Annotated in this window: 49 protein-coding genes and 3 tRNA genes; 7 read left to right on the forward strand and 45 right to left on the reverse strand. The window is 37.8% G+C overall.

Annotated elements, in window-relative coordinates:
- Positions 1-71 (reverse strand) — tRNA-Asn (locus ACRPLQ_RS25540).
- A gap of 134 nt (positions 72-205) precedes the next feature.
- Positions 206-655 (reverse strand): SprT family protein, encoded by a 450-nt coding sequence (locus ACRPLQ_RS25545; RefSeq protein ID WP_028411875.1) that lies wholly within the window; start codon positions 653-655, stop codon positions 206-208.
- Positions 656-764: 109 nt separating this feature from the next.
- Between ACRPLQ_RS25545 and cmpA the strand changes: the two genes are divergently transcribed.
- Positions 765-881 carry a cortex morphogenetic protein CmpA gene (gene cmpA / locus ACRPLQ_RS25550; RefSeq protein ID WP_013055014.1) on the forward strand — a complete coding sequence of 39 codons (117 nt, stop codon included), beginning with the start codon at positions 765-767 and terminating at the stop codon, positions 879-881.
- Positions 882-938: 57 nt separating this feature from the next.
- On the opposite strand, the gene ACRPLQ_RS25555 is transcribed toward cmpA, so the two are convergent.
- The 14 genes from ACRPLQ_RS25555 to acpS all read right to left on the reverse strand — a co-directional run bounded on the left by ACRPLQ_RS25555 (position 939) and on the right by acpS (position 11,842).
- Entirely contained in the window at positions 939-3,113 is a 2,175-nt protein-coding gene (locus ACRPLQ_RS25555; RefSeq protein ID WP_033580805.1) for a Tex family protein, read from the reverse strand.
- Between the two features lie 84 nt (positions 3,114-3,197).
- The gene (locus ACRPLQ_RS25560) at positions 3,198-3,803 is read right to left on the reverse strand and encodes a PP2C family serine/threonine-protein phosphatase (RefSeq protein ID WP_033580804.1); all 606 of its coding nucleotides are present in this window, start codon (positions 3,801-3,803) and stop codon (positions 3,198-3,200) included.
- Positions 3,803-4,597, reverse strand: a complete 795-nt coding sequence (gene sigB / locus ACRPLQ_RS25565) for an RNA polymerase sigma factor SigB (RefSeq protein WP_013055011.1) — start codon at positions 4,595-4,597, stop codon at positions 3,803-3,805. Before sigB ends, ACRPLQ_RS25560 begins: the two co-directional genes overlap by 1 nt.
- Positions 4,563-5,048 carry an anti-sigma B factor RsbW gene (gene rsbW, locus ACRPLQ_RS25570; protein ID WP_025753516.1) on the reverse strand — a complete coding sequence of 162 codons (486 nt, stop codon included), beginning with the start codon at positions 5,046-5,048 and terminating at the stop codon, positions 4,563-4,565. Before rsbW ends, sigB begins: the two co-directional genes overlap by 35 nt.
- Positions 5,045-5,377, reverse strand: coding sequence for an anti-sigma factor antagonist (locus ACRPLQ_RS25575; RefSeq protein ID WP_013055009.1), 333 nt, complete (start codon positions 5,375-5,377; stop codon positions 5,045-5,047). The genes rsbW and ACRPLQ_RS25575 overlap by 4 nt, the downstream gene beginning before the upstream one ends.
- A 59-nt stretch (positions 5,378-5,436) precedes the next feature.
- A complete protein-coding gene (locus tag ACRPLQ_RS25580) occupies positions 5,437-6,447 on the reverse strand; it encodes a PP2C family protein-serine/threonine phosphatase (RefSeq protein WP_013055008.1) in 1,011 nt (336 codons plus the stop codon).
- Positions 6,448-6,460: 13 nt separating this feature from the next.
- Positions 6,461-6,862: an anti-sigma regulatory factor gene (locus tag ACRPLQ_RS25585; RefSeq protein WP_013055007.1), complete on the reverse strand. Its 402-nt coding sequence runs from the start codon at positions 6,860-6,862 to the stop codon at positions 6,461-6,463.
- Between the two features lie 3 nt (positions 6,863-6,865).
- The gene (locus tag ACRPLQ_RS25590; RefSeq protein ID WP_013055006.1) at positions 6,866-7,222 is read right to left on the reverse strand and encodes an STAS domain-containing protein; all 357 of its coding nucleotides are present in this window, start codon (positions 7,220-7,222) and stop codon (positions 6,866-6,868) included.
- A gap of 2 nt (positions 7,223-7,224) precedes the next feature.
- The gene (locus ACRPLQ_RS25595) at positions 7,225-8,061 is read right to left on the reverse strand and encodes an RsbT co-antagonist protein RsbRA (protein WP_013055005.1); all 837 of its coding nucleotides are present in this window, start codon (positions 8,059-8,061) and stop codon (positions 7,225-7,227) included.
- A 157-nt stretch (positions 8,062-8,218) separates the two neighbouring features.
- A complete protein-coding gene (gene ndoA / locus ACRPLQ_RS25600; RefSeq protein ID WP_013055004.1) occupies positions 8,219-8,569 on the reverse strand; it encodes a type II toxin-antitoxin system endoribonuclease NdoA in 351 nt (116 codons plus the stop codon).
- Between the two features lie 4 nt (positions 8,570-8,573).
- Positions 8,574-8,855, reverse strand: a complete 282-nt coding sequence (locus ACRPLQ_RS25605) for a CopG family ribbon-helix-helix protein (RefSeq protein ID WP_013055003.1) — start codon at positions 8,853-8,855, stop codon at positions 8,574-8,576.
- 200 nt (positions 8,856-9,055) lie between these two features.
- Entirely contained in the window at positions 9,056-10,246 is a 1,191-nt protein-coding gene (gene alr / locus ACRPLQ_RS25610; protein WP_033580803.1) for an alanine racemase, read from the reverse strand.
- A 113-nt stretch (positions 10,247-10,359) separates the two neighbouring features.
- The gene (locus ACRPLQ_RS25615) at positions 10,360-11,418 is read right to left on the reverse strand and encodes a LolA family protein (protein WP_432236329.1); all 1,059 of its coding nucleotides are present in this window, start codon (positions 11,416-11,418) and stop codon (positions 10,360-10,362) included.
- Between the two features lie 58 nt (positions 11,419-11,476).
- Positions 11,477-11,842 (reverse strand): holo-ACP synthase, encoded by a 366-nt coding sequence (gene acpS / locus ACRPLQ_RS25620; RefSeq protein WP_028411881.1) that lies wholly within the window; start codon positions 11,840-11,842, stop codon positions 11,477-11,479.
- 64 nt (positions 11,843-11,906) lie between these two features.
- Between acpS and ACRPLQ_RS25625 the strand changes: the two genes are divergently transcribed.
- Entirely contained in the window at positions 11,907-12,509 is a 603-nt protein-coding gene (locus ACRPLQ_RS25625) for a rhomboid family intramembrane serine protease (RefSeq protein ID WP_028411882.1), read from the forward strand.
- Positions 12,510-12,517: 8 nt separating this feature from the next.
- On the opposite strand, the gene uvsE is transcribed toward ACRPLQ_RS25625, so the two are convergent.
- From uvsE to ACRPLQ_RS25645, 4 genes are all read right to left on the reverse strand, one after another.
- Positions 12,518-13,489, reverse strand: coding sequence for a UV DNA damage repair endonuclease UvsE (gene uvsE / locus ACRPLQ_RS25630; RefSeq protein WP_033580801.1), 972 nt, complete (start codon positions 13,487-13,489; stop codon positions 12,518-12,520).
- Between the two features lie 94 nt (positions 13,490-13,583).
- The gene (locus ACRPLQ_RS25635; protein ID WP_028411884.1) at positions 13,584-15,095 is read right to left on the reverse strand and encodes a DEAD/DEAH box helicase; all 1,512 of its coding nucleotides are present in this window, start codon (positions 15,093-15,095) and stop codon (positions 13,584-13,586) included.
- Positions 15,096-15,291: 196 nt separating this feature from the next.
- Positions 15,292-16,674 carry a UDP-N-acetylmuramoyl-tripeptide--D-alanyl-D-alanine ligase gene (locus ACRPLQ_RS25640; RefSeq protein WP_033580800.1) on the reverse strand — a complete coding sequence of 461 codons (1,383 nt, stop codon included), beginning with the start codon at positions 16,672-16,674 and terminating at the stop codon, positions 15,292-15,294.
- A gap of 97 nt (positions 16,675-16,771) precedes the next feature.
- Positions 16,772-17,854, reverse strand: coding sequence for a D-alanine--D-alanine ligase (locus ACRPLQ_RS25645; RefSeq protein WP_367078840.1), 1,083 nt, complete (start codon positions 17,852-17,854; stop codon positions 16,772-16,774).
- A 293-nt stretch (positions 17,855-18,147) separates the two neighbouring features.
- Between ACRPLQ_RS25645 and ACRPLQ_RS25650 the strand changes: the two genes are divergently transcribed.
- The 3 genes from ACRPLQ_RS25650 to ACRPLQ_RS25660 are packed head-to-tail and all read left to right on the forward strand — an operon-like array spanning position 18,148 to position 20,475.
- Entirely contained in the window at positions 18,148-18,660 is a 513-nt protein-coding gene (locus ACRPLQ_RS25650) for an FMN-binding protein (protein WP_033580799.1), read from the forward strand.
- 14 nt (positions 18,661-18,674) lie between these two features.
- Entirely contained in the window at positions 18,675-19,604 is a 930-nt protein-coding gene (locus ACRPLQ_RS25655) for an FAD:protein FMN transferase (RefSeq protein WP_432236330.1), read from the forward strand.
- Positions 19,585-20,475, forward strand: a complete 891-nt coding sequence (locus tag ACRPLQ_RS25660; protein ID WP_228123023.1) for an RnfABCDGE type electron transport complex subunit D — start codon at positions 19,585-19,587, stop codon at positions 20,473-20,475. The genes ACRPLQ_RS25655 and ACRPLQ_RS25660 overlap by 20 nt, the downstream gene beginning before the upstream one ends.
- A 16-nt stretch (positions 20,476-20,491) precedes the next feature.
- On the opposite strand, the gene ACRPLQ_RS25665 is transcribed toward ACRPLQ_RS25660, so the two are convergent.
- The 10 genes from ACRPLQ_RS25665 to mscL form a co-directional block, all read right to left on the reverse strand.
- Positions 20,492-21,727, reverse strand: coding sequence for a sensor histidine kinase (locus ACRPLQ_RS25665; protein ID WP_033580797.1), 1,236 nt, complete (start codon positions 21,725-21,727; stop codon positions 20,492-20,494).
- A complete protein-coding gene (locus tag ACRPLQ_RS25670; protein ID WP_367078841.1) occupies positions 21,720-22,397 on the reverse strand; it encodes a response regulator transcription factor in 678 nt (225 codons plus the stop codon). The genes ACRPLQ_RS25665 and ACRPLQ_RS25670 overlap by 8 nt, the downstream gene beginning before the upstream one ends.
- Before the next feature lie 145 nt (positions 22,398-22,542).
- Complete coding sequence (locus ACRPLQ_RS25675) at positions 22,543-23,655, reverse strand: acyltransferase (protein WP_028411891.1); 1,113 nt, start codon at positions 23,653-23,655, stop codon at positions 22,543-22,545.
- A gap of 218 nt (positions 23,656-23,873) precedes the next feature.
- Complete coding sequence (locus ACRPLQ_RS25680) at positions 23,874-24,947, reverse strand: ABC transporter substrate-binding protein (protein WP_028411892.1); 1,074 nt, start codon at positions 24,945-24,947, stop codon at positions 23,874-23,876.
- The gene (locus ACRPLQ_RS25685) at positions 24,944-25,750 is read right to left on the reverse strand and encodes an ABC transporter permease (RefSeq protein ID WP_028411893.1); all 807 of its coding nucleotides are present in this window, start codon (positions 25,748-25,750) and stop codon (positions 24,944-24,946) included. Before ACRPLQ_RS25685 ends, ACRPLQ_RS25680 begins: the two co-directional genes overlap by 4 nt.
- Before the next feature lies 1 nt (position 25,751).
- The gene (locus ACRPLQ_RS25690) at positions 25,752-26,552 is read right to left on the reverse strand and encodes an ABC transporter permease (RefSeq protein WP_028411894.1); all 801 of its coding nucleotides are present in this window, start codon (positions 26,550-26,552) and stop codon (positions 25,752-25,754) included.
- Entirely contained in the window at positions 26,542-27,651 is a 1,110-nt protein-coding gene (locus ACRPLQ_RS25695) for an ABC transporter ATP-binding protein (RefSeq protein ID WP_028411895.1), read from the reverse strand. Before ACRPLQ_RS25695 ends, ACRPLQ_RS25690 begins: the two co-directional genes overlap by 11 nt.
- 20 nt (positions 27,652-27,671) lie before the next feature.
- Positions 27,672-28,214: a helix-turn-helix domain-containing protein gene (locus ACRPLQ_RS25700; protein WP_028411896.1), complete on the reverse strand. Its 543-nt coding sequence runs from the start codon at positions 28,212-28,214 to the stop codon at positions 27,672-27,674.
- Positions 28,215-28,409: 195 nt separating this feature from the next.
- Positions 28,410-30,479, reverse strand: coding sequence for an LTA synthase family protein (locus ACRPLQ_RS25705; RefSeq protein ID WP_367077746.1), 2,070 nt, complete (start codon positions 30,477-30,479; stop codon positions 28,410-28,412).
- Between the two features lie 195 nt (positions 30,480-30,674).
- Positions 30,675-31,070: a large conductance mechanosensitive channel protein MscL gene (gene mscL, locus ACRPLQ_RS25710; protein ID WP_028411898.1), complete on the reverse strand. Its 396-nt coding sequence runs from the start codon at positions 31,068-31,070 to the stop codon at positions 30,675-30,677.
- Positions 31,071-31,351: 281 nt separating this feature from the next.
- Here mscL and ACRPLQ_RS25715 point away from each other — a divergent pair, with 281 nt between their 5' ends.
- Positions 31,352-31,888, forward strand: coding sequence for a L,D-transpeptidase (locus tag ACRPLQ_RS25715; RefSeq protein WP_098113861.1), 537 nt, complete (start codon positions 31,352-31,354; stop codon positions 31,886-31,888).
- Positions 31,889-31,924: 36 nt separating this feature from the next.
- Here the strand turns inward: ACRPLQ_RS25715 and ACRPLQ_RS25720 are convergent, their stop codons facing one another.
- The 12 genes from ACRPLQ_RS25720 to sigW form a co-directional block, all read right to left on the reverse strand.
- Positions 31,925-32,410 carry a VOC family protein gene (locus tag ACRPLQ_RS25720; RefSeq protein WP_028411900.1) on the reverse strand — a complete coding sequence of 162 codons (486 nt, stop codon included), beginning with the start codon at positions 32,408-32,410 and terminating at the stop codon, positions 31,925-31,927.
- A gap of 89 nt (positions 32,411-32,499) precedes the next feature.
- Positions 32,500-33,642 (reverse strand): mannitol-1-phosphate 5-dehydrogenase, encoded by a 1,143-nt coding sequence (locus ACRPLQ_RS25725; protein WP_028411901.1) that lies wholly within the window; start codon positions 33,640-33,642, stop codon positions 32,500-32,502.
- A 5-nt stretch (positions 33,643-33,647) separates the two neighbouring features.
- A complete protein-coding gene (locus ACRPLQ_RS25730) occupies positions 33,648-35,738 on the reverse strand; it encodes a BglG family transcription antiterminator (protein WP_367077745.1) in 2,091 nt (696 codons plus the stop codon).
- A 60-nt stretch (positions 35,739-35,798) separates the two neighbouring features.
- Positions 35,799-37,691: a PTS mannitol transporter subunit IICBA gene (locus ACRPLQ_RS25735; RefSeq protein ID WP_028411903.1), complete on the reverse strand. Its 1,893-nt coding sequence runs from the start codon at positions 37,689-37,691 to the stop codon at positions 35,799-35,801.
- Positions 37,692-37,851: 160 nt separating this feature from the next.
- On the reverse strand, positions 37,852-39,393 hold the full coding sequence (locus ACRPLQ_RS25740) for an SH3 domain-containing protein (protein ID WP_162200725.1): 1,542 nt from the start codon (positions 39,391-39,393) through the stop codon (positions 37,852-37,854).
- 158 nt (positions 39,394-39,551) lie between these two features.
- Entirely contained in the window at positions 39,552-40,268 is a 717-nt protein-coding gene (locus ACRPLQ_RS25745) for a YebC/PmpR family DNA-binding transcriptional regulator (RefSeq protein ID WP_098113864.1), read from the reverse strand.
- Between the two features lie 861 nt (positions 40,269-41,129).
- Positions 41,130-42,932 carry a glutamine--fructose-6-phosphate transaminase (isomerizing) gene (glmS, locus tag ACRPLQ_RS25750; RefSeq protein ID WP_014461996.1) on the reverse strand — a complete coding sequence of 601 codons (1,803 nt, stop codon included), beginning with the start codon at positions 42,930-42,932 and terminating at the stop codon, positions 41,130-41,132.
- Between the two features lie 430 nt (positions 42,933-43,362).
- Complete coding sequence (gene glmM, locus ACRPLQ_RS25755) at positions 43,363-44,709, reverse strand: phosphoglucosamine mutase (RefSeq protein ID WP_028411905.1); 1,347 nt, start codon at positions 44,707-44,709, stop codon at positions 43,363-43,365.
- Positions 44,710-44,737: 28 nt separating this feature from the next.
- A complete protein-coding gene (locus tag ACRPLQ_RS25760; RefSeq protein ID WP_028411906.1) occupies positions 44,738-46,294 on the reverse strand; it encodes a CdaR family protein in 1,557 nt (518 codons plus the stop codon).
- The gene (gene cdaA, locus ACRPLQ_RS25765) at positions 46,287-47,108 is read right to left on the reverse strand and encodes a diadenylate cyclase CdaA (protein WP_013054971.1); all 822 of its coding nucleotides are present in this window, start codon (positions 47,106-47,108) and stop codon (positions 46,287-46,289) included. Before cdaA ends, ACRPLQ_RS25760 begins: the two co-directional genes overlap by 8 nt.
- A gap of 191 nt (positions 47,109-47,299) precedes the next feature.
- Positions 47,300-47,905: an anti-sigma factor family protein gene (locus ACRPLQ_RS25770; protein WP_013081391.1), complete on the reverse strand. Its 606-nt coding sequence runs from the start codon at positions 47,903-47,905 to the stop codon at positions 47,300-47,302.
- 14 nt (positions 47,906-47,919) lie between these two features.
- On the reverse strand, positions 47,920-48,483 hold the full coding sequence (sigW, locus tag ACRPLQ_RS25775) for an RNA polymerase sigma factor SigW (protein ID WP_013054969.1): 564 nt from the start codon (positions 48,481-48,483) through the stop codon (positions 47,920-47,922).
- Positions 48,484-48,638: 155 nt separating this feature from the next.
- On the opposite strand from sigW, the gene ACRPLQ_RS25780 reads away from it, so the two are divergent.
- The gene (locus ACRPLQ_RS25780; protein ID WP_223260213.1) at positions 48,639-48,809 is read left to right on the forward strand and encodes an aspartyl-phosphate phosphatase Spo0E family protein; all 171 of its coding nucleotides are present in this window, start codon (positions 48,639-48,641) and stop codon (positions 48,807-48,809) included.
- An 82-nt stretch (positions 48,810-48,891) separates the two neighbouring features.
- Here ACRPLQ_RS25780 and rocF read toward each other — a convergent pair whose 3' ends face one another.
- The 3 genes from rocF to ACRPLQ_RS25795 form a co-directional block, all read right to left on the reverse strand.
- Complete coding sequence (rocF, locus tag ACRPLQ_RS25785; RefSeq protein ID WP_028411907.1) at positions 48,892-49,791, reverse strand: arginase; 900 nt, start codon at positions 49,789-49,791, stop codon at positions 48,892-48,894.
- Positions 49,792-49,954: 163 nt separating this feature from the next.
- Positions 49,955-50,030: transfer RNA gene (locus ACRPLQ_RS25790), tRNA-Ala, on the reverse strand.
- Positions 50,031-50,052: 22 nt separating this feature from the next.
- Positions 50,053-50,127, reverse strand: a tRNA-Gly gene (locus tag ACRPLQ_RS25795).
- Position 50,128: the final 1 nt, after the last annotated feature.

Here is a 50,128-nt window from a genome sequence, read left to right on the forward strand (position 1 = left end):
TCCACAGGTAGGACTCGAACCTACGACCGATCGGTTAACAGCCGATAGCTCTACCACTGAGCTACTGTGGAATAATATTTATCAGACTTCTTACATTGTAATCGACATTATATGTAATGTCAATAAGTTTTTGTAATTTCTTTGCCGTTTATTTGAGACGGCTTTATTAATTTACCATAATGAATCTATTTTAGTCAAGCATCTTCTACATTTTTTTTAATTTACCTTTACACTTCCCACAAACATATTTAACTGTGTTCACTTTTCTTTTTCGAACATATTTTTGATCACACTGCATACATACATATATGTGCTCTTTTTTCTTTCCATCACTTTCTTTTTTCAATGCCTGACAAAATCGAGGTGCGTCTACTTCTTTCATTAACCTTTTAAAGTCTTGATCTCCATGCTTATACCCTTTCCCCTCAATATGCAAATGATAGTGACAGAGCTCATGTTTAATAATTTCTACTATTTCTTGTGTGCCATATTGTTCAAAGTATTTGTAGTTTACTTCTATATTAGATGTACGTAACAAATACCTTCCGCCTGTCGTACGTAACCGAGAATTAAAAGTGGCTTCATGACGAAATGGTTTGTGAAACAGCTTCAATGAAATTTCTTCTACAAGTATTTGTAAATCCTTATCATTCATCTTATATACTCCTCTACTGTATGAAATCACCTGACTAGCTCTTTGGGCATACACTTCATTACATACTCACTATTCACCTTATCATAAATGAAAAGGAGTGATTGTCCTTATGCCAATGTGGCTACAAAAACAAATGAGGCGCGCTTATTCTGAAAAAGACCGTGCACAAATAAAATTGCTCAACCAATGTTGGTTTTTTTATCAAAAAAATAATTCCGCTTCTTAAATCACTTCTTTTTACAAATAAAATTGCCTTTTCAGAAAATCTGAAAAGGCAATTTTATTATTGATGGGGCGGAATCATCGTCAGTGCAACTCTTCCTTTTTTCATATCTACGTCTTCTACCCACACATTCACCAAATCTCCTACTGAAACGACATCGAGGGGATGCTTAACGTACCGATTCGTTAATTTAGAAATATGGACTAGACCGTCTTGCTTAACTCCTATATCGATGAACGCTCCGAAGTCTACGACGTTTCGCACCGTTCCTTCAAGCTGAATACCTTTTGCTAGATCCTCTAGCTTCAAAATATCCTGACGGAGCAAAGGTTTTGGCAGTTCATCACGAGGATCTCTTTCCGGTCTTACGAGCGCTTCTATAATGTCTTTTAAAGTAAGCTCCCCTATACTTAGTTCTTCTGATATTTCGGGTAAAGAAATATGTTTTAATGCTTCTTTTACTTTCTCCGTTCCAAGTTCAGTCTCTTTCACTTCCGCTTTCTTTAAAAGCTTTTTAACGTCTCCATATGTTTCAGGATGGATACCCGTTCTGTCTAAAGGTTCTTCACCTTCTATAATACGTAAAAACCCAATACACTGCTCATATGTTTTAGCCCCTAGACGCGGAATTTTCTTCAACTGTTTTCGGTTAGAGAATTTTCCGTTTTCATCCCGATATTTTACAATGTTTTGAGCAACTGTCTTATTTAGACCAGCAACGTATTGTAGAAGCGAAGCAGAAGCCGTGTTTGCATTCACTCCTACTTGGTTTACTACTGTCTCTACAATAAAAGTCAGTGAATCATTTAATTGCTTTTGAGACACATCATGCTGATATTGCCCTACTCCTACCGACTTAGGATCGATTTTCACAAGCTCAGCCAGCGGATCTTGCAGCCTTCTGGCAATCGATACAGCGCTTCGCTCTTCTACTTGAAAATCAGGGAATTCTTCTCTAGCAACATCAGAAGCCGAATATACGCTTGCTCCCGCTTCATTCACAATCAAATAATAAACTGGGTTTTCAATTTCTTTAAGAACATCCGCTACAAATTGCTCCGTTTCGCGAGATGCCGTTCCATTTCCAATTGCCACTACTTCAATAGGGTATTCAGCGAACATTTTCTTTAATTTATTTTGTGCTTCAGCTGCTTTTCTCACAGGAGGATGTGGATAAATAACATCAATTTTTAATACCTTGCCTGTTTCATCTACTACAGCTAATTTGCAGCCTGTTCGAAAAGCTGGATCTACTCCTAATACCACTTTCCCTTTCAATGGAGGTTGGAGAAGAAGTTTTCGTAAGTTTTCAGAAAAGATGTGAATGGCTCTTTCTTCCGCTTTTTCTGATAGGTCTTTACGAATTTCGCGTTCAATAGATGGTTCTATTAAGCGTTTATAAGCATCTTCTATAGCTGAGATGATATAACCTTCAACTGAAGAATCCCTTTTCTTGATTACTTCTTTATGTAAATATGAAAGAATACGATCTGTAGGCGCATCAATACTCACTTTTAAAATACCGTCTTTTTCTCCTCTATTCATAGCTAAAATACGATGAGGAACGATTCGCTTTACCGCTTCTGTATATTCATAGTACATTTCATAGATATTTTTTTCATCTTTTTCCGGATCTTTGACTGAAGTAACAATTATGCCATCTTTTACAGTGGTCGTACGAATCCATTGACGGTAAGATGCTTCGTCAGAAATTTGTTCCGCTACAATGTCTAGGGCTCCCTGAATAGCTTCGTCAGAAGATTGAACTCCTGCTTCTTCATTTATGTATGTTTGCGCTTCAATGTTTACGTCAGAATTCGGGAAACTTAGTAGCCACTGTGCTAATGGTTCAAGACCTTTTTCTTTTGCTACAGTTGCTTTTGTACGTCGTTTTTGCTTAAAAGGGCGGTATAAATCTTCTACTTGCTGCAATTTCTTCGCTTGATGAATTTGAGCAGACAGTTCCTCAGTTAATTTCCCTTGCTCTTCAATTAATCGGTGAACTTCCTCTTTACGCTCCTCTAAATTCATTAAGTAGTTCCAGGAATCTAAAATATTCCGGATTTGGACTTCATCCAAAGCACCAGTTTGTTCTTTTCTATATCGAGCAATAAAGGGAACTGTATTACCATCTTCTACTAAAGCAATTACGTTTTGTACTTGCTTGTGTGAAATCTCTACCTCTTTACTTACACGTTGAACAATTTGATTATCTAATTTCGTTGCAACAGACACAGCTTATCCTCCTACCTAAATGAAACTTTGTCTCTATTGTAACAAAACTCACATGCAATAACACATGTGAGCTAAAAAGAAAGGCTATGCAGTTGGAAGATGACCAGCGATATACGTAATATCGTCATTATGAGATCGAATTGCTGCCTGTAGGCGTGTCGACAATTGATCGACATTCATCGAGTTAGCAAAAACAGATTTAATCTCTTTTAATTCTAAGCCATCTGTATGAATCAAAAATTTAGAACCGGAGTCATATGGGAAGGTTTGTGTGCGGAACTTTTGAATTTTCCCTGATAAAAAACCTTGAATTGGCAGAGGGTACGTTAATTTCCCCTCCGGAGAATACAGATAAAAGCGGATATTACCTACATTTGTGTAATGAAATTCGTTATGTTTTTTATCAATTTTCAAAATAGCTACTGCTGCGCCTCTTGTATGTCGAGTAGCCTTGTTGCACTTAGAAATGATCTCATCTACATCTAGATGATGATGAGCTTTCGCTACATCCGTAACAGCTACAGAAGCGGCTCTGGCTTGTTCACCGCTTCCTAATCCATCTGCCACTGCACATAGAAAATAATCATCCGTTTCTTTGACATAGTAACTATCTCCACAACACACGTTCCCTTGCTTTGGCTCTTGATATATATGAGTTTGAATCGACTTTGTATTCGGGTCTACTGTCATCACGACATATACTCCGAATCGTTAGAATCTGAGCGAGCTGCAGTCCTTAGCTTATCAAGAGCTCTTCTTTGCAGTCGAGATACATGCATTTGAGAAATCCCTAATTTCTCACCGGCATCTTTTTGACTCAGATTTTCAATAAATGTATAGCGAATTACTTCTTTTTCTCTATCGCTTAATACATGAAGAATCTTTTCTAACACTAAGCGCTGATCAGTTTTCTCATAACCCGACTCTTGTTCACCTACTAAATCAAGGATTGTAACAGTACTTCCATCAGAGTCTGCTTCAATAGAATGATCAACAGACAACGCTTGATAACTTTGCCCCATCTCCATCGTTTCTAAAATTTCTTCCTCTGTCACTCCGATATGATCAGCAATTTCTTTTACTTGAGGAGATCGCTGTAAACGGGTTGTTAGCTCTTCGACAGCTGCTTTAATTTTAGGACCTAATTCTTTGATGCGGCGCGGTACGTGAACACTCCACGTTTTATCGCGTAAAAATCGCTTAATCTCTCCAATGATTGTAGGAACAGCAAACGATTCAAAACTTCTTCCAAATGAAGCATCATACCTTCTAATAGCTCCTAACAGTCCTAGCATCCCTACCTGCACAATATCTTCATGTAAGCTTCTGCCTTTTGAATAACGACGTGCAATAGATTCAACAAGGTTCTTGTAATGTACTACTAGATCACTTTGTGCTTCTTCATCCTGCGTTTTTTGAAAGCGCTCAATTCGTTCCTGAACCTGTTCTTTAGTTAATTTCATAGGTTGAGACTGTGTTTTCATCACTCTCCACCTGCTCTCTTTGCACATACTTAGTCATCATTAGCGTTACACCTTTTGAATTGACCATTTTCACTTCGTCCATTAGTGTTTCAATTAAATATAAACCAAGTCCACCTTCAGGAAGAAATTCAACTTCTTTTGATGTTTCATAAGGTCCTATATGTTCCTTAAGCTCTTCAAAATTAAAGCTTTCGCCTTTATCGACCACCATGATTTCTAAACGGTCATCAAATAAACCAAAACCTACTCTCACTTCACCATTTTCTTCACTCTTGTAAGCATGCTGTACGGCATTTGTACATGCCTCACTCACAGCAATTTTCATATCTTCAATTTCATCATAAGAAAAACCCATCCGGTTCGCTACACCAGACAGCGTCAGTCGAATAATCGCTACATAGTCTGGCTTAGCAGGAATCTTCATCTCAACAAAGTCATAAGGCTGTTTCATTTTACGCCACCTTCTACTTGTGAATTCACGTTTAAAATGTCTGTGAGGCCCGTAATATCAAATAAGCGCTTGATGCGCTCTGATACACCAACAAATTTCAAAGAGCCGTTATTTTTCTTATTGGCTTTTAACAATGCAATAAATACACCTAGTCCTGTACTATCCATGTATGATACATCGGTTAAATCGACTATAATTTCCGGTTCAGTATGTTCAGTAATTTCCATGAACTTTTCTTTTAGCTTAGGTGCTGTATATGCGTCAATCTCTCCAGCCAGCTTAATACGATATGCTTGACCGTCCTTTTGTATATCTATTTTTAAATTCATCGTATTAGTAGACCCCCTCTAATTTTGTGCTATCTTTTCTGTACCCTTATTTAGAATACTTAAACTAAACTCTTCAAAATAATCAATGTAAAGTCATCTCTCAATTGAAAATGCTGTAATTTTTCCAGCTCTTTATATACAGATTCTACAATTTCTTGAGGAGACAAATGCATGTATTTTCGAATTAATTTTATGATGTCCAATCTTTCGATAAATCCTTCTTCAGTTCTGCATTCTGTTACACCATCTGTTAACAGAACAATCATATCGCCTTTTGAAAGCTGCTGCTCGTACTGAAGATATTTCACATGGCGATCGACTCCTAGCACGAGTCCTTTTGCTTCCAAATCTTCAAATGAATCAGCTTTGGCATCATAATAAAAGCCTGGCTCATGCCCTGCAGATGCATAATCAAATAAGTTTGTCTCGGGATTATAACTTCCGTAGAACATCGTAATAAACATACTTGGATCTACGTTTCTCTCTACAATATTATTCAAGTTCTCCAATACGTAACTTGGATTTTTTCTTGAGTCCGGTAAGCTGTCCATTGCATACTTGATCATAGACATACACATTGCAGCTGGAATTCCTTTTCCGATCACATCGGCAATGGCAATACTTAACCCACCGTGCTCTTCTTCTACAAAGTGAAAATAATCTCCGTTCATCTGTTTAGCAGGTACGCTAATCGCGCCAATTTCTAAAGTTGAACTAGCCGGAACCTTTGTCCCTAACAGCGTCTGCTGGACGTTAGCGGCAACTTCGATTTCAGAACGAAGTTCCCGCTGCTTATTTTTTAATGTTTGATGCTCACGAAGAGCAAGACCGTAGCTAATCATTACCTCAAGTAAAAAGTCCAGAGAATGCAGCACTTTTTCTGGAATATCAGAATAAATTTCTTCAATCACTTCTTTATGAATGCTCACAATATCTTCTGGCGATATTTCATTCTCTAAAGATTTTCTACTTAGTTTTTGTCCTTGATACAAAATTTGTTCATTTTGTGTTTGGATATAGTTCCCCAAAATATCTTTGTATAAATCTCTCATCTCTTTATCAAAAGACATTATCTATTTCCTCCTACCGGAGCCACTTAACTGCTTTAATCTCAGTACCTTCTCCGACATTTGTTTCGATGTCAAACTCATCCATCAATCGTTTTACCCCAGGAAGCCCAGCTCCTAGTCCACCCGATGTTGAGTATCCATCTTCCATTACTTTGCGAACGTCGGGGATACCTGGCCCTTCATCTGTTGCTACGACAAGAAGACCGTTTTTTCCTCCACGATTTAATTTCTCAATATAGATTTGACCCTTACCCGCATATAGGTAAATATTACGAGCTAATTCAGAAATGGCGGTTGTAATACGAGCTTGGTCAACTGTTCCAAACCCTAGCTCTTTCGACACATTTCTACCTAATTGGCGTGCCGCTACGATGTCCCATTCTGTTACGATTTTTACGCTGGATTGGAATTCCATATACTAATCCCCCAATTCCGATTGGAGTTTCTCAAGACCTTTTTCTAAATCGAGTGCAGTAAGAACATCGTTTAGGCCAATCCCTAACTCAACAAGTGTAATAGCTACTGCAGGCTGGATACCTGTTAATACTACTCTGGCCCCCATCAAATTAGACATGCTAACCACGTCACCTAACACTTTTGCGATGAATGAATCGATCATATCAATTGAAGTTAAATCGATTACCACTCCTTTTGCTCCAGTTTGATGAATTTTACTTAGCAAATCTTCTTGGAATTGAATAGCCGTTTGATCATCCAGCTCCCATTGAATGGATACCAATAAGTAGTCGTACAATTTCAAAATGGGTATTCTCACGTTTATTCCTCCGATTCTATATCAACTATTTTCCGCTCAGTCATTTCTAACGCAAACTCTACACCTTTTTTTAATGAGTTTTTCGTAATAATTTCATTTAAGTTAATACCTAAGTTCACAATAGTCTGAGCAATTTCCGGACGAATTCCTACTAACAAACACTTGGCTCCAACCAAACGTACGGCTTCAGCAGCTTGAATTATATGATGGGCAACCATCGTATCCACTACTGGTACTCCGGTAATATCTATTAATACGACCTCTGATCGGTGCTTTACGACACCTTGCAGTAAGTTTTCCATAATTTTCTTTGCACGATCGGTGTCAATTGTTCCCACAAGCGGCATTACCGTAATTTTATCAAATACCGGTATTAATGGAGCAGACAATTCTTGAAGTGCAACTTTTTGCAACATAACTGTATTTTCCCACGAGTTGGAGTATTGTTCTACTATTTTGTTATAAATAGGGCTTAACCACTTGTCAAACCGATAGAATAATTCAGAATGAGTTTGATCAGCCTTTACATGTTCACTGTTTACATACCCTTCAACCACTACATGACCCAAGTTACGTACACCCTGTGTCAAATAAGCAAGAGGCCATCCTAAACTCACAACTCGTCCTACTACTTCCTCTAGTTCCTCTGCAAAATTTTCCTGATCACGGAATGCTTTTGCCAAAAGTAAATTTACAAAATCAGAGCTTACATTTACGTACACTTGCTCGGATACAATGTTTTTAATCCGCTCTGTTTCCACATCATTCATTAACACTAGCCATCGATCAAAAATTTCTGATTTATGATTTTGTATATAATTGAATAAATCTTGATTCATGAGGTCCTCCTTGTGAGTCAATACACTCATTTATATCTATATATATATTATCATTTTTAAAACGTTTCTTATTACAATATACGTTTACTGATTATTCCTAGTCAAATTAAAAAAGTTGCTCATAAAGGAGCAACTTAGCATAAATGGAAGTATAATTCTAAAAGTCGATAAGTCCTACACTGATTTGCAAGGCTTCATCCACTCTGTCCATCATTTCATCATCTAAATGGGTAATCTTGTCTGTTAGCCTCTGTTTATCAATAGTACGAATTTGTTCTAGTAAAATAACTGAATCTCGCTCAAATCCATAGCGCTTTGCATCAATTTCAACATGCGTAGGTAACTTTGCCTTTTGAATTTGAGCAGTGATCGCAGCTACAATAACAGTTGGGCTAAAACGATTGCCTATATCATTTTGAATGACAAGTACAGGGCGAACGCCTCCTTGTTCTGAGCCAACAACAGGAGATAGGTCAGCAAAATAAACGTCGCCACGTTTGACTACCAAGTCATTACCCCCCGCTTACTAAACGATCCACAGTATGATCAGCTTCATACTCTGCTAGAAAAGCCTCGGAAGCAATATTTAAGTTTATCTTTGCCATCTCCATATATCCACGTCTCATTGATTCGCGAATATGGCGTTTTTTTCGCTCACGAAGGTACAATTTTGTTGCTTGGTGAATAAAATCACTTCGGTTGCCATTTTCTTGTTTAACCATAAGATCGAGCTCCGATACTAAATTTTTCGGTAATCTTACTAGGATTTCTGTAGTTGCGCTCGCTTCAGACACAAACATACACCTCCAACATCAATACACACACCAATAGTCTCATCTTTCCTTATCATAACATTGATTAGCTTTAATGGAAAGTTAATTCTGTCAATTTCTACACTATTATCGTCAATTGATACCCTCTTTTATGCATGGAAGTTATTATTTTATTGTCTTTTGTTCGCAGGCTTTTTATGTTGACTCAGGAAGATGTATATTCAGCGCAAGATATAATTATTAACATGAATGTGCTGAGAATCTCTTGTATAAACCCTCGGAACCCTTGCTGCAATCATGCAAGGGATTTCATAATTAATTGTTTCAAGATGCTTTGCTACTTCATCAATTGTAATTTCAGCACCTTGTTGTTTTCCAATAAATGTTACTTTTGTACCCATTTTATACATTTTAGGCAATTTAATCATCAATTGATCCATGCATATCCTACCAACAATTGGCACTTTAACTCCATCTACTAACACTTCAAAATTACTTAGTTTACGAATCCAGCCGTCTGCGTATCCTACTGGAATAGTAGCAATCCATTCATCTTCTTTAGCTTCATAAGTAGCTCCGTAACTGATATGACTCCCTTTTTTGACTTTTTTAACATGCACAATACGGCTGTGCAGCGAAAAAGCTTGTTTTAACGGAATTGGCAAGACTTCTTTTAATTCCTCTGAAGGACTCAGGCCATACATAGAGATACCTAAGCGTACGCCATTAAAGATATCGCTCGGACGACGAAGCAAAGCTGCGCTATTTGCACAGTGAATCATCGGAGGTGTAAAATTATGTTCTTTCACAATTCGAACCATTTCTTCAAAGAATGTGTATTGTTCTTCAAAATAAGACGAATTTAGCTCGTCTGCTGTTGCAAAGTGTGTAAACACTCCATCCAGCGCGAATCCTGAATGAGAAGTGATGATATTCATCGTTTCGTGTAATTCTTCTTTTGTTCTAATTCCTAAGCGACCCATGCCTGTATCTATTTTTAAATGCATATGCAACTGACTGTTTGCACCTAGAATGGACGCCGCTTCTTCAATCCAAGCTTTGCTATAAGCAGTGACCGTTACATCCCACTCCAATGCAGTTTGAATGTGTAAGGGAGGCACGGCTCCTAATACTAAAATGGATTCCTTTATTCCTTTTTTTCGAAGAGCAATAGCTTCATCCAAAAAAGCTACAGCTAGCATATCAGCGCCAGCTTGAAGCGCAATCTCTGCTACTTCTTTATCTCCATGCCCGTACGCATTCGCTTTTACTACGGCCATTAACGTTTTATGCCCCGGTATCAGTTCTCTTACATGATTCACATTTTGAAAAATGGCTTCTACATCAATTTCTGCCCATGTTTCTCTATAAAATGCATCCATTACTACGACACTTCCTTTTTTCAGAACCATTCTAAACGTACTTTCCTCTGTTAGTATAATACATCTATAGCCAAACTTCATCTCGATCTTTATTCAAATTAAGCAAGAACAAGCCTACATATATGCAGGCTTGTAAGCTTCTCTTATTTTCCCATCTGACTTTGCACAGATCTAGCAACTGTACTCAATTCATCTGGTGTCAGCTGATCAGAAGCCAGCATAAAGTCTACTCCATTATATGTCCAAGATAGACTTTTATCCGTTAAAGCTCCCACAGTAAAACCTAAATCAAATGGCTCTCCGGCAGTAACTGTAGATGTTGCTGTTTTAGCTACTTGCGCTTTTTCTTGTACAAGCGTAAACGGCTTTTCTCCTTTGTACATTAAAACGACTCTCTCACCATTTTCCGTCTCGATTTTCTTTTCCTTGGACAGCTTTGTACCTTTTGGAACGTCCTTAGGATAAAGAACGCTAAATGATTTGTGCTGAGCTAATGTCGGAATGTCAATCTTTGCACTTGTCATGTTTCTTTTTGTATCAAAAGCCCCTTTATCAAACTTAGAATCGAATTTCACCTTAGAGAAATCAACTTTTATTAAAACTTTATTATCCGTATCCATAATTTTAACCGACACAGGCGCTAAGTCACTTTTGTTCAGCGTAATTTCTTGTTTAGGAAGCATTGTGCTATTTTGATAGTTCGTTTTTGTTTCAAAAATATAATGTTTATCCGTTGATTTAAAACTTGCCTTTTCATCCTTCACAATATCTTGGACAAGGGATTCATACAAATAAGCTTGACTGCTATTTTGCGGCCAGTCACTTTGAAAACGAAAGCTTTTATTTAAGGCAGGCGTTAAAACAAAAACCCCTTCATCATTACGCAAAATCATTTGGCTTTGATCTTTCTTTGTATTTTTCAAATTCACTCGATAGTACATAGGCTTACTATGCCAAATCTCTACATCGTATACTTGAGCATCTTTCCCTGTATTCAATGTCATCTTAGCATCTGATTTATACCCCGCCATTTCTTGTACCTTGGCATCCAATGCATCTGTTACATCCTGCTGACTTTTTTCACCGCATGCTGATAAGGCTAAGAGAAAAAAGGCGCAAACAAATAAGCCAATCCATTTTTTATGCATTTCCCCAACTCCTTTGTTTTGTATATTCACAGCTAAACGGAGAAGCAAGAACATATCTTGTCTCCCCTATCCACACTATGAATATATGAACAAGAAATAGTGAATATGCAGACTAGCTTGACAAGCGTTCAATAATTACTTGAGCAATCGCATAGTGCGCACTGTGGGAAATAGATACGTGTACAGACGCTTCCAGTGGTTGTTTTGTAACAATGTGGGGTTTCCCTCTTTCATCATTCACGATTTCGATATCTTGGAAGCTGAAATCTTTTCCTATTCCTGTTCCAAGAGCTTTCGAATATGCTTCCTTCACAGCAAATCTTCCTGCTAAAAATTCGACCTTACGTCGGCTTGATAGCTTTTCATAGCGTTCTCTTTCATTTTTTGTTAAAATCCGAGTAATAAAAGCGCTTTGACGCTGCACCATTTTTTCAATCCGCTCTAACTCTGTAATATCAATTCCAGTTCCTATAATCATTTTCATTTAATCCTCTCTTACAGAATAGTATATAAAAATGCCTTTATAAAAAGGAGTGACAAATATGTTCGTACGCACAGAAAATGCAGCTGAATTTAAACGTTTTTATCCTGTTACCTTCACGCTTATCTGCATCCACATTGCGCTATGGTTACTTGCCGCTCTTCCCTCACACCTTGCAGAATCTTTTATACATCAGCTTATTGGTGTGAATAGTTTAATTTCCCAAGGAGACTACTGGCGGCTTTTCACACCTATCTTTTTACATCTAAGCTTTTCACATCTTCTTTTTAACTCATTTTCATTGTTCTTGTTAGGACCAGGCGCTGAGCGTATTCTTTCTTCTTATAAGTTTCTTCTATTCTACCTTACGTGTGGATTGCTTGGAAATATCGTTACATTTCTAATTCAATCTTCTTTTTACAGCCATGTGGGTGCATCCGGTGCCATTTTCGGACTGCTCGGATTTTACCTCTATCTTGTCATAAAACAAAAGCATATGCTTTCTAAAAGCAACCAGCAAATCATTGTCGTCTTTTTAATTATTGGATTACTTTCAGGTCTGCTAACGCCAGGAACCAACAATACAGCTCATTTCGCTGGAGGTATTGCTGGATTTCTTCTCGCTTTTCTTACGTTCAAACAGAAAAACAAGCCACAGATATGAGGCCTGCTTTAGGATTTAATATAAAAAGTGGATGAGTTAATAAATTCCACATCTTCATAAGTCTTCAAATCTCTTACTAACTGAAAGAGCGCTTCATCTTTTTTCTTAGCTTCAATCATGCAATCAATTTGCGGTATCGTTCCATTTACTTCTTTTAAAAAGCTGTAAAACCCATTAACATCGATATAATCTGCATGGGCTCTAAATTCTTTATCACTTTTAGGACTAGATATATGCATTTTTAGAGGAAGTGTTTCATGTTCCCATGTTCTAATGATACGGTCCCAATGCTCTTGCCATGAAGTTTCATCGTTGTTCGCCTGATGATGATGAAGATCAAAAATGATTGGGACATTTAGTTTTTCACATAAATACAAGACGTCTTTTATATGAAAGGTTGTATCGTCGTTTTCCAACATAATCATTTGCTGAAGGGATTGAGGTACAAGCCCCCAATTATGAATAAACTGCTCCAGTGCTTTTTCTTTATCATTATAAGCTCCTCCAACATGTAGAACACAGCGATTTTGAAGCGGAATATCCATTCCTTTCAGCAACTTTTGATGCATGCGAAGAGTTTGGATAGAATGCTTAAAAACCTCTTTATCCGTTGAGTTTAAAACAACAAAATGATCCGGGTGAAAATCTACTCGCATTGGATGTTCCTTCAAAAATACAGAAATACGCTGAAGAGCATCTTTTAAAGGAGCTATGTAGTTCCACTCTTTTAGTGCCTCATGGTTAGCTAATGGAATTAACTTAGAACTGAATCGAAAAAACTCAATTTCACTCCACGCATTATGTTTTAATAACCGTAAGCAGTTTTCTAAGTTGGATATTGCAATACGTTCGAGCTTGCGAATGGCCGCTTCATGGTCTTTCACACGCTGAAATTGTGCAAAAGTCATTGTTTGAGAAGGAGAACTATTTTCCAAATGAACGCTCATCGCCACATAACCTAACCGAACAATGGTCGACATCAGTGAACACCCCATTTTATTTTACTCATAGTGTGCACCAATAAAATAGCAATTAACACATAAAAAAACGAGCCTGTTAAGGCTCGTTTTTATTTTACGCTTTGCTGCGAGAATCTTTACGATTACTGCTGCTATTGCGATTTCTATTATCACTGCCGTTGCTTCCACCGCGACGCTTGTCACCAAAACGCTTTGAGTTTCCACGACGATTTTGCTGTGAGTAGTTTTTAGAGTTAGAACGTGAACGACCTCCGCCATTTCCACGTTTGTTTTTATCACCTTTTGCAATTACCGGTGGTTCAGCAGTTAATTGAATTGGTGATTCATTTGGTTCTTTTGTAAATAATTTGATTGCCGCTGCCACTAATGAAACTGAATCGTGCTCTTCAAGTAACTCTTCTGCCAACTGTTTGTAGTAAGATAAGTTGCCTTGTGTCACAGATTCCGTTAATTTGTCAGCTGCAATACGCTGTTGACCTTCCATTGCTTCATCAAGCGTTGGAGCAGTCATACGCTCCATTTTACGTTTTGTTGTACGCTCAATATTGTGTAACTGTCCAGTTTCTCTTGGCGTTACAAATGTCATAGCAGCACCCATTTTACCAGCACGTCCTGTACGTCCGATACGGTGTACATAGCTCTCCGGATCTTGAGGGATATCAAAGTTGTATACATGAGTAACACCAGAAATATCAAGTCCGCGTGCAGCTACGTCTGTCGCAACTAATACATCAATAGAACCTTCTTTAAATTGACGTAGTACAGATAGACGTTTCGATTGTGTCAAGTCACCATGGATACCTTGTGCAGAATAACCACGCATATTTAATGCTTCTGATAACTCATCAACACGGCGCTTTGTACGACCAAAGATGATAGCTAATTCAGGTGATTGCATATCTAAAAGACGAGTAAGGATATCAAATTTACGCTTTTCTTGTACTTCTAAATAATACTGCGTAATGTTTGGCATCGTTACTTCTTTTGCTTTTACTTTTACCACTTTTGGTTCGTTCATGAATTTTTCAGCAATGCGACGGATTGGAGTAGGCATTGTTGCTGAGAATAAAAGTGTTTGGTGGTTCTCAGGTACGTTTGATAAGATTTTTTCAATGTCTTCGATGAATCCCATGTTTAACATTTCATCTGCTTCATCTAAAATAACTGTATGAACGTCTTGTAGACGAAGTGTACGACGATTAATATGATCTAGCATACGTCCTGGTGTCCCTACGATGATATGAGGGTGCTTTTTCAATGCACGAATTTGACGACTGATATCTTGACCACCATAAATTGATAGCACGCGTACGCGCTTTGTTTGACCAATTTTGTAAAGTTCTTCAGATACCTGTACAGCAAGTTCACGAGTAGGAGCAATAATTAACCCTTGAATTGCATCTACGTTTACATCAACTTTTTCAATAAGAGGAATACCAAATGCCGCTGTTTTCCCTGTTCCTGTTTGTGCTTGTCCGATCAAATCGTGACCTTCTAGTGCTAATGGGATAGTTTCTGATTGAATTGGTGTTGCTTCTTCAAAACCCATTTTACTCACAGCTTTGTTAAGCTGTTGACTTAATCCTAAATCTTGAAATAATGCCAAGTTTTTCAAACTCCTTTTATATTTAGACTATCTATATTTTACAAAAAAAAGCATTCTCCGAGGAAACGGAAAATGCTCTAAACGACTACTTCAATAAATTCAACGTTTAGAGTATAAGCGCCTCAAGACACTCAGACTACATCATAACACTATGGCTTTCCGTTTGCAATAGAGCTTACTTATACTCTTTTTAATATCACGGTAATTTATGCATCATTTTTGAGATAACTTCCTCAAGCTTCATCCCTCGAGATGCTTTCACTAAAACCACATCTTCTCTTGTTGTAATCGCTGTTAATTTTTCAACAAGCTCATCTTTCTCCTCAAAGTGTATTACCTTATCTTCTGCAAAATTATTTTTTGCTCCTTGCTCAATTTCAACAGATAAAGGACCGTATGTTAGAACATAATCAATTTTTTCTGCTTGAATAAACTCTCCCACTTCTTTGTGGAACTCTTTTTCCTGATCGCCTAATTCAAGCATATCCCCAAGAACAAGAATTTTTTGCTTATAGCCTTCTAAATCATGCATCAACGTGATAGCAGCTTTAACGGACGTTGGACTTGCGTTATATGCGTCGTTAATGAAGGTCAGGCCATCTGTTCGTTTTACAAGCTCCATACGCATATTTGTTAGCTTTAATTCTTTTAACCCCTTAGCGATTGTTTCGTTGTCTAGTCCAAAATAATGACCTACCGCAATAGCAGAAAGCGCATTGTGAACATTATGTTTACCTAATACCGGGATAAAGAATGAATATGTTGTTTCACGTGAAACAGTGAATGTTGTTCCTAACTCTTCGGCTGAAATAGCACTTGGATACAAATCGTTTTGTTCTGAGCTGCCAAATGTCACCGTTTCAAATGCTGGATTAACTACGCGCGACGTTAAAAGTGGCTCATCACCATTATAGACAAGCTGACCTGTTGGTGCTAAGCCGCTTGTAATTTCTAATTTTGCCTCCGCAATTCCATCACGACTTCCTAAGTCTTGAAGGTGCGATTCTCCGATATTTGTAATAATGGCCACATCAGGCTCCGCTAAATTAGAAAGAAACTCAATCTCTCCTCGGCTGCTCATGCCCATTTCTAAAACGGCAATATCATGAGTTTCATCTAAACGCAAAATAGTAAGCGGCATGCCAATATGATTATTAAAGTTTCCATCTGTTTTCAGAACACGGTAAGTTGTATCAAGCACAGCTTTCACCATGTCTTTTGCCGTTGTTTTTCCGTTACTTCCTGTAATGCCCACTACTTTAATATCTAACTCGTGACGATAGGATTTCGCTAATTGCTGAAGAGCTTCTAGCGTATCATCGACTAAAATAACGCTAATGTCTGTCGGTGGGTTTTCTTCATCTTTGTTCCACAGAGTAGCGACCGCTCCGTTTTCAATTGCTTTATCGACAAATACATGCCCGTTAAAACGTTCCCCTTTAATTGGGATATATAAATTGCCTTGCTGAATAGTTCTCGTATCAATTGAGACTCCCTCAATTACAGTTGCTTCGTTCCCGCTATGAAATACACTTCCTGGAATCATTGCAGCTAGCTGTTTAAGCGTACGTTTAATCATGGTTGGTTTGCTCCTCTCGATATAAAGTAAACTATGGATACTATTTAATTGAAACTAAACACAGAAACACTATTCATGATGAATAGTGTTGTGTGAGTTACATTGTGTGTTTAATTTGCTGCTTTTCGGTATGACGTTCAATTGCTAGTGATACAAGTTTTTCAATTAAATCTGGATATTCAACACCTGCGTGTTTCCACAATAACGGGAACATACTGAAAGGTGTAAAACCAGGCATCGTATTCACTTCATTAATAATGAATTTACCTTCTGATGTTAAGAAGAAATCTGCACGTACAAGACCAGATCCATCAATTGCTTTAAATGCTTTGATTGCTAGTGCTGACATTTCTTGATGCTGTTCTTCTGTAATTTCAGCTGGAATAATAAGACCTGTATCGCCGTCTTCATATTTTGCTTTGTAATCGTAAAACGCTTTTTTAGGTAAGATTTCTCCAACTACTGAACAAGTTGCTTCATCATTCCCTAACACACCAATTTCAACTTCACGACCAACTGCTGCTGCTTCTACAATGATTTTTCGATCAAATAAGAAGGCTTCAACAAATGCCGCTTCTAACTCTTCGCGGTTATCACATTTGCTAATCCCAACACTTGAACCTAAGTTTGCTGGTTTAACAAAGCAAGGGTATCCAAGTGTTTCTACTTTTTCATAAGCAGCCGTTCGATCTGCTTCCCACTCGCGGCGGATAAATGATACGTACTCCACTTGAGGCAGACCTGCCTGTGCAAACAGCTGCTTCATTACAACTTTATCCATACCAGCTGCTGAAGCTAATACGCCGTTTCCAACATAAGGAATATTCAATAATTCTAATAATCCTTGTACCGTACCATCTTCTCCATTTGGACCATGAAGAAGTGGGAAAATAACATCTAGTTGATCATCTGTTTTTGAATCTGTTAATGCAAACATTTCTGTATTCAATGAAACTGGTGAAATAGCTGTTCCGTTATCTTGAATTTCTAATTGAGCAACTGTTTCAAGCGGACCAGTCAGCTGTGTGCCGCGAATCCATTTTCCTGTTTCTGTAATGTAAATTGGATGCACTTCATATTTATCGTGATTAATTGCTTTTGAAACTGCTAGAGCTGTTTGTAAAGATACTTTATGTTCAGCGGATTTTCCTCCGTATAAAAGGCCAAGCTTAATTTTCACTGATGTTCCTCCTAACACATATTCATCTTTTCTATTTTATCATGCACGTTTAGATAGTAAACAGAAATATTAACTATTATTACGTATGTCAAAATAGCTAGGCTTGTGAAAGAAATTCCAGCTTCTCCTTTCATTATTTAAAATGACCTTTTCACTTGAATCATTTATTTTTGAAAAAACTTTTTTGATTTTAAATCTTTTTTAAAAGTTTATTTATAAAGTTTATTTATGCTAAAGATCACCATCAATAATCGAAACTATAGTTCTGGTATAAATCAGGAGGTTCAACAAATATGAGTAAAATGGGAAAAACGATGATTGCTGCATGCAGCGTAGCCATTGGAAGTATTTATGCAACTGGTTATATAAACACTCTATCTGACGCTCAAGCTGTTCAAGTCACACCGGCTCATCATCAGAAAAAAACGAGAGATCAGACAGACAATCAAACGATTGTTAATGATAACTGGGGAGAAGATATCGCTTCTTCTAATAAGCACCCTTCATCAGCGAGTACCGAAAGTTCTGCTCCTAAAACAAAATACAAAGATGGAACGTATTCTGGTCAAGGAAGCAACCGTATCGGAACTGTTTACGTATCTGTGACCATTAAAAACGACCGAATTGATACAGTTGAAATTACAGAAGCGGATACTCACTATTCTGAGAGTTACATTGAGGATCTTCCGTCTCAAGTCGTACAAAGACAAAGCTCAGATGTCGACGTCGTGAGCGGAGCAACGCTTAGCACAGAAGATTTTCAAAATGCCGTGGATGACGCCCTTCAGCAAGCAATGAATGCATAAAGGAGAAACGAATGATGTCCATAAAAACGTATAGCCGCTCTGTCTTATGTATGGGAACAACCGTGTCCATTCAAGTAATTGCTCCCCAATCGGAGGAAGCAAATGTCCTTCACCATATCTCAAAGGCATTTACTATTTTTAAGACCGTCGAAACGACATGCAGTCGATTTGATGCCAAAAGCGAAGTTATGAAGCTAATTAGACATATCAAAGAACCTGTTGCTGTTAGCCCCCTATTATTTGAAGCCCTTCATTTCGCTATCTTAGTAGCAGATGAAACGCATGGAATCTTTGACCCAACGGTAGGAAAACAATTAGAAAAACGTGGTTTTAACGAACATTATTTAGATGGAAAGCCCGTACAAGTGAACGAAGCAGTCGATTCTGGAAGTTATAAAGACATCGTATTGAATACACATAAAAAAACGGTTCTCTTACAAAAACCGATGATTATAGATCTTGGAGCGGTCGCCAAAGGATTAGCTATTGATTTGGCTGCCCGCTCCCTTCCTTATCAGCATTTTATGATTAATGCCGGAGGAGACATCCTAGTTAAAGGACTCAATCAACACGGAGATTTGTGGAAAGTCGGGATTCAGCACCCTCAGATTCAAACGCAGTCATTACTGACCTTGCGTGTAACAGATACGGCTGTCTGCACATCAGGAAATTATGCTAGAAAAAATAAGACGCAACCATTCATGCATCATTTGGTTAATCCCTTATCTCCATCTACTAGAAGCAGTCTAATGAGTTGTACAGCTATTGCTCCTTCTGCCATGCTGGCCGATGCATTATCTACATCAGCTTTTATTTTAGGAGCGGAAAAAGGAGTAAATTTATTGAATGATGCCGACGTACGCGGCGTACTCTTCGATTCTAGTTTCACTCCTTTTTTCACATCAGATATGGAGGAATTAATGAATGATGACCACACGTTCTGAACGAAGAAGCGGTGTTAAATATATTAGTACACCCAAAGGTTATATTATTGTAGATGAAAACAAACCAAAAGAAATAAGTCGGTGGGGGCAGCTAGTTAAAACACCTAAAAGATACGTGATGGCTATGCTGCTGCTTTTAACCTTATTAGGTGAATTCAACTCTTCTGCCTTTCAAGGATTAGGACACCTACTACTCGCCGTATGCTCAGCGGCCGCCTTAGATTTAGGATTTTCTTTTGCTTATAAAAAGAAAATTCAGCTTCCTGACGGCGGAATTATTACTGGATTAATTATTGCCTTAGTGCTCAGCACCTCTACACCTGCTTGGGTCACATTTTGCACTGTAGCTGTTGCTATTTTATCGAAGCACTTAGTAAAAGTAAAAAAGAAGCCTATTTTTAACCCTGCCGCTTTTGGTCTTCTCTTTTCACTTATTGTCTTTTCAAGCGGCCAAAGCTGGTGGGGAAGCTTATCTTTACTACCCGTCTGGCTCATTGTATTCGTGTTTGTGACAGGGTACCTTGTGACGAGCAAAGTAAATAAATTCCCTCAAGTATTTGCGTTTTTAGGCGTGTATTTTGCTATTTTTACGATTATGTCATTAATAGGAGTAGGTGATGTAGCGGATGCTTTACGAGCTCCTTTTGTTAATTCCGCTTTATTTTTAGCCTTCTTTATGGTGACGGATCCGCCAACTTCTCCTGCGAAGTATAAAGACCAAATAAAATTTGGGATGCTTGCAGGGGCGATTAGCGCCGTAGATTACTTAGTTTTTGGCGGCCTTGCCTATTTATTAATCGGCCTGTTACTTGCTAATGCATGGAAAGCATGGAAGACTGCAAACAAAAAAGTGACAAAAAAAGCTGCCTAATGACAGGCAGCTTTTTTCATAGCGGAATTTTCACATAAAATTCCGTACCCACGTTTTTTTGACTAAAAACCTTAATTTCTCCGTCATGAGCTTGTACAATCCATTTGGCAATCGCGAGCCCTAAACCTGATCCTCCTTCGGCACGCGCCCGACTCTTATCACTTCGATAAAAGCGATCAAACACATACGGAAGATCTTTCGCTTCAATTCCAATGCCTGTGTCTTTGACAATTAGCGTCATAGAGTGATGATGTTTCTTTAGACTAATATGAATGCTTTCTCCAGGTGGGGTGTACTTAAAAGCGTTGTCTAACAAAATCATACATAGCTGATGAAGTCGTTCTTGATCTCCTCCGAACATTAACGATTCAATTTCCCTTGTGAAATGCAGCTCCTTTAATTCAAATATAGGCTCAAACTGATTAGCTACTTTATCAACTAGCTCACCCATATTAAAGACCGTTTTGTTTAGCAGCTGTGCACTTGAATCAGATCTAGCGAGTGTTAGTAAGTTGCCCACCAGCTTCGTCATCCGCTTTACTTCGTTTAAGCTTTGATAAATGTTTTCGCTTTCTTGCTCAATCGTATGATTTGGTCGTCTAAACAATAGCTCGAGATGCGTTTGCATCACGGAAAGAGGCGTCCTTAACTCATGGGAAGCATCTGCAATAAATTCGACTTGTTTGTTCCAAGATTTTTGAATAGGTACAAGCGCTCGATTGGCTAAAAACAAGCCAGCTACAAGGGAAAGAAGCAGTCCAATAAAAGCTGAAATGACAAGAAGAAAAGCAAGGTGCTCTAAGGTTTGAGTTTCTGGATCTACGTTTAAGACAAGTTGAATTGTTGAAACGTCTTGATCTTTTATATATCCTTCATTTTTCACATTCATCACTCGATAAGCATGACCGTTTACCTCTTGCGACGTTTTGATTTTCCCTTCTGAGAGCGCAGGCTTAAAGTCGTCAATATCGTTTGTATATAACCCTTTTTTAGGTGTAATTTTGATTAATTTTTTATCACTGCTCCAAAGTAAAAACGCAACGCGACGTTCTGTTTCTCTCTCATTGTTTTCCTGAATTTCATGTAAATTTCTTTTTTTAACCTGCTCGCTCATCTCACTTAGCCGATTGTCCGGGTTTAAAAAAATAAGATGCTGCATGTAAAAATATAAAACCACACTAAAAATGCTCAAGATAACCATCAGCACCATTGTGTTAAATAACACAAGCCTGATTCTCGTCTTTTTAAACATGCTCTTCCCCTTTTAACATAAAGCCTACGCCTCTGACTGTACGTACATAATTGTCACAATTAAAAGGCTGAAGCTTCTTTCTTAAATGGTGAACATAAACATCAACTACGCCCACTCCTACATCGGATGTAAAACCCCATACCCGATTAAAAATTTGATCTCGAATAAGGATTTGTTCTTTATTTCGAATAAAATATTCCAAAAGCTGAAATTCTTTAATCGTTAACGTGAGGACACTTCCATTAATCACTACTTCATGATTGGCTTCTCGTATAGAAATGGGACCATATGAAATCATACCTTCTTCTGCCTGCAAGTCCCTAAGCATTGCCCTTAACCTCGCAAAAAGTTCAGCCATGGCAAAAGGCTTAACCAAATAATCATCGGCTCCATAGTCGAGTCCTTTCACTCGATCTTCTACACTATCTTTTGCAGTAAGAAAAATAACTTTGGTCAACACCTTTTGTTTTCTTAGTTTTTTTAGTATGTCAAGCCCTGTCATACCCGGCAGCATAATATCTAAAATTAAGGCATCATAAATATTCTGCTCTGCTAAAAACAAACCTTCATCTCCATCAGACGCACAATCAACTTCATATCCTTCTTCTTTTAAGCCTTCTACGATACCGTGTAATAATGAAGCATCATCTTCTACCACAAGTACACGCATATCAAATTCCCCCTTTTGTGATTACCTAAATAATCATTATCTTAGCATGTCACTTTTAAAAATATTTTAAAACTAGCGCGTTATCATCTCTTATACTTTATAAAAAAAGTTATGCCTGCAAGCAGGCATAACTTTTAACTAAACGCTATTTATGATCAGGACGTCGGTAAATGAACACCGCTTCTTTTGGCAGTTTACCAAACAAAAAGCTAGCAAACGGTAAAAGACGATGACATCCCCAAATAATGAGGTAACAGCCCGCTAATGTCAAAATATAACGTGCCAAGATTTCCACGTGAAACATATAGTTGCCTTGTATTGGTACTGCTTTTGCCACAAAGTTTAAAACCATTGGATGAATCAAGTAAAATCCAAACGAGTACATGGCAATATTTTTAACGACCGTCACGGACTTCACAGAAAGCTTTTCAGCTAATATCTCTGCAATTCGGAAGAAGAAATAACTTCCCACGACCAAATAAAGCGTATTAACAGCCTCATACGTAAAGCCTGAAATGTGAATTGTCTTCATTGTGTATAAGTGATAATTTAACAGTGAAATAGCTATTCCCGATCCGAGCGTCACCAGAAATAATACAATATTTGAACGACTGTACTTTTTATCCACTTGTTCGCGATAATAAATACCAATCCAACCGCCGAGTAAAAACGTAGCCATTGTATTTAAAAATAAATTAAATGAAGTGATATGATACGTATTGTTAAGCATTAAATAACCAAGCTGAATGATAATACCAAACAGCCACATGTATTTTTTAAAAATGGTTACTTTTTGTGCTAGCCATACAAAAACCGGCAGCACGAGATACACTTGTACAATTAAAAAGATAAAATGAAGCTGATAGTAGGACTCTCCGCGTAAAATACGTTTCACAATATCAGCTGCATTTAATTCTGTTGCTCCCACATAGTACGAATAAAATTCATAAATAAGTGCCCAAATAACATAGGGAACTAAAATATATGTCACTCTTCGAGCATAATACGTTTTCCATAAAGTCTTTGTTAACGGCTTGTTAATGTAACTATAAAAGAAAACTAAACCTGTGATCACAATGAAGATCCCTGCTTCAATTCGAACAATTCGGTTAAGGAAATGATATTTCTGATAAGCTTCACTTGCAAATGGCAGTACCGTTGCATACGCTGCTGTTACATGTACGAGCACAACCATCATCATAGCGAATAATCGTAAAAAATAAATGGATTGAATATGCTGCTTTTGTTTTTGCTTCACTTTTTCTCTCCTATATAATGTGAAATATACATTCTAGATGAATAATAGAACATTCAATTTTTTCTTATCTTTCCCGTTTTACAAATAAAAAAGCTAATAACATAAAATAAATGTTATTAGCTTTACTCGTTTGTATTTTATCTTTCCTCTTGCTATCACGCAACTGAATTTACAAAAACAATAAAGAACTTGAGTATAAAGGCCTAACTAAGTACCTTTTATTTACGGTGCATTTTGAATTCTAAAAATAATTCATTGTAATAAGCAAGCATTCGTTTGCCTAAGTTATTATATACTTCAAGCTTATTGGTTAGTTCTTCATCCGGATAAAAACGTTCATCTTTCGCTACTTCTTTCGGCAAATAATCTAACGCTTTTTTATTAGGCGTAGAATACCCTACATATTCTGCATTTTGAGCAGCGTGTTTAGGATCTAGCATAAAATTCATGAATTTATGTGCACCTTCTACGTTTTTAGCCGTTTTTGGAATAACCATGTTATCGAACCATAAATTCGAACCTTCTTCTGGAACAACGTAATTCAGCTTATCGTTTTCACTCATAATTTCAGAAGCATCACCTGACCAAACAACGCCAACTGCCGCTTCTTCATTTGCTAGGAGCATCTTAATCTCGTCTCCTACAATGGCTTTTACGTTTGGTGTTAATGTATCAAGCTTTCTTTTTGCTTCTTGAAGATGAGCTTTATTCGTATCATTTAATGAATAATTTAAGCTGTTTAGCCCCATTCCCATCACTTCTCTAGCGCCATCTGCAAGTAAAATTTGATTTTTTAGCTTAGGATCCCATAAATCATTCCAACTCTTTATCTTCTTACCATGAATCATATCAGAGTTATAAACAATACCCACAGTTCCCCAAAAATAAGGAATAGAGTACTTATTGCCAGGATCAAAAGATAGGTCTAAAAAACGCGGATTAATGTATTTTAAATTAGGCAGCTTCGAATGATCAATTGGCAATAGTAAATTTTCTTCACGCATCTTGCTAATCGCGTATTCAGAAGGAACAGCAATATCAAATGTCGTACCGCCTTGTTCAATTTTTGTCATCATTGCTTCATTCGAATCAAAGGTCTGATAAATGACTTTAATTCCGGTTTCTTTTTCAAACTGATTCACTAAATCAGGATCAATATAATCTCCCCAATTATAGACGGTCAGCGTGTCTCCTCCAGAGTATCCTTCGGCATTGTTCAAATGATGAACCACATACATAAGAACGAAAGAAAGGATGACGATGAAGATAAACGGCTTTGCTAATTGCTTCATTTTCCAGTCGCCACCCCTTTCGCTTTATTGCTATATCGCTGACTGATAAAGTAATAACCAATTACAATCAGCACGGTAAACATGAAAATAAGAGTAGAAAGAGCATTGATTTTCAGCGAGACCCCTCTTCTTGCTAACGAGTAAATTTCTACTGAAAGCGTGGAAAAACCATTCCCGGTCACAAAGAACGTAACCGCAAAGTCATCCAAAGAGTAAGTTAAAGCCATAAAAAAGCCTGCAAAGATACCCGGACGAATAAATGGCAATACCACTTTCGAAAGTACTTCAAAGCGACTTGCTCCCAAATCACGGGCTGCATCGAGCAGTGTCGGACTCATTTCCTGCAGCTTAGGCAGAACCATGATGACCACAATCGGTACACTGAATGCAATATGCGCTAATAATACCGATATAAACCCAAGCTTTACACCGATAATGGTAAATAGAATTAAAAAAGATGCGCCAATAATAACATCTGGACTCACAATTAACACATTATTAAATGTTAACAGTGTATTTTGAACACGTCTACGCTTCACGTATACGATAGCAAGTGCTCCGATCACGCCAATAATCGTTGAAATAACCGAAGACAATAGAGCAATAATTAAGGTATTCAAGACAATAATGAGCAAACGTGTGTCTTGAAACACTTCTTTGTACCAATCTAACGTAAACCCTTCAAACTCTCGCATGTTTCCTCCGCTGTTAAAAGAGTAATACATTAAATAAAAAATGGGCGCGTATAAAATGAAAAAGACAAAAAATAAATAAAGGTGGCTGAACTTCCACTTTCTCTTCATTTTACACACCTCTCTTTCCAGTGCCTGTTATGAGCATCATAACGGCCATCGCAATAATTAAAAAGACAGCAATTGTGGCTCCCATGCCCCAATCCTGCGTCACTAAAAAATGTTGTTCAATCGCCGTTCCCAGTGTAATGACGCGGTTTCCAGCAATTAAACGCGTAATCATAAAGAGTGACAGTGCTGGAATAAAAACAGCCTGACAACCTGATTTAACCCCTTCTAGCGTTAGCGGAAATACCACGCGCTTAAATGTCACCCATGAAGATGCCCCCAAGTCTCGCGAAGCGTAGATAAGCGAGGGATTAAGTTCTTCTAAAGAGTTAAAGATCGGCAAAATCATAAAGGGGATAAAAATATACACTGATACAAATACAAAACTAAAGTCAGTAAATAAAATTTGATGAGTACCAAATCCCAGAAATTCAGTAAATTTATTAACCGTACCGTACGTGCCGAATATGCCTAAAAAAGCATAAGCTTTTAATAATAGGTTAATCCACGTCGGTAAAATAATCAGTAGAAGCCAAAGCTGCTTATGCTTAAGCTTCGTTAGTAAATAAGCTGTTGGATAAGAAAAAACCAAGGAAAATAACGTAATTAAAAAGGCATACCAAAATGAGCTCAGCGTCATCTGTAAATAAACAGGGGTAAAAAATTTCTTATAGTTTTCAAGCGTCAGCTCATTATCAATGCTGAAAAAAGAATAATAGACAACTAATACAATGGGAGCAACTACAAAAAGCAAAATCCATAACACATACGGGACTAAATAAATATTTCTTGATTTAGTTTGCATGGTAATCCTCTTCATAACCTTCGAGTCGCTTATCGAATTCTTCTTCCGTTTCATTAAATCGCATAACGTGAATAGCTTCAGGTTCAAAATATAAACCAATTTCTTCGCCAACCGTTGCCTTTTTTGTAGAGTGGACGAGCCACTCATTCCCTGCATGGTCATAGCCTAAAATTTCATAATGGACTCCTCTAAACAGCTGTGAATCTACACGAACCTGCAGCTTTCCTTGATCGGAGCTTGTAATGGCTAAATCTTCAGGGCGAATCACAATTTCAACCTGCTCATTTCGGTTTAACCCTTGATCGACACATTCAAATTGCTGGCCGCCAAACTCCACTAAAAAGTCAGCAATCATTTTACCTGGTACAATATTTGATTCACCAATAAAATCGGCAACAAAACGATTAATTGGCTCATCATAAATATCTGTAGGTTCCCCGCTCTGCTGAATTCTTCCTTTATTCAAAACAAAGATTTCATCGGACATCGCAAGCGCTTCTTCTTGATCGTGCGTAACAAAAATGAACGTAATACCTAGACGGCGCTGTAATTCTCTTAACTCGTATTGCATTTCCGTACGCAATTTTAGATCAAGAGCTGAAAGCGGCTCGTCCAGCAGAATGACTTCGGGCTGATTTACAATTGCTCGTGCAATGGCTACGCGCTGTCTTTGACCGCCCGACATTTCCTTTATTTCTCTCTTTTCATATCCTTCTAGGTTAACAAAGCGAAGGGCTTCTTTAACTTTTATCCCAATATCAGCATTTTTCATCTTCTTGATTCGAAGACCAAATGCTACATTTTCAAATACATTCAAATGCGGGAAAAGCGCGTAGTCTTGAAAAACCGTATTAACCTGACGTTTGTTAGCCGGGACATCATTAATTCTTTTTCCATTAAAATAAATCGTTCCGCTCGAGGCCTCCGTAAAGCCTGCAATTAATCGTAAAATCGTTGTCTTTCCACATCCCGATGGACCTAAAAGGGTATAAAACTTCCCTTTTTCAATTTCAAAGCTTACATGATCCAATACAACTGAATCATTATCATATTGCTTGGTCACATTTTCAAATTGAATAATTGTATTCGTAGATGTCATTTCACTTCACCTCTTTTGTTCTATAAATAAGACTCTGTCGCCACGATAATTAACTCTGTTATTCCGTCATGAGCATTTAAAATCTGATGTTCTTCAGAAGCTTGAAAATAGATGGTTTCCCCTTGTTTAGCCTCATATATTCTGCCTCCAAGCTTCACCTTCACACACCCGCGCAAAATGTAGCCAAACGTTTCTGAAAGAGAAGGTTCAAATCTCTTAAATGCACCTTTTTCATGAAGAATAAGACGAATTGGCTCCATTTCTTTTTCATTTGATTCATGTACAAGCCACTGAATATGGTAACCTTTTTCATCTTCGCAATAACTCGTGTAGTCTTCCTCTTTATATACAACCTTTTGAACATGCGTATCAATTTCGAAGAATTCTTTCGGTTCGCACCCCAGCACTTCCAAAATACTAAAAAATGTTTCTAAAGACGGCGAACTTAAATCGCGCTCTAGCTGCGAAATATAGCCTTTGCTTAAATCAGTACGTTCTCCTAGCTCTTCTTGTGTTAAACCTTTTTTTAATCGTAAATTCTTAATTTTCTTTCCTATTTCCATACTCTCGATCCTCAACTGTATTTAAAATTAGCAAACAGCATGAATAATTGTTCATGCTGTTCCAAACTCAAGTTTTGTTTTACTTAACTTAAAGTTTACTTTTAACCTTAAAATATTATACATGAATTATTTTTTAGTACAACCTTAAACACTTAAAAAATAAAAACTCCTTTTATTTAAAAGGAGTTTTTATTTTTATTTATACAACTTATGCGTTTCGTACTGTTTCCCCGATAATGTATCAAACTCAACTTCATGGTAATCTTGAAGGTCTTTTGCAGCTTTATTAGAGAGCGCTGCCGGCTCATCCACTAGCTTTCCTTTTGAGTTTATATACATATTTGAACGAAAAGCCGGCACTTCTGTTTTCATTTGATTCAGCTGATCGTAGAATAGATTACTTTTGTAACCAAGAGATTGAACAAGTGTCGGAGCAATATAAATAGGACTCATCGTACCAAGATTTTTATCTATTTTTGTATCGTAATTAGATAAAAATAAGAGCGGCGTCTCATAAAATTTTCGAGATGTTTGCTGCGTTTTCTCGTTTCCAAAACCCGTTTCTTTGTAAGCTTGAAGGTTTTGTCCAAGTGCTGGCAAATGATCTCCCCAAAATACTACAATGGTCGGCTCATCCAACTTTTGAATTTCATCGTTCAATCGTTTTAAAGCAGCATCTGAACGTTTGATTCCTTCAGCATAAATTTCAATTTCCTTTTGCATTTCTGGTGATAACCCTTTACCGGTTACTTTAATGGTTTCCTGACCATTATACTTATCCGCAGAATAAGGAAGATGATTTGCAATCGTTACAGCATGCACAAATGCAGGCTTTTTCGACTGACGAAGCGTATCCAGTACTTCATCAACTACCGCTTCATCAGAAACAAATTCTTTGTTATCTTTTTGCGTATGCTTCATTTGATCAATAAACTTCACTTGATCAAATCCCAAATTTGGATACACATTTTGTCTCATATAAAGCATGCCGCTGTTTGGATGCATAGCTGTTGTAGCATAGCCTTGTTTTTCTAAATAAGAAACAAAAGACGGATATTCTTTTTTACTCAATACATGCTGATAAGGAAGACCTCCAGGGTTAAAGAAAGACAAAGAGTAGCTCGTCAATGCTTCAAACTCTACATTAGCTGTCTCCCCGCCAAATGAAGGACTTAAAGACCACCCAGAAGGATATTTCTTTTGAAGCTCCCTTGTATTTTTCATTGGATCTTCAGAGAACGTCACGTTAAGCTTTGTTGGGTCCCAAAACGTTTCATTCATTACAAACACAACGTTTGGCTTGACTTCAGTCCTGCTTTCTTGTGTTTTCTCTTCCTTTGACTGAATGCGTTTTGCCACTTTGGCCATTACTTCCTGTGAGTAGTCATCCGGCTCTTGCAGCACATCTGTTTTAACATTTGAAATCATGCCAATAACCGGTCCATTATAGTAATAATTATTTTGCTGATTCCAAGGCATCAGCGCAGCATATTGATCATAATATTTTTGAGCAAACGAGTGTTCAAAGAATAAAAATGATTTCATTAAAAAGATAAGCGGCAGAATCATAATAATTCGAAGAAACCATCGAATTTTAATTTTCGGCAAGAAAAACCAAAGAGCAATCAGTACGACAATAGATCCAATAACTCCTATGACAATAGGAATTGAAATGGAATCTTTAATCATTGGAATAACTTCTTTTAACTGACTCGCCTGAATAAAATCGTTCGGGAACAATGGTTCATTTCGAAAGATTTTTTTATAATAGTTTACAAGAGCTAAAATAAAATACAGAACAAAGGTAATCCCAGCCCCTAAATAAGCTTCCCCTACTAGCATAATGATCGCTAGTGTTAACAGCGAGAGTAAAAAGACCGTAAAAAGATAGCGTTCAGGGTATGCTTGCATCCACTCTATTGTTTTGCCTGGATTATGTATATCAATATGATAGATAACAAAAACCATAGCAGAAACGGCTGCTACCGCAATTGAAAACACAATTGCCGTAAAAATGGCGTACCACTGCGAACCTTGTATTCTCTCTATCTGATTAAATCGAATTAGCAAATAGAAAGTGAGCGCCCATAAAACAAGTGAGCATCCCCCTATTAATACGACGAACCCAGCTGTATGGATTTGGGCCCAGTCAAACAATATCTTTGTGTCATTTGATATATTAAGCATAACAACACTGTATAAAAAAACGCTAAGCAGCCCATACGCCACCAGCATTGGCAAAGAACGATACAAATGTTTAAACATAACCTTAAGCCTCCTATTTACAATATCTTAACACTTTTAATATGATTTTAACATTCCTATCTCTCTCGCTTTCACGCCTAATTTTCCCATGATCATACCACTAACATTTCCCGAGAAATTTCACACGAAAAAAGCCCGCTTTTCTGATGAAAAGACGGGCCTCTTAGCCGTTTTATACGTATGTAAAAATTGCTGCTATGAACGTTCTTTCACTGCTTCTGCTTTTAGCAAATCACGAATTTCTGTTAAAATCTCTTCTTCTTTTGACAGAACAGCCACTTCTTCCTCTACTTTCTCTTCTTCTTTTCTCTTAAAGCGATTAAAGAAACGAATAAATAAGAAAATCGAGAATGCAACAATTAAGAAATCAACAATCGTTTGAATAAAAGATCCATACAATACCGTAGCATCTCCAACCGTGAAGGATAAATCTTTAAAGTCTATCCCTGCTAACAACAAACCAATCAGCGGCATAATAATATCATTTACAAGAGACGTGACAATTTTTCCAAATGCCGCTCCAATAATAACACCGACTGCTAAGTCTAATACGTTTCCTCGCAAAGCAAATTCTTTAAATTCTTTAAGCATCTGTTTGTTCCACCTCCTGCCCTTCATTTCAAACTTTCATGATAATACATCCTAAATTAAACAAACAAGGTGCATTTTCATTTTTCTCTTTTTCATGAGATATGTACCAGACCTTTAGTTGTATTTCTGCCCATATTTTTACTTTATATTCGCGTGTAAATAAAAACGAACTTTCAGTTTTCATTCAGGTAAGGTTCATGTTCAGTCCATTTTTCTTTTATACACTAATAGCATGTAATTCATCAAATATGTAAACGAGCAATAGAGGAGATGGCTAGAACGTGAGAAAAATTCTACTGCGAGCAGCGACTGTGTGTCTCGCAGCTATTATCAGTATTTCATATACAGCAAGCACGGCGGAGGCAAGTGAAAACACAGCAAGTGAAGATTTAATTATTATTAATAAAAAAACAAATCAGCTTGCTTATTTTCATAACGGAAAATTAGAAAAGACGTATTCAGTAGCTACGGGAAAAACATGGAGCGATACGCCGGTAGGCTTTTTCAAGATTGTTAACAAAATTAAAAATCGCCCTTACTATACAGGGCACATTGCAGGAGGCGCTCCCAATAATCCTCTTGGCTCTCGCTGGCTAGGGCTTAATGCAAACGGAACAACCGGCGACACATACGGTATTCATGGGAATAACTCAGAAGCTAGCATTGGCAAATATGTAAGCCACGGCTGCGTACGGATGCACAATGCGGATGTGGAAGAACTATTCGATAAAGTAGCAGTAGGAACATCTGTAACTATTACGTATTCATCAAAAACCTTCGAAGAGCTGGCAAAGGTATATGGCTACGGACAGCTGTGAAAAATAAAAGCTTATCCAAAAAATGTGGATAAGCTTTTATTCTTCTTTATTCCCATACATGAGCTCCGTACTATGTGAATATAGCTCAATAATATTCCCAAACGGATCTTCGCAATAAATTAAGTAATAAGGTTTTCCAGGTCTTGTATTCCATACTTGGCTACGCTTTTTACCGCCTGATTGTTCGATTTTATCCGCTAATTTTTCCACGTCATCGGCTATTAAACACATGTGAAAATAACTTTGATACTGCTCATCGCTGTCTTTTAATACAAGAGGCATTTGCGGCTTATTAAATTCAAACAGTTCAATGCCTACCTGGTTATCAGCTGTCATGTGAGCATTTTTCATTTTTTTAATATGAGACCCTAGTAAATCTTGAGTCATATTTTCAGCTTTTTCTTCCTCCGCATTAAACGTATAAGGACCGGCAATCAGCTTAAAACCTAAAACTTTCCCATACCACTGGACGGCTTCTTCTACATCAGGTACAGCTAATCCAACGTGAGTAATAGCTACCATTTTATCATCCTCCTATACACAAACATTCCCTTTCTACAAAAAGAAAAACAGCCCATTTAAAATGGACTGTTTACACGTATTAGAGTCATTTACGATTTTAAAGCATTATATTGAGCAATGATTTCTTTTGTTAAATTATTACTTGCCTCTAACCCACTGACCTCTTTTAACACATACTCAATACCATACTCATGAATATTCGCTTGAAGCTTCATAGCCTCTTTATCTTCTTGCGGGTCAAATAGAAGCGCAGCAGCGATGGCCTTCGCTAAGTGGGTATAAGAAAGGCCCGCTTTTTTTGCTTCTAGCGCTGGACGAATCAAACGATCCTGAGGTCCAAGTTTGCGAATTGGCGCTCTTCCTACCCGTTTAACTGAATCATTTAAATGAGGATTCTTAAAGCGCTCAATAATTTTTACGATGTAGGCTTCGTGTTCCTCTCTATCTAAGTCATATCTTTTAATTAGATAGTCTCCTGTTTCTCGTAGCGTTTGCTGTACTTGTTGGTAAATATCTGAATCTCTTAACGTTTGATCAATCGTTTCTTTTCCTTTTAAATAACCAAAATATGCAATCACCGCATGTCCTGTATTTACTGTAAATAGCTTTCTTTCAATAAAAGGAGCAAGGTCAGGCACAATCGTCATTCCTTCTACAAAAGGAATATTTTCAGGTGCCTCTACTACCCATTCATAATAGGATTCTACTAAAACATCAAGCGAACCTTGGTTGTGTTGAAGAGGTACGATACGATCTACAGCTGAATTGAAGAAAAAGACCTTATTTACCATATGAGCTTTTGTCTCTTCATCCAGCGCATCAAAAATATAGCCTTTTAATAAATCTGTCGCAGAGATTTGATTTTCACATGCAATAATATATACCTTTTCGTCGCTTGTTTTCACACGCTCAGCCAGACCTTTAGCAATTAAAGGAGCAATGCGAGGCAGAACGTTCGGTCCGATGGCTGTCGTAATGTACGTTGCTTCTTTAATCGCTTTAATGACTGCTTGTTCTTGCGTCAGATTATTTAAACCAGATACGTTTTGAACAGCTAATGTCTCTGGGTGCTCTGCGGCTGTTATTACGTTATACCCTTCATCTGTGTTTAACTGATTAATAATCTTTTCAGCAATATCTACGAATGTAACGTGATAGTTGCTTTGAGAAAATAATGCCCCAATAAATCCTCGCCCAATATTACCTGCTCCAAAATGAACTGCTTGTTTCACAAAAATCATTCCTTTATCAAATTATTTCGAAGGTACTCATGAAACGTATCCTCTAGCCTTTTGCGAATTATCTCTTCGTTCGAAGACGAAAAAACCATCATTGCTTCATGATCTTCAATTAAACTTGTACTAATTAAACTTAAGATTTCTTGCTGTACTTCACTTAACTCCTCAGGTGCTAGCATTAATAGAAGGTTACGCGCCTGCATGTTTGTTCCGTCCATACCTTTAACTGTGCAAGGCTGTTCTAAATGTGAAACTTGAAAAATCAGCTCTTTCACGTGATGTTCACGGCAATGGAACAGTGCCATACTCGTTTGCGGAATACCTAAACCGCCTTTGTTTTCTCGTTCCTTAAGCTGATCAATAACGCAGCTGGCATTGGTTATTAAACGTTCTTTTTCAGCTGCTTTTACTACGTGCGAAATCACTTGATCATGACTCACTGCATCCGAAAATCGATACATTCTAAGGTTTTGAAGAATTGATTCGATACTTCCATGCACATCTTTAATTTGCTTCATCGTTTCCTCAAAAGACGGTTTTTGTGTAGAGACGGTCTTATTTTTATATTGGAACGAACGATAGCCCTTATCTTTGGTTAACTTTTGAATGTTTTTCTGTAAAAAATTCTGAACGGACTGAATATCCTCTTCGGTTAAGAGTGGATTGACTAAAATGTAATCGACATTTAAAAAAGGAAGTCTTACTGTTGAAATCACTACGTCATACCCTTCAAGCGCCGCTTCTTTGATTTCTTTTACCGATTTAATGACAACTGAATTAATCTCCGGAATCTCTTTACGAATACGGCTAGCTAACATTTTCGAAGTGCCGATTCCAGTTGGACAGACAATCAGTGCCTGAATTTCCATGACTTCTTCTTTTAGCACTAGCGTTGAACCGAAATGCAAAACAAGATATGCCACTTCATCATCTGGAAAAACTAAATCCGGCAGCTCTTGATCGATACTGTTTCTCACAGCCATAAATAAAACAGGGTACTTTTTCTTAATCTCTTCCGTTAATGGATTAAAAAGCTCCATTTTTTGCTTAAGACGAAAAATTGCCGGTTCCATATGAGCAAGCAGCCCTTGGTAAAGGGAAAAATCACCGGTCAAGTCGGTGTTAAGCTGAACAGAAACATGAGAAATCATATTCTTAATAATCTGCCCAACCACTACGCTGTCGTAATATACGTCTCTAGTAGTTTGGAACTTAGCTGCACGCAGCCGTACTGCTAAGAAATGAATATCTTTTTCCGTGAAAGAAAGAGAAAATACCCGTTCAATTTCGCGGCAAATATCCTTCATTAAGAACAGTTCACTCGCCAGCTCTTCCGTTTGGCCGCCATCGTCTTCTAGATACATTTGCTTTTTCGTTCGCTGTATCATAATGCAAATATGAACAATGAGCCCTATATAATCGCTGTCAGCCAGCTTAGAATGATGCTGATTAATCGCTTGATGTACAATTCGGTCTACTTCTGCTAAATAATTCGGATAAAAATAATGCAAAATCGTTTCATCCGTATGCTGTTGATTTTCTACTAGAAACAAACATTCAATTAACTCTTCATTAAAATGGACAAGAAAATAATTGGCTAATGCGTTCCGTTTATTGGCTTCAGTAGCTTGAACCTCTACTCCGACCCCTCTCTTTCGATGAAGGAAAACGTCAAATGTGGTTAACCACTCTGTTAATTCATCTAGATAAGCAGTTAGTGTAGTAATACTTACTTCTAAGTCTTTAGCCAGCGTTTGTAATTTAAATGAATCTCCTTCTTCTAGAAGAAGAATTAAAAGAATTAATTTTCTTTCCTGTGGAGACTGATCCGTCGTTTTAATCTTCATCAGCTCTTGGATAAGACGAAAAATCTGTTCATTTTTACCTTCAATCATTAGTCCTTCATCTTGTGTACGAATCAGCTTTAAATCAAATTTTTCAAGTATTGATTCAATTGCCTTCAAATCTCGGTGAACGGTTCTTACACTTACATTCAAAAAAGTAGCAAGTGTAAGTGCTGTATGCTTTCCTGCCGTTTTAATAATTAACTCAATGATTGATTTTTCTCTTGAAGTAATAAACAAGAACATCAACTCTTTTCTTATTTATAAACAAAGGATAAAAAGGCATCTTCATGCCTTTCTATCCCGTTAGTTACTTTGAATAATAGCCATTAATTCTTTAGCTGATTTGGCATGAACCATCTTTTCAATATTGTTCATATCAGAACATGTAATCGCGATACCAGATAAAATTTCTAAATGGGTGCCGTCTTTTCCGGCAATTCCGAAAATCAAACGAACTTTCTCACCATCAAAATCAACGCCTTCTGGAACTTGAATTACTGTAAAACCTGATCTTAAAACGTTCTTTTTCGCTTCTTCCGTACCGTGCGGAATCGCTACGTCATTTCCCATATAAGTAGAAGTCATATTGTCTCGCTCAATCATCGCTTCAACATAGTTTTCTTCTACATATCCGCCTTTTACTAACACACTTCCTGCAAATCGAATTGCTTCTTCCTTAGAAGAAAAGTGCTGATTCAAGAAAACGTTTTCTTCTTTTAATAAACCATCATTACTATCTGTATAGTTTTCTGCAGATACATTCTTTTCTTCTTCCGCCTTAGAAGTAGTATGATCATTTTTTAGTTGATCAATTAGTTTGTCATATTCCGGGCTAGATAGAAAGTTATCCACCGAGATATGATACGCATCTGGAACTTTGTTTTGAGCTCTTGGCGTTAGCTCTTCCTGTGTAATAACGATTTGAGCATCACTTGGAATATTACTGATAGCTGTATTTGTTACCGAAATATTTAAATCTGCTTGTTTAACTTTCTTGCGAAGAAGAGAGGCGCCCATTGCACTCGATCCCATACCTGCGTCACAGGCAAAAACAATTTTTTGAACGCTTGCTGGTACGTCGCCTTGCTGTTTTGTAAAGCTTCCTGCTACAGAGCTCTTCTTGCCCTTCATCTCTTGCATTTTGCGAGCTGCTTCGTCCAAATCTTCTGTTTGCTTGCCCGTTTTTAAAATTAACGAACCTACAATAAACGATACGACGGCTGCAACAAGAACACCTGAGATATTTGCAACATAGCTGCCTGCATTACCTGGTGTAGCAGCTAAAATAGCCAAAATACTTCCTGGTGAAGCAACGGCTTGTAAGCCTCCTCCTAAAAGAACAAATGTAAATACTCCGCTCATTCCTCCTAAAATAGCCGCAATGATTAGAAGAGGACGCATTAAAACGTAAGGGAAGTAAATTTCGTGAATTCCGCCAATAAAATGAATGATGGCCGCTCCCGGTGCTGACTGTTTTGCTGTTCCTTTTCCAAAGAAGCAATACGCTAACAGAATTCCTAATCCCGGACCAGGATTTGTTTCTAATAACAATAGAATGGACTGTCCGTTTGTTCGAATTTGTTCTGCTCCAATCGGAGATAAAATGCCGTGATTAATGGCATTGTTTAAGAATAAAATTTTAGCTGGTTCAATTAAAATACTTGTAAGAGGAAGAAGGCCATGTGCAACCATCCAATCTACACCCACTACAAGTGCACCTGTAAATCCGTCCACAGCTGGGCTAACTCCTAAAAAGGCTAGAATCGCTAGAATTCCTCCAAGAATACCTGCTGAGAAATTATTAATTAACATCTCAAATCCTGTTTTGACTTTACCTTCAATAAACTGGTCAAACTTCTTGATGATATAACCGCCCAGCGGCCCCATAATCATAGCGCCTAGAAACATCGGAATATCAGATCCAACAATGACGCCCATGGTCGCGATAGCACCTACAACGCCTCCGCGCTGATCGTGTACAAGCTTTCCTCCTGTGTAGCCGATTAGCAGCGGAAGCAAATATTTGACCATTGGATCCACTAGTTTGGCAAGGCTTTCATTTGGAAAAAAGCCTGTTGGAATAAATAAAGCAGTAATAAGTCCCCATGCAATAAATGCTCCGATATTTGGCATAACCATTGAACTTAGAAAGTTCCCAAATTTTTGTACAGCTACTTTTATATTAGATTGAGCCATTTGCTCTCTTCCTTTCTCTACGTGATGATACTTTAATCGTAAGAGATTAAACGCTTTCATTCAATGAATAGGAAAACTAACTTTGTCGTACCACAGACGGACAAAGCTTTTAATTACATAAAAAAGCAGCTGAATTACACGAATTCAGCTGCTTTCTAACTTAATATTTATCTAATTCACTTACAGGAGATTGAATAATAACTGGATTTTTCTCTGGATTTAACCATTTTAAAATAGAGACAACTTGTTCTTTAGAAGTGGCCGTACATCCTGCTGTATAATTTGTTCCTACATGAAAGAAGATTGCACTTCCCTTTCCTGGGGTTCTAGATTCATTATAATTAATGACAAACCCATAATCATAAGCCGGGATATCCATGTTCTCAGCGCTCGTCCAGCGGCCATTCGCTGGCTTTTGCTGCCACGTATTATACAGAGAGCTTTTTGAATCGTCTACCCACACATCATTTGATGTAATCTTTCGATATGGAAGCTTAGTTCCAGGATTTGCATAGCGTCCGAATGCTGTGCCAATTGTATATTTCCCTGTCGGAGACTCCATATCTCCTTCTTTTTTCGCTAAAGCGAATCCTTTTTGTCCAAGTACACCGTTCGCAGTTAAAACTTGCTTCCATTTTCCATCAACTTTTTCAAATGTTTGAATTTTAGCAGACTTCGTATCGTAGTTATCTGCTGTAACCAAGATGACTTGCTGAGCGTTGCCTAACGTTTTAAAAGAATCGACTACGAGCTTTGGAGACGCTGTAGCTGAAGCCTGTACATAGTCACTGCTTACATAGCCTGTGCGGCCGTTATAGTTAATTTTGTACCAGCTTCCGCTTTTGCTCACCACAGACAGCTTCTGGCCTTTTGTCACACTTCCTATAGAGGCATAGTTGGTGCCTGCTCCGCTTCTTACGTTCAGCGTGCTCGCCGTTACTGTGTACGTTGTGCTTTCTGCTGGTGGCGTTGTTGGGGCCGTTGTTGTTCCCGATGCTTGTACATAATCGCTGCTTACGTAGCCCGTGCGGCCGTTGTAGTTGATTTTGTACCAGCTTCCGCTTTTGCTCATCACAGACAGTTTCTGGCCTTTTGTCACACTTCCTATGGATGCATAATTGGTGCCCGCTCCGCTTCTTACATTCAGCGTGCTTGCCGTTACTGTATACGTTGTGCTTTCTGCTGGTGGCGCTGTTGTTCCTGATGACTGTACATAATCGCTGCTTACGTAGCCCGTGCGGCCGTTGTAGTTAATTTTGTACCAGCTTCCGCTTTTGCTCATCACAGACAGCTTCTGGCCTTTTGTCACACTTCCTATGGATGCATAATTGGTGCCCGCTCCGCTTCTTACATTCAGCGTGCTTGCCGTTACTGTATACGTTGTGCTTTCTGCTGGTGGCGCTGTTGTTCCTGATGACTGTACATAATCGCTGCTTACATAGCCTGTGCGGCCGTTATAGTTAATTTTGTACCAGCTTCCGCTTTTGCTCACCACAGATAGTGTTTGATCTTTTACTACGCTGCCGATAATCCCGTAATTCGTTCCCGCTCCGCTTCTCACATTTAGCTTGCTTGCCGTTACTTTATATGTAACTGTTGCTGCATATGCCTTTTCTTGATTTCCCCCAATTGAGCCAAAGCCAGGCGTTACAGCCGTTGCAAGCGTAGCTGTTAACGCCATCCCCACCATTAATTTTTTCAACTGCTTTCCCTCCATTTATTCCTTATAAAATTCTACTATTTTCTATTCTTAATTCATTATCTTACCATATTCCAAACGAAGGGAAAGGGTCAATAGATGCTTTTCACACGGCCTATAAAAAAAGACAGACCTCTTTGATAGGTCTGCCTCTTTCACTATTATCCTAAATCAACGTTGTGATATACTTGCTGCACATCTTCTAAGTCCTCTAATGCATCAATCATTTTTTCAAACTGAGCTTGTGCATCTTCAGGAAGAGTTACATCATTTTGAGCAAGCATCGTTTGCTCAGCTACTGTAAATTCCGTAATACCAGCATCGTTGAACGCTTTTTGTACCGCATGGAATTGATCCGGATCAGCATAAACAATTACAGAATCTTCTTCTTCTAAAATGTCACGCACGTCTACTTCTGCTTCCATTAACAGTTCTAGCGTCTCTTCTTCATCCTTACCTTCTACACCAATAACAGCTGTTGGATCAAACATATACGCTACTGATCCGCTTACTCCCATATTACCGCCGTTTTTACCAAAGGCAGCACGCACGTCTGAAGCTGTTCTGTTTACGTTATTCGTAAGAGCATCTACGATAACCATTGAGCCATTTGGTCCAAAACCTTCGTAACGAAGATTATCGTAATTTTCTTCTGAACCGCCCTTTGCTTTTTCAATGGCACGGTCAATAATTGCTTTTGGCACATTGTATGTTTTCGCGCGTTCTAATACAACTTTTAACGCTTGGTTTGATTCTGGATCTGGCTCACCTTGTTTTGCAGCCACATAAATCTCACGGCCAAACTTGGCATATATACGACTTGTATTAGCATCTTTTGACGCTTTCTTTTCTTTAATATTGTTCCACTTACGGCCCATATTGTTTCACTCTCTTTCAAAATTGAATCTAATAAAATAAATAGGCAATGATATATCCGTTTTTATTATACATCAATTCCCTCTTATCTTTCGAGTTTAATACCTAAAAAAGACAAGCAATCTTTTGGTATATTTCGTTAACTAAATAAATGAGAAAACCATTTGATAACAGGCTGAATGATTTTTGTATATACTTTTTTCAGCGGTTTGTATATACATCTCACCCAAATCCACCGTAAAGGATAGTAGATCATATGAATTATGATCCACTTAACTCCTTTCCAAAAACAGAAGAATATACGCTGACAAAATGAAACCACGGGAATAACAATTTCATTGTAAAATGGCAGCACAACATATTTCCATAGAAGATAACAAGGGTAACAAACCATGTATAAAACAGGGTATAAAACATACTTCCATATAAATCTAGTTATAGGCAAAAAACATCGTTTCCAAACGAAGAGAATAAAAGGATAGATGAGGACACTCCATAGCCAAGAAATAGGATAAACGAATAAAAAACGTATAATGTATCTCCAAATGAAATCAATGACAGGTTGAATAATTCTTGTTCCTATCCATATGAGGGGCTTAGCGATAAAATATATCCATATCTTACACAAAATTTGAAATACAAAATAAAAGGGAAAATACAAGACAAAAAAGATGCCTCGCAACACGTACTTTATACTTTGAGCTACTCCACTAATACTTTTCACTTCCTTTTTTATAAATGAGTTTCGTTCATTTACCTACTCTATTATATAAAATAAATGAAGCAAGCAAATATATTTTTTAGCTCAATGAGAATTATATACAAAAACACCCTTCTATAATAGAAGGGTGTCTAGAACCTTATTATTCTACAGTAACTGATTTTGCTAAGTTACGTGGTTTATCTACATCGCAATCGCGGTGCAATGCAGCGTAGTAAGAGATTAATTGTAAAGGAATAACCGCTGCTAGTGGTGAAAGTGTTTCGTGAACTTTCGGAATCACGTAGCGATCTTCTTCTGTTTCTAATCCTTTCATTGAAATGATACAAGGATTAGCTCCACGTGCTACTACTTCTTTTACGTTACCACGGATGCTTAAGTTTACATGTTCTTGTGTTGCTAATGCAATAATTGGCGTATTGTTTTCAATTAAAGCGATTGTTCCGTGCTTAAGCTCTCCTCCAGCAAATCCTTCTGCTTGAATGTAAGAGATTTCTTTTAGTTTTAACGCGCCTTCTAAACCTACATAATAATCAACAGAACGTCCAATAAAGAATGCGTTGCGAGTTGTTGCTAAGAATTGAAGAGCAATGCTTTCCATTTCTTCTTTGTCGTCGCAAAGTACTTCCATTGTGTTTGCTACGATTGCTAACTCTTGAACTAAATCAAATTCTAATTCAATGCCGCGTGTTTTTGCTGTTACAGCCGCTAGAATTGATAGGACTGCTAATTGAGCTGTATAAGCTTTTGTTGATGCTACAGCAATTTCCGGACCTGCATGAAGTAATAACGTATAATCAGATTCACGAGATAATGTTGATCCCGGAACGTTTGTGATTGTTAACGCTTTGTAACCTAGTTCTTTAATTTGAACTAATACTGCACGGCTGTCAGCTGTTTCTCCACTTTGAGAAATAAAGATAAACAGTGGCTTTTCAGATAAAAGCGGCATGTTGTAAGAGAATTCACTTGCTACGTGCACTTCTACCGGAACCTTCGCCCACGTTTCAATGAATTGTTTACCTACTAGGCCTGCATGATAGCTTGTTCCACATGCTACGATATAGATGCGGTCTGCTTCATCCATTGCTCCTAAAATGTCTGCATCAATGTGCAGTTCATTGTTTTCATTTTGATACTCTTGAATGATTTTACGAACAACTAAAGGCTGCTCATCAATTTCTTTTAACATATAGTGAGGGTACGTACCTTTTTCAATATCACTTGCATCAAGCTCTGCTGTGTAAGGTGCTCTTTCTACCACTTCACCATCAAGCGTTTTAATTGTTACGCCTTCTTTTGTAACAATTACTGTTTCTTTATCCATTAATTCTACGTACTGATCTGTTACTTGAAGCATTGCCATAGCATCGCTTGCTACAACGTTAAATCCTTCGCCAACACCTACAAGAAGCGGGCTTTTGTTTTTAGCTACGTAGATTGTATTTTTATCTTCGTTATCAACAAGAGCTAGTGCATAAGAACCGTGAAGCAAGCTTACTGTCTTGCGGAACGCTTCTTCTACATCTAAGCCTTCTGCTGCGATTTTTTCAATTAACTGAACGATTACTTCTGTATCCGTTTCGCTTTTGAACGTTACATCTTGTAAATATTCACGTTTTAAAATAGCGTAGTTTTCAATTACACCATTATGCACAAGCGTGAAGCGTCCAGATGTACTTTGATGCGGGTGAGCATTTTCTTGGCTTGGTACACCATGAGTTGCCCAACGCGTATGACCGATACCTGCTGGTGCTACAACACTGTTATCTACTGCCTGACGCAATTCTGCAATACGGCCTTTTTCTTTGAATACGTGTACGCCTTCATTGTTAACAACTGCAATACCTGCTGAGTCATAGCCACGATATTCTAACTTTTCAAGACCACGTAATAAAATTTCTTTCGAATCTTCTGTTCCAATATATCCTACAATTCCGCACATAGATAAAATCCTCCTTCATGTATGAAAAGAGAGTCTCTTTTCATCATCAATGATTATCATCTCAATGCTTTTGTCCAATAAGTCACCTCATTGTTTTTCACATCAAGTTTTCGGCCGTGATAATCAACAACCGGGAGGCATCCGCCGATACTTCGATAAACCTCCTCCTCGTCAACTAAGTCGTTTCCGTCCCTTTACTTAGTTCAGGCGCTTTGTATTCACTTTTAAAATAGATTGTTCACTCCTTTACATAAATTAAGAGACGAACAGATTTAATATTACAATAAGAAGTGAGAAAACGTCAATTATCTTCTTTACTATCTGTAAAAACAGCCTTTAGCATCAGATAATTTCCAAGAATTTTTCTCAACAATATAAAAATATGCATAAGCAGCTTGAAACGTCACCGCTTATGCATATAATTAATGAATTACTCTAAGCCCATTTCTTCTTTTACTACTTCTACGATACGCGTTACATAAGTTTCACATTCTTCTTGTGTTTGTGCTTCAACCATAACACGTACTAACGGCTCTGTTCCTGAAGGGCGTACAAGTACTCGGCCATTACCGTTCATTTCTTTTTCCACTTCTTCAATAACCACTTTTACCTTCTCGTTATCTGTAACATGATGCTTATCCGTTACTTTTACATTTACAAGAAGCTGAGGATACTTCTTCATTTCAGCTGCTAATTCTGATAAAGGCTTTTTCGTTGCTTGCATAATGTTTACAAGCTGAATAGCTGAAAGCATACCGTCACCTGTTGTGTTGTAATCTAAGAAAATAATATGACCTGACTGTTCTCCACCTAGGTTATATTGATTAGCTTTCATTTCTTCTACTACATAACGGTCGCCTACACCCGTTTGTGCACTTTCAATTCCGCTAGCTTCTAGTGCTTTATAGAAGCCTAAGTTACTCATAACAGTAGAAACAAGCGTATTTTTCTTTAAACGTCCTTGTTCATATAAGTACTTTGCACAAATGAACATGATTTGATCACCGTCTACAATCTCGCCTTTTTCATCGATTGCGATTAAACGATCTCCGTCTCCATCAAATGCTAACCCAACATCCGCTCCTTTTTCTTTTAAGAAGGCACTTAATGCTTCCGGATGTGTAGATCCTACACCGTCATTGATGTTTAATCCGTTTGGTGATGCCCCCATTGTAGAGATATCCGCATCTAAATCTGCAAATAAATGTGCTGCTAACGATGACGTTGCTCCGTGCGCACAGTCTAATGCAACATGAATACCTGAGAAGTCTTCATCAACCGTTTGTTTTAAGTATTGAAGATATTTTTGTCCACCTTCGAAGTAGTCATTTACCTGACCTAAATCTCCCCCAACAGGTCTTGGTAATTGATCTGTTTCACTATCCATTAACGCTTCAATTTCATTCTCTTGTGCATCTGACAGTTTAAATCCATCTGGACCAAAGAATTTAATTCCGTTATCTTGAACTGGGTTATGTGAAGCAGAGATCATGACTCCTGCTTGTGCGCCAAGTGCTTTTGTTAAATACGCTACCCCTGGAGTTGAAATAACGCCTAATCGCATAACTTCTGCACCAATTGAAAGCAAGCCTGCAACAAGCGCTCCTTCTAACATATGACCAGAAACGCGTGTATCGCGTCCGATTAATACCTTTGGTCGCTCTGCATCTTTTGTTAGAACGTAACCACCTAAGCGTCCAATTTTAAAAGCAAGCTCAGGAGTTAATTCACTATTGGCAACTCCTCGTACTCCGTCTGTTCCAAAATACTTACCCATTAATTTTCTCTCCTTCATGTCAAAACATTTAGTTTCCTGATGTATTATCTGTCTGTCCATCTACGGGTGTAGAATTTTCATCACTTTGATTACTACTATCGTCACCAGTTTCTGTATTATCTGTTGGTGTATCTGTATTGTCTTCAGGTGTATCAGTCTCTTCGCTTGGTTTATCAGTTGAATCACCTGAATTTCCCGTCCCAGGATTTGTTCCTGATCCTGATCCAGTTCCCGTGTCTGGCTTTGTTTCTTTATCGCTCGTGCTTCCACTTGTTTCTTTATCCGTTTGCTCATCATTTGTCCCTGATTGTTTTTTCGCTGTTACACGAACTTTTGCCTGTTTAGTCGATAGTGTTGATGTAACAGAGTCAGGACTATTTATTATAATAGGAACCGTGTGCTCCCCAGCAGATAAATTCCCTACATTCGCTGACAAGCTAATGCCGCTTTTCGTTAACTTATCTAAATCAGATTTTGGTCCTTTTACATCCGCATCTACTGAAGTAGGAGAAAGCAGTTCATACGTGTACTTTGAGGATTGACCAGTTAAAGAAACCGGCAAATTCTTAAATGACTTAGTCTCAGCTGCACTTGCGTCCGTTTCTTCTGCGTCTTTCTCATCACCTTGTTTGTCTACTTCCACATGAACGGTAATTTGTTTAGGACTTACACTATCTATTCCGTCTGGAACAGGGACATTCACCTTAATATCTTTAGATTTCGTAATACCGGTAACATCGACTGGAATATTATCAATTTTATCGATTTTTTCTAAAGAATCAGATGGACCGATAATTTTCACGGTATCTGTTTTAGGCTCTAGCTTCGTAATGTTGACACCGTCGCCTGGCGTGCCTTCTTGAATCACATCGATCGGCACTTTTTTACTAATATTTTTCACCGGGATTGTTACATTGACCGTTTCTGGTTGAACTGTTACATTCAATTTATTTAAATTCTTGTCTAATGCGACAACAGTTGCTTGTTTCGTCACTGTTTTTGAAGCATTATCTAAATCAATAATAGCTTTTACATAAGCAACTTGGTCTAATTGACTTGATGCGCCCGTTACCGTGACGGCTCTTGGGCTAACGGTTGCTTCCCCTGCTTCATACCCATTTTTGACCTTATTTTTATCATAACTTGCCTCTACTGAAAACTGTTTTGAATCGCGTTCTTCAATTGTTACATTTACAATATCAGGCTTAACCACTACGTTTAAATTATCAGAGATATTTCGATACTGAACCTTGACTCTATGCTGCCCTAAGCTTAAATTATCAAGGTCAATATAAGCTTGATAATCTTTTTGTAGCTTTGTTTGAGCCAAAATATTTTTAGGACCTTCCAGTGTCATAATGACCGTATCCGGAACACCTCTTACAATTCTGTTCTTCTCATTGTAGGATACTTGAACCGGAACATCTGTTAATGTTTCTACTCCAGTGTTGGCAGAACTGCTTCGGTTCAGAATTTTATTTGATGAACTGGCACCATCATCTAAATTAACAGATAAATATAACATGAAGGCTAACAGCAACGCGATAATTTTCATAACCCACGATCGATTCATCAATTTATCCATTCTTCTTCAACCTCCATTGCCAACGAGTGGAAGAAGTTGCTTTAGAAGTTGTGACTAATTCTTTTTCTAGCATTTCTCTCAATGTATCAATGGTCAATTCACGATACAATTCACCGTTTTTGGTAACGGAAATGCCTCCAGTTTCTTCAGATACAATGACAGTCACACTATCTGTTACTTCACTTATTCCTACAGCAGCACGATGGCGAGTACCTAATTCTTTTGAAATAAAAGGACTTTCAGATAAAGGTAAGTAACATGCTGCAGCGGCTACTTGATCCCGCTGTAAAATAACCGCTCCATCATGAAGGGGTGTATTCGGTATAAATAAGTTGATTAATAATTCAGAAGAAATATTAGAGTTGAGCGGTATACCTGTTTCAATATAATCACCCATACCCGTCTCTCTTTCAATTGAGATCAATGCACCTATGCGTCTTTTAGCCATATAATGCGTTGCTTTTATAATCGCCTCAATCGTAACGGTACGTTCATCTTCTTCAGGCAAATTACTGCGTGAAAACAAACGTCCTCTCCCAAGCTGTTCAAGCGCTCGGCGCAGCTCTGGCTGGAAGATAATAATAATAGCTAAAAATCCATACGTTAACGCTTGGTCCATTAACCATTGCAACGTATTTAGTCCAAGGAAGTTACTTATAAAGCGGACAACTAAAATTACCGTGATTCCTTTTAAAAGCTGTACTGCTTTTGTACCTCTTATGACCATAATTAATTTATATATGACGAACCATACCAGGAGAACATCAACAATTTTTCCTAAATATGAGAGGATTGGCAGGTCTCCAATAGGCATCTTCTCACTTCCTCTATATATGTAATAAAGATAACATAACCGTTTTATTATACCATAAAACAAAATTACACTGTAAATTACATCTTATTTTTAAATCCTTGTTCCTATATAATGTAGCCTTCTTTTTATATAAATAAAACCGTCCACTGTTCCTCTCTAACAAGATAAGCGGACGGTTTTATGTTTAACTATTAAAAGTCAACAGCTTGCTTGGCATGAGTTTTGACGTTATACCATACCCAGTCAAAAATCTTGTCTAACTCTTCAATATTGCCTGTCACTTCTCCTGCAGAAGCTAGATACTTATCACCATGTATAACAGTAACGTTTCCATCTACTTTTCCTTCAATTTTAATATCGCCATTTCTCACAGTAATATCACCTTTGACGGTCTCACCTTTTGGTACAACGACTGTTTTATCGTGAATGACCAGGTTCGGCTGCTTTGAAACAGAAAAGTCTTCATCCGTTTCCCAAGCTGAAAACACCGTGCCGGACATTAACAGCACAAATACAGCAGCTGCACTAAGAATCGGATGGTTTGTAAACCATCTATTCATTCGAATTCGATTCTTCTCACGTGGTAACCCGGCCATAACACCTGCTGTAAAGTTCATAGGTAATTCTATATGAGAAGTGCTTTGCACAAATGCAATCGTTCTTTTTAACTGATGCATATGCTGCTGACAACCTTTGCATTGGTGCAAATGCTCTTTTAATAACAGTTCATTTTCTTTTGTAATATCTCCATCTAAATGCTCATGAATGAGGTTTACATACATTTTTGGACATTTCATTCTTAGTTCACTCCTTACAAGTGGCGAAGTCGATTTCTTAAAGCTTCACGTCCTCTGTGAATTCTAGTCTTTACCGTACCAAGAGGCAGGTCTAAAATATCGCTGATTTCTTTTAACGACAGCTCATCTATATATTTTAGGACAATGACAGTTCGATATTTCTCAGGTAGCTTTAATATTTCCGACTGAATGAATTCTTGCAATTCTACTTGCTCTAGCTCTTCCTCTGGTAAGGCCTGATCGGCAGCTATTTGAGAGTACATATTTAACCCGTCGGTCCCGGCTACTTCTGCATCTAAATAATAGTCTGGCTTTTTCTTACGAATTCGATCAATACAAAGATTTGTAGCAATTCGATATAGCCAGGTGGAAAACTTTTTACTCGTGTCATAGCTATGAATATTTACATAGGCTCGAATAAACGCTTCTTGTGCAGCGTCTTGCGCTTCTTCCCGGTTTCCTAGCATTCGATAACATAGATGAAAAAGTTTATCCTTGTGATATTCTACTATGTCAGCAAACGCATCCTGGTCACCTTTTTTTACTTTTTTTATTTTTCTTTTTAATAATAAATCCATGTAACGGTTACCTCCGCCCATTGCGGGATAGTATATATACGTGTACTTTATCATAAAGTTTCACTTATGCTTAATTATTTTAACAAAAATTTGTCAAATACGTTTAAAAAGATCGTACGTAGGTTATGTAATTAGTATAGATGAAAAGAAGAGGAGTGGAAAGCTTGACTCATACAAAAGAAAACCTTTTGAATCAAATTGAAGAATGTAGAAATAACATGGTCACTCTTGCAGCAGAAAATCCTTTATCATCACTAACAGTGGTGAGAGTAAGCTCAGAGCTAGATGGTCTATTAAATGAATATGAAAAGTTTTTCTCTATATAAAGAAGCTCTAGAATCTGAACTAAGAGCTTCTTTTTTTTATCTTCACATTTGTTTCATGTACCTTTTGGTAGGCAATAATGTTTTATACTAATTTTTCTCCTAAAAGTGAGCCCATTAATGCAACAGCTACGGTAGCTGTTTTATTTCGCTCATCTAAAATAGGATTCACTTCCACAAACTCGGCAGAAGTGATTAGCTGAGATTCTGCCAACATCTCCATAGCTAAATGACTTTCTCTGTAGCTTATTCCACCGATAACTGGCGTTCCTACTCCAGGTGCATCATGTGGATCCAGTCCATCTAAATCGAGTGATAGATGAACGCCATCTGTTTTATCACGCAAATATAAAATTGTTTCTTCCATTACTTTTGTCATACCCATTCGATCTATCTCATGCATCGTATACACTTTAATTCCTTTTTCCTTTATTAGCTCTTTTTCTCCTTCATCTAAAGAACGGGCTCCGATAATCACAATATTCTCGGGCTTGACTTTAGGGGCATAGCCACCAATTCGAGTCAATGCTTCGTCTCCTATACCTATACTTGCCGCCAATGGCATACCGTGAATATTTCCGGAAGGAGACGTATCTGCTGTATTTAAATCTCCATGTGCATCATACCAAATTACACCCAAATTTTTATAATGACGACTTACTCCTGCTAGTGTTCCGATAGCGATGCTGTGATCTCCCCCTAGCACTAAAGGAAACCTTTTATTTGTAATAACATCACTTACGGTCTGAGCAAGTCTTTCGCTAGCATCCGCTACAGCTTTTAAATTCTTTAAGTTTGTATTTTCATCACTATGTACTCGTTCAGCTAAGGCAATTTCAATATTCCCTTTATCTTCTACACTATATCCAATATTCTCGATGCGTTCCATAACACCTGCATATCGTATCGCACTTGGCCCCATATCGACCCCTCGGCGAGTTTGACCTAAATCCATTGGTACTCCAATAATTGAAAGCTTATTCATAATATGTCCCCCCATCACAAATGTTGCTACTCTCTTATTGTAACGGCTAAATGAGCGATGGCTCAACTCGACACTTTTTTGAATATATATACAATTCTAATTTGTAGAAACTACACAAAAAAACCTTTAAGCAAATTGCTTAAAGGTTGTACGTTTATATGTATGGTGGAGCCTAGCGGGATCGAACCGCTGACCTCCTGCGTGCAAGGCAGGCGCTCTCCCAGCTGAGCTAAGGCCCCAATATGTTTTTTTATATAGAAATGGAGCGGAAGACGAGGTTCGAACTCGCGACCCCCACCTTGGCAAGGTGGTGTTCTACCACTGAACTACTTCCGCT

It is taken from the genome of Priestia sp. TRN 1309 (assembly GCF_050846875.1).
In the GTDB taxonomy this organism is placed as follows: Bacteria; Bacillota; Bacilli; order Bacillales; family Bacillaceae_H; genus Priestia; species Priestia zanthoxyli.

Bases quoted from the DNA above. Each gene is read 5' to 3' on its own strand.
- ACRPLQ_RS25625 (WP_028411882.1), top strand. From the start codon at position 11,907: ATGTTCGTACGCACAGAAAATGCAGCTGAATTTAAACGTTTTTATCCT.
- ACRPLQ_RS25760 (WP_028411906.1), bottom strand. From the start codon at position 46,294: ATGGATAAATTGATGAATCGATCGTGGGTTATGAAAATTATCGCGTTG.
- glmS (WP_014461996.1), bottom strand. From the start codon at position 42,932: ATGTGCGGAATTGTAGGATATATTGGAACAGAAGATTCGAAAGAAATT.
- uvsE (WP_033580801.1), bottom strand. From the start codon at position 13,489: ATGTCGACCATTGTTCGGTTAGGTTATGTGGCGATGAGCGTTCATTTG.
- rocF (WP_028411907.1), bottom strand. From the start codon at position 49,791: ATGAATAAGCTTTCAATTATTGGAGTACCAATGGATTTAGGTCAAACT.
- ACRPLQ_RS25615 (WP_432236329.1), bottom strand. From the start codon at position 11,418: ATGTTCTTGCTTCTCCGTTTAGCTGTGAATATACAAAACAAAGGAGTT.
- ACRPLQ_RS25680 (WP_028411892.1), bottom strand. From the start codon at position 24,947: ATGAAGCAATTAGCAAAGCCGTTTATCTTCATCGTCATCCTTTCTTTC.
- ACRPLQ_RS25665 (WP_033580797.1), bottom strand. From the start codon at position 21,727: ATGTTTAAAAAGACGAGAATCAGGCTTGTGTTATTTAACACAATGGTG.
- cmpA (WP_013055014.1), top strand. From the start codon at position 765: ATGCCAATGTGGCTACAAAAACAAATGAGGCGCGCTTATTCTGAAAAA.
- ACRPLQ_RS25735 (WP_028411903.1), bottom strand. From the start codon at position 37,691: ATGGCTCAATCTAATATAAAAGTAGCTGTACAAAAATTTGGGAACTTT.
- ACRPLQ_RS25560 (WP_033580804.1), bottom strand. From the start codon at position 3,803: ATGACAGTAGACCCGAATACAAAGTCGATTCAAACTCATATATATCAA.
- ACRPLQ_RS25700 (WP_028411896.1), bottom strand. From the start codon at position 28,214: ATGGAAATAGGAAAGAAAATTAAGAATTTACGATTAAAAAAAGGTTTA.
- ACRPLQ_RS25655 (WP_432236330.1), top strand. From the start codon at position 18,675: ATGTCCATAAAAACGTATAGCCGCTCTGTCTTATGTATGGGAACAACC.
- sigW (WP_013054969.1), bottom strand. From the start codon at position 48,483: ATGGATTTATTATTAAAAAGAAAAATAAAAAAAGTAAAAAAAGGTGAC.
- ACRPLQ_RS25720 (WP_028411900.1), bottom strand. From the start codon at position 32,410: ATGGTAGCTATTACTCACGTTGGATTAGCTGTACCTGATGTAGAAGAA.
- alr (WP_033580803.1), bottom strand. From the start codon at position 10,246: ATGGTTCTGAAAAAAGGAAGTGTCGTAGTAATGGATGCATTTTATAGA.
- ACRPLQ_RS25595 (WP_013055005.1), bottom strand. From the start codon at position 8,061: ATGAATCAAGATTTATTCAATTATATACAAAATCATAAATCAGAAATT.
- ACRPLQ_RS25770 (WP_013081391.1), bottom strand. From the start codon at position 47,905: ATGAAATGTCCAAAAATGTATGTAAACCTCATTCATGAGCATTTAGAT.
- ACRPLQ_RS25585 (WP_013055007.1), bottom strand. From the start codon at position 6,862: ATGGAATTCCAATCCAGCGTAAAAATCGTAACAGAATGGGACATCGTA.
- acpS (WP_028411881.1), bottom strand. From the start codon at position 11,842: ATGATTATAGGAACTGGAATTGATATTACAGAGTTAGAGCGGATTGAA.
- ACRPLQ_RS25650 (WP_033580799.1), top strand. From the start codon at position 18,148: ATGAGTAAAATGGGAAAAACGATGATTGCTGCATGCAGCGTAGCCATT.
- rsbW (WP_025753516.1), bottom strand. From the start codon at position 5,048: ATGAAACAGCCTTATGACTTTGTTGAGATGAAGATTCCTGCTAAGCCA.
- ACRPLQ_RS25580 (WP_013055008.1), bottom strand. From the start codon at position 6,447: ATGTCTTTTGATAAAGAGATGAGAGATTTATACAAAGATATTTTGGGG.
- ACRPLQ_RS25705 (WP_367077746.1), bottom strand. From the start codon at position 30,479: ATGTTTAAACATTTGTATCGTTCTTTGCCAATGCTGGTGGCGTATGGG.
- ACRPLQ_RS25670 (WP_367078841.1), bottom strand. From the start codon at position 22,397: ATGCGTGTACTTGTGGTAGAAGATGATGCTTCATTATTACACGGTATC.
- cdaA (WP_013054971.1), bottom strand. From the start codon at position 47,108: ATGCCTATTGGAGACCTGCCAATCCTCTCATATTTAGGAAAAATTGTT.
- ACRPLQ_RS25640 (WP_033580800.1), bottom strand. From the start codon at position 16,674: ATGATTAAACGTACGCTTAAACAGCTAGCTGCAATGATTCCAGGAAGT.
- ACRPLQ_RS25545 (WP_028411875.1), bottom strand. From the start codon at position 655: ATGAATGATAAGGATTTACAAATACTTGTAGAAGAAATTTCATTGAAG.
- mscL (WP_028411898.1), bottom strand. From the start codon at position 31,070: ATGCTTAAAGAATTTAAAGAATTTGCTTTGCGAGGAAACGTATTAGAC.
- sigB (WP_013055011.1), bottom strand. From the start codon at position 4,597: ATGAAAACACAGTCTCAACCTATGAAATTAACTAAAGAACAGGTTCAG.
- ACRPLQ_RS25695 (WP_028411895.1), bottom strand. From the start codon at position 27,651: ATGACATCTACGAATACAATTATTCAATTTGAAAATGTGACCAAGCAA.
- ACRPLQ_RS25575 (WP_013055009.1), bottom strand. From the start codon at position 5,377: ATGAATTTAAAAATAGATATACAAAAGGACGGTCAAGCATATCGTATT.
- ACRPLQ_RS25745 (WP_098113864.1), bottom strand. From the start codon at position 40,268: ATGGGCCGTAAGTGGAACAATATTAAAGAAAAGAAAGCGTCAAAAGAT.
- ACRPLQ_RS25660 (WP_228123023.1), top strand. From the start codon at position 19,585: ATGATGACCACACGTTCTGAACGAAGAAGCGGTGTTAAATATATTAGT.
- glmM (WP_028411905.1), bottom strand. From the start codon at position 44,709: ATGGGTAAGTATTTTGGAACAGACGGAGTACGAGGAGTTGCCAATAGT.
- ACRPLQ_RS25690 (WP_028411894.1), bottom strand. From the start codon at position 26,552: ATGCAAACTAAATCAAGAAATATTTATTTAGTCCCGTATGTGTTATGG.
- ACRPLQ_RS25685 (WP_028411893.1), bottom strand. From the start codon at position 25,750: ATGAAGAGAAAGTGGAAGTTCAGCCACCTTTATTTATTTTTTGTCTTT.
- ACRPLQ_RS25730 (WP_367077745.1), bottom strand. From the start codon at position 35,738: ATGTTCTTGTTTATTACTTCAAGAGAAAAATCAATCATTGAGTTAATT.